Origin of the sequence: Blastomonas sp., from assembly GCF_046294995.1 — a bacterium.
Classification (GTDB): Bacteria; Pseudomonadota; Alphaproteobacteria; order Sphingomonadales; family Sphingomonadaceae; genus Blastomonas.
In genome coordinates this window covers 739,854-797,524 of record NZ_JBKBOG010000001.1, presented here as the reverse complement: position 1 = coordinate 797,524, position 57,671 = coordinate 739,854, and the positions used below count along the sequence as shown (strand labels likewise).

Sequence of the window (57,671 nt, the reverse complement as noted above, 5' to 3'; positions counted from 1 at the left end):
CTGACCCCGGGGATCTGCTGCGCGAGCTCCTCGATCCGGTCCATCGCCGCGCCCGAGCTCTGGCCGGGAACCGCCTGCCCTTCGAACTGAAAGCTGGGATAACCCTGAAAGCGCGACAGCGTGGTCGGCGTGGTCGACCAGCGTGTCTGGGAAAAGGCCGAAAATGGCGCCATCTGGCCGTCCGAGCCGCGCACGAACCAGTTGTTCAGATCATCCGGCGTCGCGCGATAGGGCGCATCGCCCTGCACGAACACCCGCTTGACCCGGCCACGATCGATGAAATCGTTGACATACTGCCCGCCCCACGCCGCCGACAGCGTGGTGTTGACGTCAAGCTGGTTGAGCCCCAGCGCCGCCAGCTTGGGCTGATCGATGTCCAACTGCAGCGTGGCGACATCGGGCAGTTCGCCCAGCCGGACGGCCGTCAACAGCGAGTCCTGCTCGGCGAGTTGCAGCAGCTTGTCGCGCGCTTCAATAAACTCCTCGCGCGACATGCCGCTCGTGTTCTGCAATTGCAGGCTGAACCCGTTGGTCTGGCCCAGGCCGCGGATGGCAGCCGGCACCAGAGCGTTCACCTGCGCATCGCGGAACTGCGAGAACGCCTTGCCGGCGCGCTCGACGATGCCGTCCGCAGAATTTTCCGACCCCTTGCGCTCGGACCAGTCGACGAAGTTGACGAAGCCCTGGCCGGTGTTCTGGCCTGCCGCGCCCTGCCCGCCGCCTGCGACCGAGAACATCACCGCGATATTGTCCCGCTCGTTCTCGAGCATGTATTTTTCGATCGCAAGCTGAACCTCGCGGGTGCGGCCCTGGGTCGCCCCGGCCGGCAGCCGGAACTGAACCCGCGCCGCTCCCTGGTCTTCGGTCGGCAGAAAGCTGGTCGGCAAACGCACGAACATCGCCACCAGCAGCACCAGCACGATTGCGTAGATCGCCAGGAACAGCCACTTGCGGTCGACGACCTTTTCGATCGCGCCGATATAACGGTCGGTGCCGCGCGCAAAGCCGTTGTTGAACCACCGCTGGGCCCGGTCGAGACGGTTGGTCACCGCGGGGAAGGTTCGATCAAGCCAGCCTTTGGGCCGGTCGTCGGCGTGATGCTTCTGGCGCAGCAGCGACGCCGTCAAGGCAGGGCTGAGGATCAGCGCCACCAAGGTCGACAAGATCATGGCCGAGATCATCGTCACCGAAAACTGCCGGTAGATCACCCCGGTCGAGCCACCGAAAAAGGCCATCGGCAAAAACACCGCCGACAGCACGATGGCAATCGCGACCAAGGCGACCTGGATTTCACCCATCGACTGGACGGTCGCTTCCTTGGGCGTCATCTCCGGATTTTCTTCCATCAGCCGCTCGACATTCTCGACCACCACGATGGCGTCGTCGACCAGGATGCCGATCGCCAGCACCAAGCCGAACAGGGTCAGCGTGTTGATCGAGAAATCGAAAATGTAGAAGATGATGAAGGTGCCAAGCAAGGTCACCGGGACCGCGATGGTCGGGATCAGCGTGGCGCGCCAGCTGTGCAGGAACACGAACATGACGATCACCACCAGGATGATCGCCTCGATCAGCGTGCCGATGACCTCGTCGATGGAGAGACGGATGAACGCCGTCGTGTCGTTGGCATAGGCGACCTTGTATCCGGGCGGAAAGCTGGGTTCGGCAAGTCTTACGGCCTCTTTCACCAGGTCGGCGGTGGTCAGCGCGTCGGCTCCCGGTGCCGATGACACCGCCAGGCCTGCGCCAGGGTGCCCGTTGATGCGGCTGGATGCCGAATAGTTTTCCGCGCCCAGCTCCACCCGCGCCACATCCGCGAGGCGCACCAGTGCACCGCTCTGTTCCGACTTCAGGATGATCGCTTCGAATTCCTCGACGGTGCGCATCCGCGATTGCGAGGTCACCGTTGCGTTGAGCTGGTTGGATTCGGGCTGCGGGAGGCCACCGACCTCGCCGGCTGCGACCTCGGTGTTCTGGTTGCGGATCGCGGTGACGACGTCGCCCGGCATCAATCCGACCGAAGCCAGACGATCAGGATCGAGCCATATCCGCATGGCATATTGCGACCCGAACACGTTGGTTTCGCCGACGCCCTCGATGCGTGCCAGCGTATCCTGCAGGTTGGTCACCAAGAAATCGGACACGTCGATATTGGTGCTGCGGTCGGTCTCGTCATAGACCCCGACGATCATCAGGAAGTCGGGGTTCGATTTGGTGACGCGAAGCCCCTGCTGCTGTACCTGTTGCGGCAACCGCACCAGCGCCTGCTGCACCTGGTTCTGCACCTGCACCTGCGCGATATCGGGGTCAGTGCCTTTCTCGAACGTCGCGCTGATCGTAACCTGTCCGCGCGAGCTCGAGCTGGAATTGAAATACAGCAACCCGTCGATCCCGGTCAGTTGCTGCTCGATGATCTGGGTGACGCTGTTCTCCAGCGTTTCCGCCGATGCCCCCGGGAAGGTCGCCCGGATGTTGACCTGTGGCGGAGCGACATCGGGATACTGCTCGATCGGCAGCAGATAGATCGCGCCGATCCCGCCGAGCATCGTGATGATCGCCAGCACCCATGCGAAGATCGGGCGTTCAATGAATATGCGCGACATCGCCGGCCTCAGCCGCGCTTTTGCGCGGGCGGTGGTCCGATGACCTGGGGCTTGCTGGCAGGCACGGCGCGAACGGGGGCGTTCGGCGCGATCTTTGCCAGCCCCTGCACAATCACCCTGTCACCCGCACTCAATCCCTTGGTGACCACCCAGTCGGTGCCCAGCGCACGGTCGGCGGTCACCTTGTGCTCGATCGCTTTATCGTCCGCGCCCACCACGAAGACGCTCGCCTCGCCGCGGGCATTGCGGCTGAGCGCGGCCTGGGGAACGAGGATGGCGTTGGTGTTGATCGCCTGATCGAACCGTGCGCGGACGAACATTCCGGGCAGCAGCAATCCCTGGGGGTTGGCGAACCGTGCGCGAAGCGTCACCGTACCGGTGGCCGCGTTGACCATCACTTCGGAAAACTGGACGACCCCGCGCAGGTCATATTCGCTGCCGTCTTCGAGCACCAGCGCGACCTCGGCGCTGGCCGGGGCGGCTCCCCCCTGCGCCAGCGAACGGCGCAGCGAAAGCAGTTCGGCACTGGATTGCTGGATATCGACGAAAACCGGATCGACGCCCTGGATCACCGCCAGAGGATCTGCTTGATTGCCGGTGACCAGCGCACCGACGGTGAACAGCGACCGACCGATGCGGCCGGTGATCGGCGCAGGCACGCGGGTGAATTGCAGGTTGACGTCCGCGGTCTGCACCTGCGCGCGGCTCTGCTGCACGGCGGCTGCAGCCTGACGCGCTGCGGCGAGCGCATCGGTATATTCCTGCAGTGACACAGCCTGCGCTTCGGCCAGCGGCTTGAGCCGTTCGGCGCGGATCCGGGTGGCCTCGGCATTGGCGATCGCGCTGTTCAGGTTGGCGCTCGCCTCGGCGGTCGCGGCGCGATACAGTCGCGGATCGATCTCGTACAACGTCTGCCCGGCACGGACCAGCGCGCCTTCTTCAAACAGCCGCCGACGCACGATACCGGTGACCTGCGGACGAACTTCGGACATCTCGAAGGCCGCGACCCGTCCGGCAAGCTCGACAGAAACCGGAACCGAGCTTGTCCTGGCCACGACGAACCCGACCTCGGGCATCGGCCGCTGGCGGCCCTCGCCATCGTCCCCGCCAGAGCAGCTGACGAGCAGGATCGCCGCAATCCCTGTCAGGGCATAGCGTGGCACGATCGTTCGTGACTGTCGAACGGGAGAAGGAATGGCAGACTCGCAGCTATGGGGGTACCGTATACGGTAGCGGACTACCCTATGCACTTACCCCCGCACAGGGCAAGCCGGTTATGCGCATCGCAGCTGGTTTACGCGACGAATGGATACCGCAACGGCCGACCTGCACCAAAAGCGATCAGGCGTGGTTGACTTCCTTGATCGGAATCAACGGGTTCGCGAGTTCTTCCAGATCGAGCGGAATGCCCTCGGTCACGGCCTTGCGGCCCTGAACATAGTCCTTGGTGGCGTTGACGCAATCGAGCGCGATCACCTTGCCGCCGCGCAGATAGATCACCGAAAAGCTGCGGCTGGCAGGGTCACCGCGCACCAGCTCCTGATCGTAATCGAGCGACAGGCCGACAGTCTGCAGCCTGAGGTCATACTGGTTCGACCAGAACCACGGCACGGCGTGATAGGCCTCGGCGTTCCCCATGATGTGGGCGGCCGCGACCTTGGCCTGGTCGTTCGCATTCTGCACCGATTCGAGCCGAACGACGCGGTCGTTGGCGAAAGGATTGGCGTGCGCGGCGCAATCGCCGATGGCATAAATATCGGGCAGGCTGGTGCGGCAGAACTCGTCCACATCGACGCCGTTGCCGCCGGCAGCTCCGGCAGCGATCAACGGGCCGGTCTGGGCGATGATGCCGATGCCGACGATGACCATATCGGCCACGATCCGGTCCCCGTTGCCGCACTGCACCGCGACGGCATGGCCGGCCTCGTCGGTTTCGATGTGATCGACGGTATAGCCGGTGCGCAGATCGACGCCGTGGGCGCGATGTTCCTCTTCGAAGAATGCCGACAGCGATGGTCCCGCAACGCGCGACAGCACCCGGTCGAGCGCCTCGATGAGCGTCACCTGCTTGCCCAGCTTGCGCATCACCGCTGCAGCTTCAAGGCCGATATAGCCGCCGCCGATGATCGCGACGCTTTGCGCCGTGTCCAGCCGCGCCATGATCTTGTCGACATCGGCGCGGGTGCGCACGGCGAACACGTTGGCCGCGTTACTGCCCTTGCAGTCCATCATCCGCGGAGTGCCGCCGGTCGCCCAGATCAACTGACCGTATTGCGTATGTTCGCCGCCGCTGATGGTAAGCGACTTGGTGGCAGGATCGACCGCCGTCACCCGCTTGCCGAGCAGCAGATCGACCTGCCGTTCGCCCCAGAATGCCTCGGGGCGCAGCAGGATGCGTTCAAACGGCTTTTCGCCAGCGAGATATTCCTTGGACAGAGGCGGACGCTCGTAGGGCGGGAAGCGCTCGTCGCCGATCAGCGCGATCGAGCCTGCAAACCCCATCTGGCGTAGGCAGATTGCCGCTTGAGCCCCGGCATGACCTGCACCGACGATGACGACGTCGTAATTGTCCTGCACTGTGTCCGTCTCCCCATATTGGTGATTGCTGCGCGGGTATATGCGCGCCATGTGCCGGTTGACGCTGCTGAAAACAACCCCGGACGTGGCAGATCGCGGTGCCTGCCATGACACGAAGCCCTCCGCATGGGCCGACCGGTTTATTTTGGTGCATTTTGGTTTGACCAGCGCCGATGTGCAAACTATAGCGCGCGGCCTGCACCGGCACTATTGTGCCCTGCACGCCGGGATGGCGGAGTAGCTCAGCTGGTTAGAGCGGCGGAATCATAATCCGTAGGTCGGGGGTTCAAGTCCCTCCTCCGCTACCATCCCTCAGGGCGGAAAACCGGAATTTGCCGCCGGGAAGTTTTTCTTCGTTCGGCCACAGATTTATGCGGCGCCGAACCCGTTGATTTTTCAATATGATCTATGGACTCGCGTCCCGCGTTGCCGATAGGGTTGCCAGGCGACCCAGTCGTTCCACTTCCGACGAACTGTGTCGCACAGCTGTGATCGAACCTGTGGAAACCGCCATTGAGTCAGCCGCAACCCCCTGAGCGCAGACTGGATGGCTGGAAGGCGATCGCGGGATATTTCCGCCGCGACCGCACGACCGTGATGCGCTGGGCGCGCGAACGCGATCTGCCGGTGCATCGCCTTCCTGGCGGCAAACAGGGTTCGGTCTTCGCCTATGAGCGCGAGCTGGCTGCATGGGCCGTGCGGATCGAGCAGAGCGATATCCCGGCAGACGCCTCGACGGGAGGGGACGACAGTCCATCAATCGCGCCTGCCGCTATGCCCTATCCGGACGATCCGTCGCGCCCGCGGGCCGAGGAAACGCCTTACTCCCCGCCCCGCGCAACGCCGAAACCCGCGCGCAAACGCTGGTGGTGGATCGCTCTGGGCGCAGTTGGGATAGCAGCGGTCGCCATGCTGGCGGCGCCCGGAATCAGGCAGATGCTGATCCGGGAAAAACCCCTTGCGGAGCAGATTGCGCAACTGCCGCAGGATCCCGCCGTGGCGCGCGACTATGTCACGGCGCGCGATCTGTGGGCACGGCGGACACCGGACGATCTGACCCGCGCCATCGCGCTGTACGAGAAGGTCATTGCTGCCGAGCCCGGTTTTGCTCCGGCCTATGCGGGGCTTGCCGAAGCCTGGCTGATCATCCGCGAATATGGAGCCGCTTCGGAAAGTCGCGCCTACAGCGCCGCAAAGTCAGCCATCGAACAGGCGCTGACGCTCGACCAGTCGCTGCCCTCAGCGCACCGGGCCAATGGCTTTCTGCAATATTGGTGGAGCTATGATGCGCAGCGTTCGGTGAATTCGTTTCAGCGCGCCCTGGCGCTCGATCCGCGCGATGGCCTGACCCATTTCTGGTACGCCAACGTGCTGTCCGACCTGGGGCAGGACAAGGCCGCCCAGCGCGAATATGATACCGCACAATTGCTGCTTCCAGGCACCCCGGCGATCGCGGTGGAGCGCGCCTGTGCGCACTGGCAGGCGGGGCGCGACCAGAGGGCCGTCCTGGAACTGACGCAGCTGAAATCGCAATATCCGGACGATGCGACAATCCGCAACTGCCTGGCCTGGGCCCACATATCGCGCGGCGATATCCAGGCCTATGCCCTCGAATATCGCGGGCTCGCGGCCTTGCGCAAGGTGCCCGAGATGCTCGCGCTTTCGGCCGCACTCGACGAGGCCGTCGCGCGCGACCCGGATACCGCGCACCTTGTGCTGGTGGCCGACGCACAGCGTGAGTTTGCGCAGGGCGAACGCAAGACGCGGATGACCCCTGCTTTTCACGCATCGGCCATGGGCGACCGCGAGACGCTGGTGGCCCTGCTGCAACAGGCCGCGAACCTGGGCGAGCGCTGGTATTCGGCAACGCTGAACAGGCGCATTGCGCGCAAATGGCAGGGCGATGCTGAAGTCCAGCAGTTGCTCAACAGGGTGGTGATCGCCACGCCCCGGGTCGACCTGTCCTGATCGCGCAGCGCAGCCGACCGTCAAACGTCCGCTTACCCGCCATTTTCCTCGGTTTACGACAATTTGCTACAGGGATTTCCGGGTGCGCTGCGCATAGTCTTGTGCTCGTCTGATCGCACGCGCCTGGGTGTTTTCGTTGACCCAACCGGCTGCTGGCCATGCTTCGTTGCCCGGCTCGGGCGATCAGGCACCTCTGCTTCATGACTGGAGCACGATGCCATGATGCGATTTTCGACAGGGCTGGCGCTGGGCGCTGCCATGCTGCTGATAGCGCTGCCCCCGCCGGGGCGGGCCGATGCGCACATGCTGGCGTTCCGCTCAGCCGATGGGACAGCGGGCAGCACCATCAAAACAAAGCGCATCCGGGCCGATCTGGCGCGTGAGATCGAAAGCTGGAGCGGAACGCATGCCTGCGAATCGCATGCCCGTGCCCGATCGGCGCTCAAGCCTGCGTTTACCCGCTGGCTGGGCGCGCAGACGGTCGCGCACCCCGGCAGAAAGCTCAGCGCATGGGGTTATCACTCGGGCGATATCTGGACCGAGAGCCGCATCGTCGATGGCAAACGCACCTGCAGGGCAGGTTTTCGCAAGCTCATTGCCTATGCGGAATTCGGATGACTCGCGGTCACGCGTTTGCCAGCAAGGCCTCGCTCATCGCCCACAGCCGCTCCGCGCTATCGCTATCCACCGCATGCGGCTCGACGTCGCGATACCGCACCGGGTCAGCGCCGGAGACAGCTGCGATGTTGCAGTCCTCGCAATACACGCCGCCCTTGCCCTCCAGCAGCGGGCTGGTCGCAGCCCACAGGGTCGTAGTGCAGCCCTGGGTCGGCGATTTGAACATGGCGCGCGCGCTTTCCGAGATCTGTCCTTGCGCATCGAGCCAACCCAGCGCGGTCATCTCCTCGGTCGGCAGATGCCGCTGCAGCGGGGTAAAGATGCCGCCAGGGTGGACGGCGAACGCCATGCCGCCGGTGTCTGCCAGCCGCGCGTTCAGCGCAACCGCAAACAGCGCGTTCGCAGTCTTGGACTGGCCATAGGCCTTCCATTTGTCGTAACTGCCGTCGGTCCAGTTGGGATCGTCCCAGCGGATGCTCGACAGCTTGTGCCCTGTCGATGACAGCGCCACCACGCGGCAGTTGCCGCTGCGCTGAAGCAACGGCAACAAGGCGTCAACCAGCGCGAAATGGCCCATATGGTTGGTGCCGAACTGCATCTCCCAGCCCGGGCCCACGCGCGTTTCCGGGCAGGCCATGACACCGGCGTTGTTGATCAGCAAGCCTAGCTGCGCAACGTCCGAGGCATAGTCCTGCGCAAAGCGGCGAACCGAGGCGATATCGGCCAGGTCCATCGGTACGATGCGAATATCGCCCTGCATCCCCGCCAGCGCCTCGTGTGCCTTGGCAGTGTCGCGCGCAGGCACGGTGACCGATGCGCCTGCTGCCGCCAGCGCGCGCACCGTTTCCAGCCCGATGCCCGAATAGCCGCCGGTGACGACCGCGTTCCTGCCGGTCAGATCGATCCCCGCCAACACCTCGTGCGGCTCGCTGCGGCGCCCGAATGGGGACTGGACCGGCTTTTGGTGTTCGGCGATCATACGGCTCTCCTGTTGCGCGTGTGGCGCCTCAGGCGAGCGCCTCTTCCATCGGACAATAGTCATAGCCAAGGTCGTCCGCCACCGCCTTGTAGGTGACCTTGCCGTTCCACACGTTGAGGCCAGCGGCCAGATGCGCGTCGGCGCGCAGCGCATCCTTCCAGCCCTTGTCGGCCATGCGCAGCATATGCGGCAGCGTGACGTTGTTGAGCGCATAGGTGCTGGTGCGCGCGACCGCGCCGGGCATGTTGGCGACGCAATAATGGACGATGCCATCGACGATATAGGTCGGATCGGCATGGGTGGTCGCGTGGCTGGTCTCGAAGCAGCCGCCCTGATCGATCGCGACATCAACCAGCACCGCGCCCGGGCGCATCGTGGCCAGCATCTCGCGGGTCACCAATTTGGGCGCAGCAGCGCCGGGGATCAGCACCGCGCCGATGACGAGGTCAGCCGTGGCGACGCACTCTGCGACATTGGCGGCGTTGGCAAAGCGGGTCTTAGCGCGCGATTCAAAGTAATAGCCCAGCCGCTCGAGCACCTCGGGGCTGCGATCGAGAATGGTGACATCTGCCCCCAGCCCCGCCGCCATCTGCGCCGCGTTGAACCCGACGACGCCGCCGCCGATGACGCAGACCTTGCCCGGTGCCACGCCCGGGACGCCGCCCAGCAAGATGCCGCGCCCGCCATGCGCCTTTTCGAGCGCGGTGGCTCCAGCCTGGATCGACATGCGGCCTGCGACCTGGCTCATCGGCTTGAGCAGTGGCAGGCCACCGCTTGCGTCGGTCACGGTCTCATACGCGATGCACACCGCCTTCGAGGCGACGAGATCCCTGGTCTGCTCGGGGTCGGGCGCGAGGTGCAGATAGGTGAACAGGATCTGGCCTTCGCGCAGCATCGCGCGTTCGACCGCCTGCGGCTCCTTGACCTTCACCACCATCTCGCAGTCGGCGAAGATCTGTTCGGCGGTGTCGATCAGCTTTGCGCCGGCGCGCAGATAGTCGTTGTCGCTTTCGCCGATGCCGAGGCCCGCGCCCTTCTGCACCCAGACCTCGTGGCCGTGCTGCACCAGTTCGCGCGCGCTCTCGGGCGTCAGGCCGACGCGGTATTCGTGGTTCTTGATTTCCGTGACGGTTCCGACGCGCATGACAGACTTCTCCTGCTGGATATTTTGATCAAGCCCTAGTGCGCGCTCCTGCCCTGTGCGACATCATTTTGTTACTTTATTACATTATTGCGAAATTTTCCTGACAGGCACTGGAATGTTGCAAATATCCGCGCCACCCGCCGGGATGTTGAAGAACGCGTCCTTCCGGTTGGCCCGCGCCAGGGCGTAGCGGACAAACGATTCGCTGTCGCTTTCGAGATACTCCAGACGTGGACGCTCGGTTTCGGGCAGCCGCGATGCCAGCTCGACCGACCGGATCACGGTGCGCTCTTCGGGCTTTTCGTAAAAGCCGAGTTCGCCCGTGCCACGCGGCAGGCTGGAGAGATGCTCGATCCCTTCGACCACCCGTCCGACCACGGCGATATTGCGATCCAGATGGCGCGGGGCATGGCCGATGACGGTGTAAAGCTCTGCCCCACTGCCGGTATCGGGCGACAGGTTGCGGCCGACCCCGACCATGCCATAGCAATGCACGGGCCAGACGCTCTCGTCATTGCTTGCCAGGGGCCAGCCCGCAAAAAAGTCGTGCCGTGGGGCATAGGCATCGGGCGCAGCCCATGGGGCCGGAATGTCGCCCCGTGCGGCCGCCTCCGCGGCGTCCAGAGCCGCGGCCATCGCCCGGTCGGCATCGTCATCTGAAGGCGACTGCGCGATCATGGCCTCGTCAAAGGCCTCAAGCGTTACCACGTAATCGCGCTCCGGCACCTGCGCGATGCCGCCTGGCAGCGGCCTGGCCTTGGCATCGTCTTCGGCATCGGGATCGCCCCATTGCACGACGTAATTGTCCTGCACCCGCACGATGGCGGTATTGTCCCACCAGCGCGCTGCTACCAGCTTGCGGATATTCTCGGTCCAGCCGGTGCTGAACGGCGCGGGCATAAGCTGGATCACCACGCGGCGCGGATTGCCTGCCGCATCGGGGGCCAGGTCCATCACCAGCAGGTCGGATGCCGCAATCGCCGTCCAGTGCGCTGCGGGCGCCTCCTCGACGATCTGGCCCGGGCTGGGGCTGGCAGGCGGCGGTGCGGCGGCGGCAAGCAGCGCCAGCGGGGCAAGAGCGGCGGCGGCGCGCAGCGCGGCCGAGCGGAATCGGGTTTGTTTCATGGAGCCCACGCTAACATGCCGCTCACACTTGGGAAACCGCGCTCGCAAGCGTGCTGCAGCGGCACCCGAATCCTTCCCTTGCGCAAGCGTGCACATGTCATTAGGGGGACGGCTCCCAGGACAAGCGGAGCGGTGGCCGAGTGGTCGAAGGCGCACGCCTGGAAAGTGTGTATAGGTCAAAAGCCTATCGTGGGTTCGAATCCCACCCGCTCCGCCACATTCGAATCCCACACGATCCCTGATCAACTCCGAAAGTCCAGCTCCCCTGCGGGGTGCGCTGGTGATTCGGATCCCTGTGTGTCCCACGTCGTCCAAGCCGACATTTTTGCAAATGTGGGACAGATGATCATGATCACCTCTATGAAAACGACTACCAATTCCGATCCGGAGACCAAGGCCCAGAGCACCCGCCGGGTGAGTTTTGGCGACGGCCTCTTTCGCTACGAAAGGCCGGGAGGGAGTAGCAGCTGGGTTTGCCGGGTTCAGAAACAGGGCCACCGCCGCGATTTCGGCTTGGGCAGCTGTAGCAAGGTAAGCCTTGCTGAGGCTCGCGAGCGGGCACGTGAGGTCCGCAGCCAGATGGAAATGGGCCTCGACCCTCAGTTCGAGCGGCGCAAGCTCGAAGCGGTGCCGACCTTCAAGGACGCGGCCCAGAAGGTCTTCGACATTCACTCGAAGACCTGGCGCAATGGCAAGCACCACGCGCAGTGGATGCGCACGCTCGAAATGTATGTCTTTCCATCCATCGGGAAGCACAAGGTCGACAAGATCACCGGCCCAATGATCCGCGACGTTCTCGCTGAAATCTGGCTGGCAAAGCCCGAAACGGCGCGGCGGGTCCGCCAGCGCATCGGAGCGGTCCTCGACTGGGCCTATGCGTCTGGCTACCGCGAGACCGAGGCTCCCATGCGAGCAATTTCGAAAGGCCTGCCGCGCCAGCCACGCAAGGACGGGCATTTTCCGGCCATGCCATACGAGAAAGTGTCGAAGTTCATATTGAAGTTGCGCGCGCGGGAATCCTTCAGCCGCCTTGCACTGGAATTTGCGATCTACACCGCCGCAAGATCGGGCGAGGTGCGCGGCATGACCTGGGATGAGGTTGATATGGAGGAAGCCCTCTGGACGCTTCCTAAGGAGCGTATGAAGGCATTCCGCGAGCATGTTGTACCCCTGACCCCACGTCCGCTGCGTATCCTGCGCCGCTGCGCTCAATTGCGATTGCGCGACTGCCAGTATGTGTTTCCCGGAATTCGCAGCAACAAGCCGCTATCAGACATGACATTGTCGATGCTGATGAAGGAAATGGGTCAGCCATTCACACCTCACGGTTTCCGATCGTCGTTCCGGGATTGGGTCAGCGAGGAGACCAATCATCCCAGCGATGTTGCAGAGGCAGCCCTGGCCCATACGGTCGCCAACAAAACCGAAGCGGCCTACCGGCGTGGCAATCTGTTGGAAAAGCGCCGGGTCATGATGGCCGAATGGGCCGCATATTGCGACAAGGAGAGTTGAGGTGCCTTGCCTGTCGCGCACAGAGCGCAGGCGCTTGTGCAAGTTCGAGAGAGCGGTCGAGCGGATGGAGCCGCTCGACCGGGAAATCTTCCTTGCCATCCGCGTCGATGAGATGAGCTACCGCCAGCTTGCAAACAAACACGGCATAACCCCCCAACAGGTCGAGCAGCATTTTGCCAATGCCCTGTTCGTGCTGATGCAGATGCCGACAGAGAAGCCGCCAGACTGGTGGCAGTTCTGGCGCTGGTGATGCGGCTTGGACCTTGCCAATCGTAACCCATGCCTACAGGGTGCCCCTGCCCATGCGAACCGATCTTGACCATCTTCCTGCCAACAAGCAGCGCGAGCTTGATCGCGTGAAGCAGATCATCTTCGAGGAGTTCGAGGATGCCCTGGCGCTCGCCACCCACCAGTGGAAGAAGAAGGGCCGGATCGAGAAGTTGATCCTCTATGGCAGCTATGCCCGTGGCGGCTGGGTCGATGAGCCGCACACGGCAAAAGGCTATCGCTCCGATTTCGATCTACTGATCATCGTCAACGACAAGCGCCTCACCGAGCGCGTCGATTACTGGCTTAAGCTCGAAGACCGGCTTATCCGTGAGCTGGCTATCGACCGGACGCTGCACACGCCGGTAAACTTCATCGTTCACACGTTACAGGAGGTGAATGACGGCCTCGCCCATGGGCGATACTTTTTTATGGACGTGGCCAAGGACGGCATCGCACTGCACGAAGCGGATGAGAGGGTACTTCATACGCCTAAGCCCAAAACGCCGGAGCAGGCGCTGGCAATGGCGCGTGAGTATTTTGACGAGTGGATGCCGAGCGCTTCAGATTTTTTCGACGGCTTCAATGACGCAAAGAACCGAGGCAAGCTGAAGAAGGCTGTCTTCGACCTCCATCAGTCTGCAGAACGCATGTACCATTGCGTGCTTCTGGTCTGCACCTTCTATTCGCCCCACGTGCACAATCTCGGCTTCCTGCGCACCCAGGCCGAGCGGATCGACATGCGCTTGGTCGATGCCTGGCCTCGTGACAGTCGGATTGATCGGGCCCGCTTTGAAAAGCTGAAAGAGGCCTATGTGAAGGCTCGGTACTCGAAGCACTATCGGATTACCGAAGAGGAGCTGCTGTGGCTTGGCGGGTGCGTAGAGGAGCTTGGACGGGCTGTTCACGCTATCTGTTCGGAGCGGATCGCCGACCTTGAAGTGAAGGCTCTCGCGGCGGGTTGAGTGCGCAGATTCGGGAGCCGAACGCGGGCGACGGCCACTGGCTGCATCTTTGCTGCCATCAATCCCCAAACCTGACCCCTTGATGGCCGTTCGAACTGTCCTTTCGCCAGCCCCACCGGCACCCATTTTCTGCCATCTCACCGGCATCAAATCCGGCGGGGTAACAGGGGCCGCGATGCTTCGCATCGGACCCGTAATTTGGATACACACCTCACGCACGCGTGAATAACGGTTTTCTGCCACTTTTCGAGAGTGCTATCCGGCAGCGCGCGCTGCCTCGCATTTCCAAAGTGGCGGTTTTCTGCCACTTTTCGAGGCTGCGCATAGCACTCGCGTCGGACATGAAAATGGCGGACGGAAACGGGGACCGGAAGCGTTGAATTTGAGGCTTCTCAGTGCCCATGTTACCCCTTTCGGCGAGCAAAATGCCTCCGACCGATTGGCCAAAGCAAAGTCGTGAAGTAGGGTCAGCGCTGCCCAAAATTGAGTTCGCGAGGCCTGCGAAGGCTTGACTGGATGCCGGGCCGTGATCGCACACACGAGTAAGATGGGGTAGAAATGTCATGTGGTATGTCGTGCACCGAAAGTGGATAATTTCCGCAGTCAGATGGCCGCTGCTTACAGTCCATGCTGTATCCCGGTTCTTGAACGATTGGTGCCGATATGCCTGGAATGCCCCTCCCACCTTCGTCGCCGTTGTCTATTGAGCCGATCAGTATGCGGGTTCCCGATGCGTGCCGGTATACCGGCATCAGTCGTAGCACCCTGTACTTGCTGATCGCGCGGGGCGAGGTCGAGGTCGTCAAAATCGGGGCTGCGACGCTGGTGTTAACCGACAGTCTTCGAAACTTGATCGAAAGGAAGCGAGTCCACAATCAGCAATACCACTGACCAAATCGTGTGCGATAAGACGCAGCCTAGACCGTGGACGACTTGAAACTGGTGACTAAAACCAAGCGCCTAGGATTGCTGAATGTCTCGTATTCAGGAAACCTATACTAACCGAACCTAGCCTATTTCGGCTTCAATGAATTTTGAAGGTCGTTCCATTCTCGCTTACTTAGCCCTGAGTCTTCCTGCGAAACAGCTTCGCCTGCCAGCCATCGCTGAACCACATTGGTTGCAGCAGCTGACAACTCTGTCCGCCCAGATCGAAAATCGATGAACGCTTCGTAAGTTAGTGGAGCCCAAACCTTAACAATGTCGAGAATTTTAAGGGCATACTGCCGAATTTCCCACTGAGCATGCGGATCAGTGCGCAACTCGAGAAATCTTAGAAGGTTATGCAGGTCAGTTTTCCAGTACCATTGAGTATAGAACCCCACCGGCAAAACTGAGCGCGCAAGTTCCCGAGCCAAACCGAGACGATCAGGATTTAATTGCTCGCCTTGGTCATTCTCGTTCAGTAAGGCAACATATGCGTCATATGATGCATTGGAAATAGCTGTAATTGTCTCGTTTACATCATTCTGTTCGCGTAGTTCTAAAGGTTTACCGCGACCTTGCCGATTAGAATCGCTTTGAGCCGCAATTGCTTCGGCGCTAGGTGAGTAGAACTCTTTGTCTAGGATTGAATAGCGAGCTGAATACTCATTCACTGACGCGGTTCGATGCCGAATCCACTGCCTAGCCACAAAAATTGGCATTTTAACGTGTAGTTTAATCTCAGCCATCTCAAATGGAGTCGTATGACTGTGGCTCAAAAGGTACCTGATCAACGCCCTATCGTCTCTGACCGTTTTCGTGCCTGCACCGTACGAAACACGAGCTGCCTGGACGACAGCGTCATCTCCACCCATGTAGTCCACAACCCGGATAAATCCGTGGTTCAAAATAGGGAATTCTTGCCCTAGGATGGCATCCAGAGCCGGGCAATTGGGGCGAGAAAACATCACAAGACATTCTACCTTGGTTCAGGAAAAAATCGAGCCCACTAGATTCGAAACAAGACAAGCGATTGACGCCAGCCTGGCTCGATCTGATGCAGCACGCCTGCCGCTCGCGGAGCGACCGGACAACGACGCAATAGGGCAAGCTCCCGCTTACGCCAAGCTTGAGTTGCCTACAGGACAGGCTTGTGGCTGGCATGCCACGAGTCTTTTTTCAGGATGCGGCGGTCTCGACCTAGGATTTCTGCAGCAAGGGATATTTCCTGTCTCAGCGTACGACATTGATCGAAAGTCGCTCGCCACGTACGTGCAAAACCTGCCGGGCCGGGCATTTCGGACCGATCTTAGTCGCTTAAAGCCCCATAACAGTATGCCGACAATCCTTCTCGCTGGTGCGCCATGCCAAGGCTTTTCCACCTCGGGAAAACGTAACGTTGCCGATCCACGAAACGCATTACTGATGCGAGTGGCAGATATAGCGGTGGCGTCGAGACCTCGTGTGGTCATTGTTGAGAACGTCCCAGCTGCGCTCTCGGGCGCTCACCTGCGCCTATGGGAAGGCCTGGAGGACCGCCTCCGTTCAGCTGGCTACAATGTGCGCCGGCTGCTGCTCGACGGGCAGGCCTGTGGGTTAGGACAGCGTCGAAAAAGGCTTTTTCTCCTTAGCTGGCTCGGTAGCGATTCTATTCGCATCGAAATCCCCCGGCAGCAATCGTTGTCAGTCCGCGAAGCGCTCACTGACCTTACCCAAGACGAAGATATAGAATGGCCTCGGGAAGGGACGCGCGACTGGCTTATTGCCCAGCAAATTGGCGCTGGCCAGCGCGTCAGCAATGTAAGGATCAGCGAGCGCACGATCGCAACATGGGACATTCCCGAGGTTTACGGCGCAACAACCGAACTTCAAAAGCTCATCCTAGTTTCAATAACAAGGCTCCGTCGCAGGGAGCGCGTGCGGCGACATGGAGATGGGGATCCTGTCCACATCAATCGGCTAGTTTCCGAATTTGGCAACGCCATAATTCAAGAGTTGCCCCTCCTCGAAAGTGCGGGGTACATCCGGATCTCAGGTGACTTTCTGGAGCTACGACAAACATATAACGGTCGTTATCGCCGACTAGAGTGGGATGCGCCCTCACCTACAGTGGATACACGATTTGGCCGACCAGACCTTTTTCTCCACCCATCTGACAATCGGGGCATGACACCAAGGGAAGCTGCGCGGATACAGGGATTCCCGGATTCATTTCGCTTTGCCGGATCGAAATCCGATACATTCACGCAAATTGGGAATGCCGTCCCTCCTCCAATGGCTGCCATTCTTGCAAACTTTGTGCGAGAAGCGATTTTGAAAGCCTAATATGAGCGCCTTGTTCAATATTGTGAATCCATGGTTGTTTGACGCAGATAGCGACGATTTAATCGCCCTGCGCGACCATTTGCTTTGGCTTCAAAGTGAACTCTTTAATGAGTATGAGCCCAATCGCTACGAAGCATTCGATGACCGTTTAGTTGAATGGCTAAACAATATAGATAGCACTGAAGATCAAAAGACACTCTTTCGACTTTTACGACACCTATTTTTCATCGGAAAGCAGCAATTCGATTCGTTATGTCGAGCTGCCTTCGGCGGTCAAGCAACTCGATGGGTTATTGATCACGCAAAAATCGACATCCAAGCGCCGAATCTCTCAAGTCTAGTAAATCAAGCTATGTACCGTACGTGGTTTTGTCCAATTACAGACAGCATGCGTATCAATTCATTTCTTAAACTTAACCAACTTTCTGGGCATGACAATAGACCAGATTGGCGATCTCTATCTCTCTTTGGTGATCCACTCGCCATCAGGTCATATCTCATAAATCAGAAAATAGAACGACTTGTCTTGCTGGAGGATTTTGTTGGAACTGGCAATCAAATGGCTAAAGCAGTGCACTGGGCAGCAACATGCCTTCCAAATACCCCGATCTTGGTACTCCCTTTAGTATGCTGTCCGGAAGGACTAAATACCGGCAAAGCCCTGGCCTCAGATTGCCCAAATGTTACATTTTCACCTGCCTTGATATTGCACGGAGAACTATTCTTAGGGGCAACCCCACAGGCAAACGAACCAAATATTTTTCCTAAAGTGAGAGAGCTAATTTCAAGATTGGGGACACGAATGGGAATCTGGGCACAGCATCCCTACGGATATGAGGCGACGGGTGCACTAGTTGCCCTATATTCGAATTGTCCGGACAACACCTTACCGATCATTCACCACCATGGCCCCCAATGGTCTCCACTGTTTTCGCGCATTCGGAGAAGCTGAGCATGACGCGCAATCCATTCCAGCAGCTTTACGTCGGGGAGAAAGTAGATCCTGATGAGTTTGTAGAAATTTTTAGCCACAAACTGGTTCCCCACGCGATGCCATTGTTTCAACCTGGCCATGTGATTCTTTCGGGAGTGCAGGGTAGCGGTAAGAGTATGTTGTTCAAATTACTCCAGCCCGAAGTTCGAGTTGCATACAGCGATATTGGCGAACCTTTCCCTATCCCAGAAGAAAGCTCTAGGTTTATTGGGGCTGGGATAAATATTAATACAGCTCGCTGTAATGAGTTTGGAAATCGCAGAGCCGAACAGGGAGACAGTGCACAAGAATTGATGTTCGGTGACTTCTTTAACTACGTCGTAGCCTTAGACATTTTGAAGTCAGTCAAAATATTGAGCGATAACTCTTCACTGACTGCCCAACTAGGTCTTAAATTTGACCGAGACCCACTGCGCCGTTTTGTAAATAGCACCGCCAATAGCGATGTTTGGGAAGGGTACCTGCAGGGCGCAGAAGATATCGATGACCTTGAAAGCCGATTACGCAAGCGACTTGCATTGTATCGACGCTTCATGAATGGAAATGACACTACGCTAGACCCTGCCGTATCCGTGAGCAAAACATCTGCTGGCGAACCGATGAAGGTGATAGTTACCGAATTAAAAAGAAGCGGCGTCGTTCCAAAAGACATTGAATTTTATGTTTTGATCGATCAGTACGAAGAGCTAGCCAACATCAGAAGTAATGGGGCCGAAGCTGATTATAGAAGTGTTATAAACAAGATTATCAGTCGTGATCCGACGCTCTCTTATAGAATCGGAACACGGGGATATGCCTGGCGAAATCATCTCAAAGTGTTTGGTTCAAATGGCCACCTCGAACAAGACCGCGATTATAAATTAGTGGAGCTAGACTCGCGCTTACGAACGCAGGAGATGCGAGGAACCAGCGTGTTCCCTGAATTTGCCAACGACGTGTTTCTCAGGCGTCTGCGCCATTCCGCAAGCCCAGGCAGCGCACGTGCCAAAGCAGTTAGGATTGCAGATGCTCTGGGACGATCTCCTGCCCCGAAGGACGAAGCCATTCAGCTCGCAGGAGACACACCTTCAGAAGCAATTCGCATTGATCCAGATTGGCCCGCAGAGATCACGCAGCAATTGCGCGAACTGGCGGCGACCGACCCCCTCTCGGCGAAGCTGGGTGAAGTTTGGTACCGCCAGAAGGGCTGGGAAGCAGAATCTACTGACCTGCCATGGCAAAAAAAATCAAAGCAATATTGGCGCAAAGAGCGCGTAGAACTTTGCCTGCTTCAAATTGGTGGTACAAAAAAGCAACGAGCAATTTACAGCGGTGAAGAAAATTTACTAGGATTGAGCGGCGGCAACATCTTACTTTTTCTTAGTCTCTGTCAGTATATTTGGGAATATGCAACCCAGGCGTCGTCGCGAAGCGATCGCCAGCCTGAATTGCCAATCAATGCGGGCATTCAGACCATTGGGGTGTTTCAGGCTGCTCGTACTTGGCTCGAGCGTATACCCTCGGATTACGGGAGGAGTGATGACAGGTACAAGCTTATCCAAACGCTAGGCGAGAAGTTTAGCACGGCTTTGTACGGCGACCTAAAAATGAGTAATCCTGGCCATAATGGTATATCGCTGAGCATTGAAGAACTCAGATCAAACCCTGAGATTTTTAATTTTTTGATTGAAGCGGTGGACTATGGCAACCTTGTCATGGTGGAGCATGCAACACGGAACAAAGACCGGAAACGGCGTTATAAGTTCTATTTACATCCTTTATATTGCCCGATGTACCGGATTCCGTATCAGCGGACAAAAGAACCAATGTATCTTTCCGTTGATAAGTTAAAAGATTGGCTCGCAGAAGCCGGAATAATTGAACGCCTTGAACCACCTAAAGCTCGTCGAAGCGGAAAGGTTTTATCTGATATGCCATTGCTAGACATGATGGCAAATCCTGATGCCTAATACATATCGACCTTGGGGGCCGCTTCAGTGGGTTATTTCCCAACTTCCAGGTGATCCTTGGAGTCTACTGGGTGTTTTGGGCACTGAGGATCGCTGTGTTGCAGCACTAAACGCCCTCAATACGGGCTTAAACGCCAAGAAGTTTTTTAAGATTCTTGATCCGCATATGTCTCCTGCTTCTGCATTCGATGAACGATTCGTTGAGATTCAGGGGCGGCTTGAAAAGGAAGGGCTCCTATCTTCAGATATTTGTACGGTCGATCTTCTCCAGGATATTGATACGATAAAAGAGGAGCTTGATAGCTTCCTGCAGCAGGCTGGGCACCGGGTCATAATTGATATCACATCGATGCCTAAGCGGTGGTTTTTCCCTATCACCCGTTTTATGTTGCAGTATGAAGACGTTTCTACAATTATATTTACCTACACGTCAGCCGAGGCCTATGAAGAGCAGCTTTCATCAGATCCAGCCGCGCTTGGTCCTTTGCCGACATTCGATAGCCCGCGAGGCGCTGATAGCTACGATGAGCTGGTTGTCGGGGTCGGGTTTGCTCCCTTGGGATTAAGGGACATCTTTGAAGCCGATATCGGGAAAGTCCGGTACCTGTTTCCGTTCCCCCCCCGGGCCCCCAAACTTTTTTCGAAATTGGGATTTCCTTCGCAGCCTTGAAGCTGAGATGGAAAGCCGTAATCCGAGCACCGAAAATCGCTGGCAAGTCGACATGTATGATGTTTCAAATGCTTTTGACGCTCTCTGTAACATCACAAAGAACGCTGAGCGGACCTGCGCGCTTGCTCCATTCGGTCCGAAAACTTTATCTCTTGCAATGTGTCTTTTCGCTCTGGCAGCAGAACAAGCTGCTAAGGAGCCCGTTCACGCTTTTTATACCCAGCCACGTCGCTATGCATTAAATTATACAAGTGGAATTAAGTTGGTTGCGGGCGAGCCCGATATTAAAGCTTACTGTGTTAAAATTGATGGTCGGAATCTATACAAGATTTAGGGATGCCTTAAACGCCCCAGACGAATTCGTTTCTTGGATGCCGGGTCACCAGCGAGGCGCTCGTAACCTATTCCCGATATAACACTGCGATTGCCAACGGCCCTACCAAAATACCCGACCGTAATTGGGCGGGACGTCCTTTCGTGCGAGCTGCCCTGACCCGATAGATCTGGGCGTCAATCTCACGCAGACCATTCAGGCCGTGCTGGAAAATAATAGACAATCATATCGCAGTTTGTCATAGTCTAGGAACGGTTTAGATGGCGTGTATTCCACTTGGGGTACGTACTGTGGGACTAATTTTTGCGGGCCTGTATTAAAAAAATGTTTTCAAATACATACACTTAACTTGAGAAAAACACCCGCAATAGAAAACTTACTGGGAATTAATTTATCTCGCAGCGGCAAGATTTACACATGAATTCATGCGCGGACGAAATTTTTCGGCGGCCTCCTCGCATCGCCACATACCGCTACTTAAAACCTCAGCGCTGGATTGGCTACAGATAGACCCCGCATCTTGATTGAATCACTATCTGCGTTGGGCAGGTTGCCACGCCCTCCCCGGTCAGTTACGTATACTTTATGCAAAAATCCTCCTCGCGCTTAGCTGTTTTGACGCTTTTAACGGCTTGCGCTGCTCCGGCAGTTAGCCAGACGCCAGAACCGGCCGCGCGTGCGGTTTCGGTCGAGGAACAATCGATCTCTGACCTAGGCCGAATGATGGATTCGGGCAGCGTCGGCAGTGTTGATCTCGTGCGCGAATATATGGATCGGATTCGCAAGATCGATCGCCAAGGGCCAAGTCTTAATAGCGTCATCGCCGTCATGCCCGATGCGATGAGCGAAGCGCGTCTGAGGGACGCAGAGCGCAAGGCGGGCAAACTTCGCGGTCCTCTCCACGGTATTCCCGTGCTGATCAAGGATAACATCGAGGCAGCAGGGCCTGTGCCAACCACCGCTGGTTCTAATGCGCTATCGGCCAACATCACCGACCGCGACGCACCTTTGGTCGCGCGGCTCAAGGCTGCAGGTGCCATCATTCTGGGCAAGACCAACCTCTCCCAATGGGCCAACATTAGGTCAACCAGCTCGACCAGCGGATGGTCGAGCGTCGGGGGCCTGGTGAAGAACCCTTACGCCTTGGATCGCAACGCGTGCGGATCCTCATCGGGAAGTGGTGCGGCGGCTGCTGCAAGCTTGGCTGCGATCACCATCGGTACCGAGACCGATGGATCGATCACCTGCCCCGCATCGATGAACGGCCTAGTAGGATTCAAGCCCACCGTCGGCTTGGTTTCGCGCACGCATATCATCCCCATCAGCCACAGTCAGGATACCGCAGGACCGATGGCGCGCAGCGTTATGGATGCGGCGATCACGCTAACAGTGCTGGCCGGCAGCGACCCTGCGGATCCGGCAACTCAGCAGGCCGATTCCCGGCGCACCGATTATGCCAAGAATCTGTCGCGCGATTATCTGCGTGGCGTAAGGATCGGGGTGCTGGCCGATCGCACGGGTGGCAACGCAGGCGTCAAGGCCGCGTTTGCAAACGCGTTAGGCCATTTGTCGGCTCTCGGAGCAGTGCTGGTCGAGATCGCAGACAGCCGAACCGGCTTGGAGGAATTGCGCGAGGCCGAGCGCAAGGTGCTGATGACCGAGCTCAAGGCGGACATGAACGGTTATCTGGCGACAACCCCTGCAGGGGTGTCCAGCCGAACACTGGCCGACCTGATTGCCTTCAACAAGTCCCAGGCCGCCACCGAGCTGGCATGGTTCGACCAGGATCAGTTCGAGATCGCCGAAAGCCAAAAGGGTCTTGATGATCCTGAGTATATCGAGGCGCTTGCCAAGTCGCGAAAACTGGCCGGGGAAAAGGGCATCGATCGCTTGATGAAGCAGCACGATGTGAGGTTTCTGATCGGTCCCAGCAACGGCCCGGCCTGGTTGTCCGATCTTGTCAACGGCGACAATTTTGGCCCGCCCAGTCAGAGCCAAATGGCTGCCGTAGCGGGATATCCGCATATTACCGTGCCGATGGGCGCCGTGTCAGGGCTTCCGGTGGGGCTGTCATTCATCGGCAAACAATGGGCGGATCATGACGTGATCAAGGCGGGCTATGCATTTGAACAGGCGGCTGGCGCTCGGGTCGCGCCTGCCTACCGGCCGCATGCTAATGCATTAGCCGATCCCGCGCAGCCACTGGCAATTGTCGAATGAATTTGCCGGACAGCAGGTGATCGGCAAGCCACTTGTCGTCTAGGACAGCATGCACCAGCCACACTTGGGCCGCAAACGCGGCCCAAGTGACATTCACTTCTTTCGCAGCTGTTGCCACAGGTATGTAAACTCGGCGGCCCGCGCGACCGACCTGCGCCTCCAGTCCCCGGGTGCCGGGCCGCCGGCAAGCTCCCAATAGTGTCCACCTTGGTCGTCCTCGAAATATAACGAGGCATGACCCTTCTGACGAAGCATGTCCGCATAGCGCCGAGCGTGGCCGGGAAGGACACGATCGTCGTCGGTAGCGGTGATGATCAGCGGAACGGGATAGCGCGTCTGCGATCCAGCGATCGTCTGCATCGGTGAATATGCGCCCAGGAATGCGCGATCTTCGGCTATGTCGGGGTCGCCATATTCGGCAAGCCACGAGCCGCCAGGCGGCAGTTGGTGGAAATTGAGCATGTCGATCAGCGGCCCGCCGACGACAACCGCGTTCATCAAATCGGGCTGGCGTTGCATGACGGCTGCGACCAGCAGTCCGCCGTTCGAGCGGCCAATGATACCGGTGTGCTCGGGCGAGCTGATCTTGCGGCGCTGAACGTCGCGCAGCACCGCTTCCATGTCATCAAAGGCCAGCGGGTGGCCCTCGCGCATCGTGGCGCGGTGCCATGCTGGTCCATGTTCGCCCCCTCCGCGCAGGTTGGCGTGGATGTAGACGCCGCCTTTTTCGAGCCACAGCTTTCCGAAAATCGGCTCGTAGCGCGGGGTTACCGCAACATCATAGCCGCCATAGCCATAGACAAGCGTCGGATGGCTGCCGTCGAACGTCAGATCGCTTTTGTGCATCACGGTGTAGCTAATGCGCGTGCCGTCAGCGCTGACAGCATGATGACGGGTGGTGACGAGATTGCGCGAATCGAATGCATCTGCGCGCTGATAGATCTGCTGCTGCGCACCCGTATCGGGATCGACCAGACTGATCGTGCCGGGCGTCAGCGGCGACTGTTCCTGGACGAGTATCTTGCCGTTTGCAGTACCAAGGACCGTGATGAACCTGTCATCCGGGAGGGGCAGCAAACGCGGGCGCAAACCGGTATCGCCTGTACTCGCCAGTTCCTCGATGCGGCTATATCCATCGTGCAGCAGTTCGACGAACAGCCTGTCTCCAACGGTAACCACGCCGCGCACGGCGTCATCGCCCGATGGCGTATAAAGTAGCGTCGGCACCGCGATTTCAGCACGCTCCATCAACGCGGCAAGGTCGATACCGACTAGGCTTCCGGCAGCAAACGTCTGACCACCCCGCAGTGGCGTCCAGTCCGCCTCGGGGCGCAGCAACAGCCTGCCATCATGGACGCCATAGCTGTCGGCAAGCTCAGGAAGCGGCAATCTGGTGGATGCGCCGGCAAGGTCCATCAGCCTGAATTCCTGGCGTTCGAAATCGATGCCGCGCACCGCGACGAACTTAGCCGATCCGGCGGCGCCAATCAGGGTCGCGGAAAGAGATGCGTCATGATCGCTGATACTGAATATCGGCGTGGTCTGCGCGATCGGCTGGCCGCGCTTCCAGACCCGCAAGGTTTTGGGAAACAGCGAAGCATTGAGGCTCGACCGATCGAGGACAGGCGCAACCAACACAGTGTCGTCGTCATACCACCACAAGCGATGCTTGCCTACGGGGAGCTTGAAGCCATTCTCCACAAATCTGGTGGTGGTAAGATCGAACTCGCGGATTTCGGCGGCATCTTTGCCATTGTCAGAGAGCTGGACGAGGCAGCGACCGTTGGTGCGGCAGCTTGCGCCGCCAAAAATCCACCGGCGGCCTTCCTTTTGTCCCAGTGCGTCGAAATCGATTAGCGTTTGCCATTCGGGCGTACCTGCAAGCCAGGCTGCCTGCGGACTGCGCCGCCAAACGCCCATTGGGGATTCCCGGCCCTGCCAGTATTGTGTCATGAAGCCGGGTGTCATCCGCAAGCCTTCCTGACGGTCAGGAGCGGTCAGCACTTCAGCAGCTTCCTGTCGAAAGCCGTCGAATGCCGGATCGGCCTGAAGGGTTTTCAGCGTGGCGCCATGCTCTCGTTTTACCCAATCGAGAGCCTTTTTGCCGTAACTGTCGTCGAGATACGCGGGTCCGTGGACCTCGCCAACAGCGGCCGACTGTGCGGCAGCAGGTATGATCAGGGCACCATATGCGGCAAGGCCAGCGATCGCGACCGTGTGCATCAGCAAGTTCATGTTCATGGCAATCAGCCTCAATGCATCGATACAGGCAGACAGATGCCGGCCTGCACCGCAGACCGGCATTGCGCGGCGTCTTCAGAAGCGAAGCTTGACCCCGGTGTAGAAGAACTGACCCGTCACGGGGTAGATTTCCACCCCGGTGAAGCTGCCAGCACCGCCTGCGCGGGTTTCGGGCAGATACGGCGGTTGGCGGTCAAACAGGTTGTCGATGCCGACAAAGAACCGCATTCCCTCCCTGAGTTCGTATCCGGCCTGCATGTTGAAGAGGAAGAAATCGGGTGCTTTGGTTGTCGCCCGGTTGTCTTCCGGCTGGACGGGCTGAACATCGCGCTGCATCGACGAGAAATAGGTGAGCGTACCTGTCAGGTCGAACGGCTGAAAGTTCCAGGTCGCGCTTGCACGCCCCTTCCACTCAGGGAAGCCATATTCGCCGTTGAAGTCAATGACGTTGCTGCCGGTAATTGTGCCCGGTGCAATTACCGTGGTCACCTTCATCATATGGGTCCCGACGAAGTTGAAGCTAACCGAACCCATATCACCCAGCGATTGGCGGTAGCGCAATTCAAGATCGATCCCCTCGCGGTCGAGCCGCGATACGTTGATGTTCTGCCGGCGGATCTGGTTGATCGATCCATCTGCCGCACGGGTTACCGAGGAGCAGAAGGCGTTGCCGATCGATGTCAGGTCGACGCAGTTGTTGAGGATGTCCTGCGCACCGAACACGTTGATCGCATTGCTGATCTTGATCTTGAAATAGTCGACAGTGGCGCTGAAGCCCGGAAGGAAGGACGGCGCAATGACCGCACCGACCGTCAGGGTGTCGGCGGTTTCGACATCCAGCTGCGCATTGCCGCTTGTCGCTGTCCGGATGTTGATCGTGCGGGCGTTGGAGAGGAAGTTCGCAGGAACGCCCAGAGCGGCGCAATTCGCTCGGCGCGACGATGAGCCGCCACTGATGAAATCAACGTCGCATGGATCATCGACCGTGATGAAGCCTTCACTGCCCGGCGAAAACAGTTCGCCGACATTGGGTGCACGAACGGCGCGGGCGAGGACCGAGCGAAACCTGATATCGGATACCGGCGCCCAAGTTCCGCCCACTTTCCAGCTGGTGACGCGGCCCGAGGTCGAATAATCGGACGTGCGAACAGCGCCTTCCAGTTCCAGTCGTTCGAAGAACGGACGATCGGTCAGCAGCGGGACGACGACTTCGCCATAAAACTCGAGCACGTCAAACTGCCCTGCGGTCGACTGTCGGCGGGTAAAGAAGAATCCTTGCCCCGCCTGGTCAACGGGTGAGGTCAGATAGGTGCTCTCTTCCTTGCGATATTCGATGCCGCCCGCGAAGGAAATATTGCCCGCGCCCCAGAAGTCACCGATCGATCCGGTGATGTTCGCTGTCGCGACCAACTGGTTCAACCTCGCGGTTTCGGTGGCGAACGGGATACGAATGTAATTTACCCCGGCAGGGCTGATCGCCGCCCCGGTCTGCAGGAAGTTGATCGGTACGCAGCCTTGCGAGCGAGCAACATCCGACCGGCAGACGATCGCGCCACTCGCATCGCGGACCGCATCCAGCGCATTCAGGAACTTGGCCTGGTCGACATCGTTCACGCGTGTGTTGGTGAAATTGACTGAACCGTATTGCACCGACGCGTCGTAACGCAGGTCACCAAAACCGATCATGCCGCGTGTTCCGGCAACGAGCTGATATAGGTCACGGTTGGTATCCTGGCCGCGAAGACCCAGTTCCTGATCCGAACGCAGCACGCCGATGCTGGTGACGTTTGCCTGAACCATCAGGGCACGAAGAGAAGGCGTGACGAAAGGATTGTCGATGCTGATCCGGTTGGTCGTCGGCGGAATTTCGAACACCGAGCCAAAGCGCGATGACGATTTGGTGTTTGCAAAGCGGCCTTCAAAATACAGCTCTGCTGATTCATTGACCTCGTAATGACCCGCCAGCGAGATCAGCACGCGTTCCACAGGGATCTTGAGGGCGCATTTGGCTTGCGGGCACTGTGCGTCGTAGCCCAGTTCTGCCTCGCCACCGTCGGTAATCTGGCCTCCGCCAATCAGACCCGACGGTCCAAGTCCGAAGCTGCGAACCGAGCCATCGGCGTTGAACGCAAATGCTTCGGTGCCAGCGCCGCGATTGAGTAGGAACATCGATTCCTGCTGACCACCCAGCTGCCGAACATTTGCTAGGGTGACGAAATCATCGATCCCGTCTGCGGGCCCGGTGTTTGCGGGATTGGGCACCCAGTTAAGGCCGGATATAGCCCGCTTGCGCTGATCAAAGCCAATCCCACCTTCCGAAGTATAAGCCACGTGCCCGGTGATATTGCCGCGACCATCAGCAAAGTTGGCCCCCGCCGTGGCATTGATCGAATACCTGTCCGCGTCCCCGCGCGAAGACGTGCCAAGCTGGCCGCCCAACTCAATACCGTCAAAATCTCGCTTGAGGATGAAATTTACCACGCCGGAGACCGCGTCGGCGCCGTAGACAGCTGATGCGCCACCTGTGATGACCTCTACGCGCTCAATCATGGGGGTTGGGATGGTGTTGATATCAACCGCGGTGGTATTAGGATTGGAACCCACCTGGCGCCGCCCATTGACCAGTACGAGAGTCCGGTTGGTGCCCAGCGAGCGTAGGTCCAACAGGTCCAGACCAGCGCCATTGAACGTCACGCCAGAGCTTTCTGACGAGAGACCTGGTGACAAGGCTGGAAGCTGGCGAAGCAAATCGCCGGCGCTCACTATCCCTGCCGCTTCGACCGAAGCTGAATCAAGCATGACAGTTGGGGTCGAGGTATCTGCGCCCGTGCGAACAATCCGCGACCCAGTAACGATTATTTCTTCAGCAGCCTCAGGTCCAGATGAACTTGGCAGCACGCTTTGTGCTTGCGCAGATTGCAGGCAGATCGGGGAGAGCAGTGCCACAGAGCCAAGAAGTACGTTCCTAACATTATACATGATGTGACCCCTTATATCAGTTTATCGCGACGGATATCCGTCACGGTGAGCATCATTCCATTCCCTGCTTGCTGAATCGTATTTTGTATACGTTATGGTCATCGTATACGATTCTTGAGGTGGCGCAACACGCTTTGAAAAAAAAATGCAAACCTTCTTCGCAGCCTGGCGAGAAGCATTCTTGGTGACATATTAGGGGCTTAGCGAGATACCAGCGCGCGATAGATCGGCCAAATTCACTATCGCCAACGGCTTGCTTGGAGTGCTGATGACGAGCACTCACAGCTTAAATTCAGCCATTCTGCCGGTCGCGAGATGCGTGAATTCTGAGGACCCTGCTCAATTCAGAGCTGGCCCAAGCACCGCTTTTTCAATCTCGCATACCTATCAAGCGCCATGGGCTGACGCGGGGCAGAAATACCCGGCCACGTGGCGGCTGCAAGGCTCTGGAGGAATACCGCAGTGCGCCGTAATGGCCACTCGTCTTCGGTTCAAACGCATGCCGCGCCTTGGCGTGAGCCACACATTCATATTGTATAGGACCGAAAGACCCTACTGGATTGGAGTGCTATGTCGAGAGGGAGACATGAATATATAATGCCAGAAATCTATAGACAGTAATATCGTACAATGGCATAGTTTCGATTGTCGGAAATAGACGCGAAAGACACAAGGGAACCCATGTGGGAATTGAAATTGGCACAGGTTAATTTTGAATATTATATCAAATACATATAGTTAACTTGGGAAAACCACCCGCTCCGCCAGTCACTTCGTAAATCGTCGGCGACAACCTCGCTCCCGCTCACGACTGAGTGGCTTTCCCGATGCGCGCCCCGCCTGTGCGATGATTTCCCGAACCGTTTGGCGTTGCACCAATAAACCCATCATCTCGTCGAACACGCTTGGAGAACATCAAGCGGGAACAACGCGGACGTGCAGTCATAGCGCGCCGCAGCCTAGGGAGAGGATCGATGAACGGGACATCCGTGCCTGCGGGGCAGAACTGCCGACGCCATACACGCACGGCGCTGATGGCGACAGGGGCGGTGCTGATGCTCACCATGCATCCGGTCGCTGCCCACGCCGCCGAACAGCCCGATAATGCACCAAGGATAGACAACGCGATCGACGAAATCGTCGTCACCGCCCGTCGTCGCGACGAGAACGTGCAGTCGGTCCCCATTTCGGTGTCGGTGCTCAGCAACGAAGTTCTCGAGAGCTTCCGCTTCGAGGATCTCGACAATCTTCAGGCGCTGGAGCCATCCTTCTCATCGAGTTCGTCCTCGGGTCGCCCCAATGCGCCGGTCTATTCGATCCGCGGTATCCGTCCGACCGAAGCGATATACGGGCAGGATCCGACGGTCGCGATCTATCTGGCCGATGTCGTCCAGTCTCCCGCGCAGGGCAGCAATCTGGGCTTTTACGACCTCGAGAATATCCAGGTCCTCAAGGGACCGCAGGGCACGCTGTTCGGGCGCAATACCATCGGCGGGGCCGTCTTGCTGACGCCGCGCGCGCCCGGCACCAGCCTTGCCGGAGATTTCATGGTCGGCGCCGGCAATTTTGGTCTGGTCGAAACCCAGATCGGCCTCGACCTGCCGCTCGCCGACACCTTCCAGGTGCGCATCGCCGGACGCACCATCGATGGCGGCGATTATCAGACCGATGTCACGCCGGGTCCGAGATTCGGAAACAGGTTGGGCGGGCAGAAGACGCGGTCGATCCGGGTGACGGCGGTGGGCCAGCTCACCCCCGATATCACCAACACCATCATGGTCACCTATGACTCGAAGCAAACCGAGGGTCGCGGCACGGTCTTGCAGGCGATCAACCCGACACATCCGAACGCGGGGCTGAACCCTGCCTTCGCCCCCGCCTTCGCCGCCGCGCTGGCCCGAGCGCAGAACCGGCCGGTGACCGATATCGAAAGCGATCTGGATCAACGGGACGATGTCGAGGCGTGGAGCATCAGCAACACCACGACGGCGCGCTTGAGCGATACGCTGAACATGAAAGTGATCGCGGCGTATCGTCAGGTCGACACAGACATCGTGATGGATCTGGATGGCACCATCGTGCCTGGCATCCTGACGTCTGAACAACGCGCATCGCTGGATCACATGAGCCTTGAAGGCCAGCTGCTGGGCACCGCGTTCGGCGACCGGCTAGACTGGGTGGTAGGCGGCTATTATTATCGCGAAGAGGGCTCCGAAATGACCCCCGCAGCCTTTTTCGGCTCGCGGATCTCGCAAAACGGCACGGTGGACAACAAGAGCTATTCCGTGTTTGCGCAAGGATCCTTCAAGCTGACCCCCGAACTGACGTTGACCGCTGGCGGGCGTTTGAACCGAGACGACAGGACGCTCATCCTGAACCAAACGGTCAATGGGGCATTGTGCCTGCTTCAGGTGGCGAACGCTGCAGGGACAGGCCTGACGCGGCTGCCGCTGGGTGGCTGCGAGATCACGCTGAAGGACAGCTTCAGCCAGCCGACCGGCACCGTCGCGCTCGACTACAAGATCACGCCCGACATTCTGGTCTACGCCACCAGCCGCTATGGATACCGCTCAGGCGGCTTCAATCTGCGCGCATCACTGCCGATCCAATACGAACCTTTCGAGCTGGAAACTGTCAACGATTTCGAGGTCGGGACGAAAGCCGACTGGTCGCTGGGTAATGTCCAGATGCGAACCAACCTTGCGGTGTTCTTCCAGAAATACAACGATATCCAGCGCACGGTAGCGGTCACCAATCCGATCACCGGCATCGCTGCATCGAGCGTGACCAACGCCGCATCGGCGCAGGTTTTCGGCATCGAGCTGCAGCAAACGATCAAGCCGACCAACAATCTGACCTTCCAGTTCAACCTGGTTTACAATGATCCGAAATACAATGACTGGATCGATCCGGCCACCAACACCGATTTGTCGTCGACGCCGTTCTTCTTCACGCCGGAATTCGCAGGAAACGCCTTGGTTTCCTATGAGGTGCCGCTGCCATCGAACCTGGGCTCGCTCAATATCTCGGCGAACGCAGCCTATACCGACGATATCTGGATCAACGCGCTGCAAACCAATGTCGTGATCGCGCAGCATCCGGCCGCCATTTTGCCGCTGCTGCGGCAGGAGGGTTATTGGCTGGTCGACGCCAGTGTCGGCTGGAAACAGATCGGCGGCTCCAATTTCGACCTGAACCTGTATGTCAGAAACCTCACCGACACTGTCTACAAGGTCGGAGGGATTCAGCTGTATACCGGGGCATCAGGGTTCATCTCGGCAGCCTTCGGTGAACCCAGAACCTTTGGCGCACAACTGCGCTATCGCTTCTGACAGGCGCCGCGCGTCCAAGGACCGGCTCATGGCTTCGGCTTGAGGCCTGGCTGGATCACGCCGCTCTTGGAGGGGCTTGCCGACTGGCATCCAGCATGAATTCTGTCCCGACGGCAGGAACGTCAACCGATCCGTTGCGTTCGCAGTGCTAATGCTCGCTTTGTTGACATACTGGTGCTGAACGTCGGCGCGGAACCCGTCGCTCTGGCTGGTTCCAACGCCCTGTGGCAAACCTGGCGCCAATATCGAGCAGCAGGCGGAGCACGAGGATTTACATGCTGAGTTTCCTTGCAGACGGCGGTCAGATGGGCGCGGCAATGCGGGCGTTCGATTGGACCGGCACGTCTCTGGGGGCGCCCGCAGCCTGGCCCACGCCGCTCAAGACATTGGTCGCGGTGCTGCTGGGCTCAAACCAGCCGATGTTCGTCGTCTGGGGAGACGAACATATCCTCACCTACAACGATGCTTATGCGACGATTTTGGCCAACAAGCATCCCGCGGCACTCGGACGCCCCTTCCTTGAGGTGTGGTCCGAGATAGAGGCGGATCTCGCCCCGATCGTCGAGCAGGCCTATCGCGGAATGCCCGTCCATATGGACGACATTACCTTGATGATGATGCGGCGCGGGTATCTTGAGGAAACGCATTTTCAGTTCTCGTACACACCCGTCACCGGCAAGGGTGGTATTGTCCAGGGGCTGTTCTGCGCCTGCACCGAGATCACCGAACAGGTGCTGGCCGAGCGGCGCCGCGCTGCCGAGACCGAGCGCCAGCGCCGGATGTTCGAACAGGCGCCAGGGTTCATCACCATTCTCCACGGGCCCGAACACATCTACGAATTTGCCAATGCGACCTATCGCCGGTTGTTCGGAAATCGTGAGCTGATCGGCAAGACCGTGCGCGAAGCCTTCCCCGATCTGGCAGGACAGGGCTTTTACGAGTTGCTCGACCGCGTCTACCAGAGCGGCGAGCGGTTCGTCGCCGATCAGGTGAAAGTGGTGCTGGATCAAGCAGACGGCGCCCCAACCGAACATTTTCTCAATTTCATTTATGCCCCGGTCACCGATGACTCGGGTCAAGTGACGGGCATTTTCGTCGAAGGTCATGACGCAACCGAGGCGCGGCGAGCCCAGGCCGAACTGCGCGAGAGTGAGGAGCGCAATCGCCGGATCGTCGAGAGCGTCAAGGACCACGCCATCTTCACGGTCGATGTCGACAATCATGTCATCGACTGGACACCCGGCGCGGAGGCCGTCTTCGGCTGGAAGGCCAGCGAGATCACCGGGAAACGCGCCGACATCCTGTATACCGAGGAAGACCGCGAGCGCGGCGTTCCTTATGCCGAACTGGCCACGGCGCGTGCGCAGGGCTATGCTGGCGGCGAGCGCTGGCACCTGCGGCGGGACGGACTGCGCATCTTCGCCAACGGGTCGGTTCGTCCGCTGCATGATGCGCAAGGCGAGATCACCGGCTTCATCAAGATCGCGCGGGACGAAACCGAGCGGCGCGCGGCCGAGGCGGCGCTGCGCGAAACCGAGCAGCGTTACAGGCTGGCAGCCAAGGCGACCAACGATGCCATCTGGGACTGGAACCTGCTGTCCAACCGCATCGACTGGAACGAGGCGGTGACCGTGCTGTTCGGCTACACCTGCGAAGATATTGAGCCGACCGCCGACTGGTGGATCGACAACATCCACCCCGATGACCGGTTGCGTGTACAAAAAGACATTCATGCCGTGATCGCGGGCCAAGGCGAGCAATGGGCCAGCGAATATCGCTTCCGCCGCGCCGATGGCACCTATTCGGACATCTTCGATCGCGGCCATGTGTTCAGGGACGACACGGGCCAGGCGGTCCGCATGATCGGCGCCATGCTCGACCTGACTGTACGCAAACGTGCCGAGAGCGAGTTGCGGGAACTCAACGAGACGCTCGAGGCACGTGTCCGGGAGCGGACCGAGGAACTGATGACGGCGCAAGATGCGCTGCGCCAATCACAGAAAATGGAGGCTGTCGGGCAACTCACCGGGGGGCTTGCGCACGATTTCAACAATCTGCTCACGGGCATATCAGGCAGCCTTGAAATGATGCAGGCGCGGATCGCCAGAGGGCGGGTGGACGATGTCGAACGCTATATCGCCGCGGCGCGCGGTGCCGCCGATCGCGCGGCCGCCCTCACCCACCGGTTGCTGGCATTTGCCCGGCGGCAGACGCTCGCGCCGAAGCCGACCAACATAACGCTGCTGGTCGCGGGGATGGAAGATCTGATCTGCCGTACGGTGGGCCCTGCCATCCGGCTCGAAATCGGCACCGGCGAGGAATTGTGGCCAAGCCTGATCGATTCCAGCCAGCTTGAAAATGCAGTGCTGAACCTGTGCATCAATGCCCGCGACGCCATGCCCGGCGGCGGCGTGATTGCGATCGAGACACGCAACTGCACGATGGATGAGCAAAGCGCCGGGCAGCATGGTCTGGCCCAGGGAGATTACATCTCGCTGTGCGTCGCCGACACCGGAACCGGGATGTCGCCGGACATCATCGCCAAGGCGTTCGACCCGTTCTTCACCACCAAGCCGATGGGCGAAGGCACGGGGCTCGGGCTGTCGATGATCTACGGCTTTGCCAAACAGTCGGGCGGATCTGTGTCGATGTCCTCCGAGGTGGGCGCAGGCACAAAAGTCTGCATCTATCTGCCACGCCATTTTGGCGATGTAGAACCTGCCGCCGCCGCCATTGGGTTCGACGCGTCGCCGCATGCTGCGGCGGGAGAAACGGTTCTGGTTATCGATGATGAGCCGACCGTGCGGATGCTGGTCGCAGAAGTGCTGACCGATCTGGGCTATACAGCGATCGAGGCGGTCGATGGCGTGGCGGGCCTCAAGGTTCTCGAATCCGATTTGCGGATCGATCTGCTGGTGACCGACGTCGGCCTGCCCGGCGGGCTCAATGGAAGGCAGGTCGCCGAGGCGGCACGCGCCGTACGCCACGATCTCAAGGTCCTTTTCATCACCGGATATGCCGAGGCCTCGGTTTTCGGCTGCGGGCAGGTCGACCAGGAAATGCATGTGCTGACCAAGCCGTTTTCGGTGGAGGTGCTTGCAGCCCGCATCCGCGAGCTGATCGAAAGCTGATCCGCGAGGCGGAGCGCTTGCTAGGCCCGGTGGCCCGACGTTTACGCTAAACCGCGCCGAACCCGGACGATATCCGGCTGACAGCCGGATCAGGCCTGCGCGAAGCCCGGAACCGCAAGGTCGAACAGCTTTTGCGCCACCAGAACAGCGCCAGGCGCGTTGGGCGCGGTGGCATCTGCGCCGACCTCCAGGGCAAGCGCGGGGTTGGCCGTGAACAACGGACCGCCGACCATGATACCGATGGTCGGATTGCGCGATTCCTGTCGTACCAGATCGATCGTCGCCTTGAGGCTGTCGATCATCTGTTCGGACCCCATCGTGAAGCCCGCGACGGCGAACCAGTTGCACCTCGCGACTTCGGCGAGGTCGTCGGCGGTGCCAGAGAGCTCGGCCTGGACCTTCCATCCTGCAGCCAGCAGGAAGCGCTCGACCATGGTGACGCCGAAATAATGCTGATCGCCCGGAGTCATCGCCATCAGCACGTGCCGGCGGACATCGAGCGCGGGCACGGTGTGCGAGTTGTTGAAGATGGCCAGAAGCTTCTGCAGCCGCGAGACGCCGATCGTCACATCGACGAAATCGCATCTGTCGGCGTCCCACATCTCGCCCAGCAGCCGCGCGGTCGGCTCCAGCACGCTGATAAACAGCGTCTCGGTGGAAAGGCCGCGCTCGCGAAGAACCATCACATAGGCCACCGCAGCTTCAAGATCGTTGCCCAGGATGATGTCGGCAAGGCTGGCGATGTCTGCATTGCTGGGCGCCAAAGCCTCGACCAGTGCCTCGGCAGGCGGCGCATCGGGGAGGACCTCCGAATGGATGCGCAGCAACTGGGGGATCACGTTTTCCGATATCAGGCGCGCCAGCTTGACCTGGCGCGCAGACAGATCATCGCGCCGATAGATTTCCGGCGACACGAAGTGCGCTTCCAGCCGATCAAGGCTGGCGCGGTCGACCCGCGGCAATGCTAATCTGGTCGCCCGTCCCATCGCGCTCCCCCCGTCCCCGTTAGGGATTCTTTCTGGCCCGACGTTTCAGTCAGGAACAACAGAACAGCATAACCACGCGTCCGTGTCGAGGCTTGATCGTTTCCGTTGGTCCGATGCGCCGGCGGTGGTGGAGGCTTGTCGCAAGGGTAATGGCCCCGTCGAACCCTCCCGCATTCGACCATGTCGATCGAACGGGTGGTGGTGCCGCTTACGTGACTCGAACACGTGACCCCATCATTACGAATGATGTGCTCTACCAACTGAGCTAAAGCGGCGCAGGGTCGGCTTTTGGGGGGCCGGGTTTGCGTGCGGAGCCGTTAACAGCAGGCGGGGCAGGATGCAAGCCGCGTTCGGAGGCTTGGCGGCGTTTGCGCGCGGCAGGTGCCTCGCGTTGTTTCGCGGAGGGGCGGTTAACCCTGCCTTTACCCACTTGCGAGACAATGCCGGTCTGAAAAACACAGGTTGGGACCGATCAATGGATACTCTGCGCGGATATCGCGATGGCGTGTACGGCCATGACGACGCAGACGACGCACCGCTGGCGTCGCCAGCACCGGAAGCCGATGACGAAGCGCTGATGGATCCGCCACAGTCGTTTGGCAGCGACGAGCGGCGGATGCATGTGCGGGCCTATAATTACTGGGCGAAACTGCTTGGAAACCGCGTTTTTCCGTCGATCGAGGACCTTGATCCGGAAAATATCGAGGACTTCGGCCCCAACAGCGTGTTGCTCGATTTCACCTCGGGAATTGAAAACCCCGCGATCCCGTTCATCGGCAAGGCACTGCGCGACGAGTGCAATCTCGACGATGCCGTGTCCTATCTCGACGAGGTCCCCGGCAAGTCGCTGCTGTCGCGAATCACCGATCATTACATGCAGATCCTGGCCAACCAGGCGCCGATCGGATTCGAAGCCGAATACGTCAACGATCGCGGATCGACGATCATGTACCGCGGCATCCTGCTGCCGTTTTCCACCGACGATGACAGCATCGACTTTGTCTATGGCGTCATCAACTGGAAGGAGCTCGCCGACAAATCGCTGACCGAGACGCTGATCCTGCAGATCGATGAAGCGGTCAAGCAGGCGCCGCGCAAGCCCGCGTTGCCGATCTGGGAGGACGACCCCGCGCAGAACCTGGCGCCAGGCGAGCTTGATCTGGCAGCGTACGAAGAGCCCGCACCGCTGGACGGCTATATGGCGTTCTCCGATGTCGCTGACGGACTGGCCGAGGTCGGCTTTGGCGGCGGTGCGCAAGACGCGCCCGCGCCCGCCGCGTTTCCCGCTGTCGAGATGCCGACGAACGATGCCGCGCTGGCCGATCTGCTCGATTTCGCCCGCGCGCATGTCGATGCGGCGCTGGCCAACGAAGAACGCTCGCGCTCTTCGCTTTATGCTGCAATCGGACGCGCCTATGATTTCGCGATCGCAGCGCGCGGCCGTCCCGATGATTATACCGCCTTGCTGGCGCAGAGCGGCATCGCTGCACAGGCGCGGGCGCCGATGACGCCCTTGGTCAAATTGGTCTTCGGGGTCGGGTACGACAAGACGCGGCTGGCCGAATATGCCTGCGTGCTCGCCCACGCGATGCGGCGCGATGTGCCGCGCGGCGGCCTTGCCGAAATGCTCGAGCAGCAGCCCGGCGGTCTCAAGGCGATCGTGCAGCAGGAACGCCGCGCTCGCCGCGCCAAGGAAGACGGCTCGGACAAGAGCGGACGCAAGCTGGAAACCCGCCAGAAACTGCGCAAAAGCGACCCGCAGCCGATTGCGAGCATCGATATCGGCGATGCCGAGTTCGTGGTGCTGGTGGCGCGGCGCGACGATGCAGGCGGACTTGGCATCATCGGCATGGTCAGCGAAGATGACCCGCTGGCAGACCGCATCATGCGCCGCGTTGCGGGATAACCCGGGCGCCGCTGTTACGCGTAAGCAACAAATTATCGACAAGCCGAAAGAAAATTACGCGCGAATGCCCTCCCCCCTCTGGTGTGCGCTTGAGAAGCTGCGGTGAATGGAGCATAAGCCGCAGCCAGCAAACCCCGGAACAGATGCGGCAATACAGCACGCACGCGGGCACGAGGAACACATGGCCGAAACCCCGAATGCAGCGTCCGGTGCGGACGCGGGCTCCAGCGTATCTTCCGGTGCAACCCCCTTCTCAGACCCGCAACTCCACGCTCGGTTGCGCGACGTGCTGGCCGATGCCTTTCTGAAAGGCGCATTGCCGGGCGAGAATGAGGGCTTTGACGATGCTGCGTGCAGCGAGGCTGCGGATTTTGCGCTGAGGGCGATGGCCCGGCGGCCGTCACCCGACACGGTGCTGGCGATCGAGTCGATCCCCGGGCAGGCCGGTCACCGCCACATGCGGCTGGCGATCATCAACGACGACATGCCGTTCCTGGTCGATTCGATTGCGGCGGCGATTTCGCGCTTCGGGCTGGCGATCGATCGGGTGATCCACCCTGTCGTTGCGCTGCGCCGTGATTCGGACGGTCTGCTCAGCGAAATCTATACCGATGAAGCGCCGGGCGAGCGGCGCGAGTCGGTGGTGTATCTCGAGGTCGAGCGCGCCGATGCACGCCAGCGCAAGGCGCTCGAGGCAGCATTGCTGGGTGCGATGGCTGACGTGCGCGCGGCGGTCGCCGATTGGGCGATGCTGCAGGCAGCAATGGCAGCCGATGCCGCTGCGATGGCCGATGGCGAAGGGGCGGCACTGCTGCGCTGGTTCCTCGACCGCAACATGACCCAGCTTGCGCATCTGCGTGTCCACCGTGACGGCACCAGCGAGGCGCCACTGGGACTGGCCCGGATCAACGAACAGCCGCTGCTCGCCGCGCATTCGTTCGAACATGCATTTGCCTGGTTCGAAAGCGGCAAGGCATCGCCTTTAATCATCAAGTCGAACTTCATTTCGACCGTCCACCGCCGCGCGCCGCTGGATCTGATCATCCTGCCGATCTGGAACGAGGGCCGGGTGTCGGCACTTTCGGTCCATGGCGGCATCTGGACCAGCGCCGCGCTTGCCGCCGCGCCCGAGCGCGTGCCGGTGCTGCGCGCGCACCTCAAGATCCTGATGGACAAGTTCGGCTTCTCGCCCAGCGGCCATGCCGGCAAGGCACTGTCGCACGCGCTGACAGCGCTGCCGCACGATCTGTTGATCGCGTTCAGCCTGGAAAATCTCGAGCGCGTCGCGCTGACCGCGATGTCGCTCGCCGATCGTCCCCGCTCCAAGCTGGTGACCGTGCAGTCGTCGCTCAAGCGCCACCTGTTCGTCTTTGCCTGGCTGCCGCGCGACGAGGTGTCGACGGGCAGGCGCGTATCGATCGAGCGGATGCTGATCGAGGCTTCGGGCGGCAAGACCTTGAGCTGGTCGATCTCGCTGGAAGATGGCGAGATCGCGCTGATCCGCTTTGTGCTCGATCTGCGCGACGGCGGCATCCCGGTCGATGACGCAGCCCTGGACGCGGCATTGCGCGCCATGATCCGCGGCTGGGAACCCTCGGTCGAAGAAGCGCTGATCGCTTTGGGCGAGGACAGCCGCGCCGCGGCGCTTGCCGGTCGCTATGCACCGCAGTTCCCGATGGCCTATCGCAGCGACTACGGCGCGCAGGAGGCAGCGCTGGACATTTTGCGCCTGCGCAATCTGGAAAGCGCGGAGCAGACGGGCGCGCGTCTCTATCGCAAGAGCCTCGATGCCTCGCAGAATCTGAGGCTGAAGCTCTACAGCCAGGCCGGCGCCATTCCGCTTTCCGAAACCGTGCCGGCGCTCGAGAATTTCGGGTTCGACGTGCTCGAGGAAATGCCCACCCAGTTGGGCAGCACTGATCCCGGCCACATCCATGATTTCCTGCTTCAGCTGCGCGGTCAGGGCGATGTTGAATCGCTGTTGCTGCGGGCTCCGGCGATCGAGGCAGCCATTTCCGGCACGCTCGAGGGCAAGGCGGAGAACGACCCGTTCAACCGGCTGATCGCTGCCACCGGGCTTGAGCAGCGCGCGGTGATCTGGTTGCGCGCCTGGTACCGGTATCTGCGACAGGCAGGTCTGCCATATGGCATCGGCACCGTGGTCGATGCGCTGCATGATGCGCCGGAGATTGCCCATGCACTGGTGGCCTTGTTCGTCGCGCGACACGACCCGGCGTTCACCGGCGACCGCGAGGCGGCGACGCAGGCCAACCTGACGGCGATCACCAACGGGCTGACCCAGGTATCCGCGATCGACGACGACCGGCTGCTGCGCATGGTCCGCGCGCTGGTGATGGCGGTGCTGCGCACCAACGCCTTTGCGCCTGCTGCAGAGCTGGCGATGGTCATGAAGATCGACAGCAGCAAAGTCCCCGGCCTGCCCGCGCCCCTGCCCTGGCGCGAGATGTTCGTCTATTCGCCGCAGGTCGAAGGCATTCACCTGCGCGCAGGTCCGGTCGCGCGCGGCGGGCTGCGCTGGTCCGATCGGCGCGACGATTTCCGCACCGAGGTGCTCGGCCTGATGAAGGCGCAGCGCGTCAAGAACGCGGTGATCGTGCCGACCGGCGCCAAGGGCGGGTTCTTCCCCAAGCAGCTGCCCGATCCTGCCACCGACCGCGAAGGCTGGCTGACCGGCGGCAAGGACGCCTACAAGACCTTTATCCGCACGCTGCTGTCGGTCACCGACAACATCGTTGACGGCAAGGTTGTGCACCCGCAAAACGTCGTGATCCATGATGGCGAGGACCCGTATTTCGTGGTCGCCGCCGACAAGGGCACCGCGACTTTCTCCGACACCGCAAACGGCATCGCTGCCGAGTTCGACTTCTGGCTGGGCGATGCGTTCGCCTCGGGCGGGTCGCAGGGCTATGACCACAAGGCGATGGGCATCACCGCCAAGGGCGGCTGGGTCTCGGTCCAGCGCCACTTTGCCGAGATGGGCGTCGATGTGCAGACCGATCCGGTCCGCGTCGCCGGCTGCGGCGACATGTCGGGCGATGTCTTCGGCAACGGCATGCTGCTGTCGCGCGCGATCAAGCTGGTCGCCGCGTTCGATCATCGCCATATCTTCCTCGATCCCGATCCCGACCCGGCCAAGAGCTGGGCCGAACGCCAGCGGATGTTCGACCTGCCGCGTTCGAGCTGGGACGATTACGACAAGGCACTGATCTCGAAGGGCGGCGGCGTCTTCCCCCGCTCGATGAAATCGATCCCGCTGACCCCCGAGGTCAGGGAGATGCTCGGCGTCGAGGGCGACGAGATCGAACCGGCCGCGCTGATCTCGGCAATCCTGCGGGCAGACGTCGACCTGCTCTGGTTCGGCGGCATCGGCACCTACATCAAGGCGGCGTCAGAGAACAACATCGACGTCGGCGATCCCTCGAACGACCCCTTGCGCATCAACGCCGAACAGTTGCGCTGCAAGGTTGTCGGCGAAGGTGCCAATCTCGGCGTGACCCAGGCCGCGCGCATCGCCTTCTCGATGCTCGGCGGGCGGATCAACACCGATTTCATCGACAACTCGGCCGGCGTCGATTGTTCGGACAACGAGGTCAACATCAAGATCGGGCTTGCGGCCGTGACGCGCGCCGGCCTGCTCGACGAGCCCTCGCGCAACGCGCTGCTCGCATCGATGACCGATGACGTCTCGGCGCTGGTGCTCGAGGACAACCGCCTGCAGGCACTTGGGCTCTCGATCGCCGAGCGCGGCGGGGTTGCCGCCCTGCCCTCCTATATCCGGCTGATCGAGCATTTCGAGGAACAGGGCAGGCTCGACCGCAAGGTCGAGGGCCTGGCCGACAATGTCACGCTCAGACGGCGCGCGCAGGAGGGCCACGGCCTCACCCGGCCCGAGCTCGCGGTGGTTCTTTCCACCGCCAAGCTGACGCTGCAGGACGCGATCGAGCGCATTCCGCTCGCCGATGATCCGACGATGCGGCCCGAGCTGCTCGCCGCCTTCCCGCCGCAGATGCGCGAGGCCTATGGCGATATCCTGATGCAGCACCAGCTGCGCGGCGAGATCATCGCGACCAAGCTCGCCAACCGGATGATCAACCGGCTGGGGCTGATCCATCCCTTCGAGCTGGCCGAGGAGGAAGGCTGCACGCTGGGCGATGTCGCCGCAGCGTTCATCGCATCCGAACGGCTGTTCGCTTTGCCTGCGATCTGGGCCGATTTCGATACGGCCGACATGGACGAACAGGTCCGTCTGATGCTGTTCGAAGCCACCGCCAACATCGTGCGGGTGCACATTGCCGACGTGCTGCGCGCCAGCGCCGATGGCCTGATGCCCGGTGAAATCGTCGCCGCCTTGAAGCCCGGTGTCGATGCGCTGGTCGCAGGCATGGACGGCCTGCTCAATGCCGAGGCGCGGCTGCAGGCAGCACGCCAGGCGCAGGATCTGACCGCACAGGGTGCATCGCAGGTCCATGCCGCGCACATCGTCCGGCTGACCGGTCTGGACGGCGCGGCGGGGCTTGCCAATCTGGCCAGCACCAGCGGTACCGGTCCCCTGCCGCTGACCCACGCCTTTGCCGATCTCGGCGCGACATTGGGCCTCGACTGGACCCAGATGACCGCAGCACGGATGTCGCCCAGCGATCCATGGGAGCGGCTGCTGGTCTCAGGCCTCGCCCGCGACTTCCAGCAGATGCGCCTCGATTTTCTCAATCGCGCCAAGGGCGGCGATCCGCAGGATTTCGTGCAGAGCTGGACCGAAGCCAACCTGCCCAGGATCAAGCAATTCCGCGCGCTGGTGACCCGCGCCCAGATGGACGCCGCACCCAGCGTCGCCATGCTGGCGCAGATTGCCAGCCAGGCGCGGATATTGCTAGCGCGGTAACAGCCGCCGAACGAGGTTTGTGCCGGCCGAGGTCTGTCCAGAGCGGCACAGACCTCGGCGGGGATTCATGCGGGATTGTGTTTTGCGAGGAATGTCTCGAGCCGCTTGAGCCAATCGGTCAGGTTGGCCGGATCGTCGAAGCCATGACCTTCCTTTTCATAGGTGATGTATTCGAAATCCTTGCCGGCGGTCTTGAGCGCCTCGACGTAAAGTTTGGCCTGCTGCGGCGGGACGATCGCATCTTCCATCCCCTGTGCCACCAGCACCGGTCTCGTCAGTTGCTTCGCCTGAACGAGCGGCGATACCGAATCCAGGTTGAAGTCCTCTCCCCCCTGGATGGTGCTGCGCCACTTGCGAATGCCGGCCCGGCTGAAGAACTTTGCATCGTATTTCAGGATTCGCCGCCAATCGGTAACGCCGGCAAAGCTCGCCGCGCACCGGTAGCGATCCGGATTGCGGGTCACGGCCCATAATGCGGCGTACCCGCCATAGGAGGCTCCAACCACGCACACCCGCGCCGGATCAACGATGCCTTCCTTGACCAGCCAGTCCATGCCATCATCCAGATCGTCTTGCATCTGGCGGCCGATCGCACCTTCCCCGGCCCTGGAATGGGCTTCGCCATAGCCGGCTGACCCGCGAAAATTGGGCTGCAACACTGCATAGCCGCGGTTTGCCAGAAACTGGACCTCGACATCATAATTGAGCATGTCGCGGACCCCGTATGGCCCACCATGCGGCAGGATGATCAGCGGAAGGCCCTTGGCTTCGCGACCCTTTGGCAGGGTCAGATTGCCATGGATGGTCAGCCCATCCCGCGCCTTGTAGCTGACGTACTTGCCTGGGCTGAGCCGGGCGGGGTGAAGACTTTCGTTGGTGCGCGCCAAAAGGAACATGGTCCCGACAGACTCGTCGAACACATAATAGCCCCCCGGGTCGTTCGACCCGCCGACATGCAGGATCTTCACCTTGCCGTCGCGGCTGCGCGAGACCAGCGCGCCATGCTTGGCGCCGAGCGCCTTGTCGATTGCATCCTGCACATTTTGCTGCGCGGGATCGAACCAGTGCACCTTCGGTCTTTCGTCGGCATAATAGACAGCCGAAAGACTGCCATCATCGGCGAGATCGAAGTCGGTGACGTCATGCTCGGGATCGCCATATACCAGCTCCCCCACCGTCTGGGTGACATAGTTGTAGCGGTGCAGAGCATAGCGGCCATTGTCGGCGATCGAAAGCACGAAGCCTTCATCCGAACCGCTGATGACCCGAATGGCTTCGAGAAGCCCGCTGCGGTTTTCGTCATCATTCCGGATGGTGGCGAGCTTCTTCAGATCGCCGTCGGCCGTGGGGCGATAGTACAGGGTCCTGCTGTTCGCTCCAAAGGTGATGCCCATCCGCACCACCCCCTTGTTGTCGGCAAACCATTCCCAGATATTGTTGGCCGGTGCCTGAATCTGCGACACCTTGCCGGTATCCAGCCAGGCCTTGAACACGGACGGATAGTCGTAGGGCGTGCGCTGGATGGACAGCAAGGCCCAGTCACCCGACGGATCGACGTACAGCAGGTCGTCCCCTTCAAGCCCCTGATCGTTGCGACCAACGAAGATCGTCTTGAGAGTGGCGGTGTCGACCGACAGCAAATACGATCGGCGTGCCTCGGAATCGAACCATTTGACGGTTTGCGAAACGCTGATCAGGATGCGGTTGTCGCTGGCCCAGCGGTACCAGTTGAGATCGAGCCGGTCCGGCAGCACGATCGGGTGCAACTTGCTATCTGCGACGCCCCGAAATGCGACAACGGTCTTGCCGCCGCTCTGGGTGGAAAACAAGATGCGCTCGCCATTGGGCGATATTCTGGGGCCGTTGATCAACGGCAGCTTGGCGAAAACCGCTGCGTCATAAGCGGACGTATCGGTCAACACCGCAGCCGAAGCCGACGGTGCCGAGGCCGCTGGCGGAGCCTGCGCACCGGCAGCCGAAGCTGCCAGCGCCGCGACTGCCGCCATCCCGATCAATGTTCTTGCAACGTCCACCCCATTTGCTCCCCAGCAACCATAATCGGGGAGACGTTAGACGTCATTACTGGGGGCTGGCAAGACAACGACCCCAGATTGGAGGAGGTTGCAGCGCTTATGCCGCTTCCTTCTTCCGGCCCTGCTTCTTGCGCTCGTTCGGATCGAGGTAGCGCTTGCGCAGCCGGATGTTCTTGGGGGTCACTTCGACCATTTCGTCGTCGTCGATGTACGCGATCGCCTGCTCCAGGCTCATCAGGCGCGGCGGGGTCAGACGGATGGCGTCGTCCTTGCCGGTCGAACGGAAGTTCGTCAGCTGCTTCGACTTCATCGGGTTGACCTCAAGGTCATCGGGCTTGGCGTTTTCGCCGATGATCATGCCTTCATAGACCGGAACGCCCGAGCCGAGGAACAGCACGCCGCGCTCTTCGAGAGCGTTGAGCGCATAGCCGACGGTATCGCCGGTGCCGTTCGAGATCAGCACGCCGAGCTGGCGCCCGGTGATCTGGCCCTTGTAGGGGCCGTACTTTTCGAACAACCGGTTCATGATGCCGGTGCCGCGCGTGTCGGACAGGAACTCGCCATGATAGCCGATCAGCCCGCGCGAAGGCGCGCTGAAGGTGATGCGGGTCTTGCCGCCGCCCGAGGGACGCATGTCGGTCATCTCGGCCTTGCGCTGCGCCATCTTCTCGACGACCGTGCCCGAATGCTCTTCGTCCACGTCGATGACGACGGTTTCGTAGGGCTCTTCGCGCTGGCCGGATTCGGTTTCACTGGCTTCGCGGAACAGCACGCGCGGACGTGAGATGCCCAGCTCGAAGCCTTCGCGGCGCATCGTCTCGATCAGCACGCCGAGCTGCAATTCGCCGCGCCCTGCAACTTCGAAGCTGTCCTTGTCGGCCGATTCGGTGATCTTGATGGCGACGTTCGATTCGGCTTCGCGCATCAGGCGGTCGCGGATCATGCGGCTGGTCACCTTGGTGCCCTCGCGGCCCGCAAACGGGCTGTCGTTCACCGCAAAGCGCATCGACAGCGTCGGCGGATCGATCGGCTGCGCGTGCAGCGGCTCGGTCACGGTCGGCTCGCAAATGGTGTTGGCGACGGTCGCGGTGGTCATCCCTGCGATCGAAATGATGTCACCGGCATTGGCAACGTCAACCGGAACGCGCTCGAGGCCACGGAACGCCATGATCTTCGAAGCACGGCCGGTTTCAACGATATTGCCATCGGGATCGAGCGCGTGGATCGCCTGGTTGGTCTTGACCGAGCCCGAAAACACCAGACCGGTGAGAATGCGGCCAAGGAAGTTGTCGCGGTCGAGCAAGGTGACCAGGAACTTGAACGGACCATCGGGGTCGGCCGACGGCGCCGGCACATGCTCGACGATCTTCTTGAACAGCGGCTCGAGCGTGCCTTCGCGCACTTCAGGGGTGTTGCCGCAATAGCCGTTACGGCCCGAAGCGAAGAGAACGGGGAAATCGAGCTGCTCGTCATTGGCTTCCAACGACACGAACAGATCGAACACCTCGTCGAGCACTTCCTGCGGGCGGCCATCGGGACGGTCGATCTTGTTGACCACGACGATCGGCTTGAGGCCCAAAGCCAGCGCCTTGCCGGTGACGAACTTGGTCTGCGGCATCGCGCCTTCGGCAGCATCGACGAGCAGGATCACGCCATCGACCATCGAGAGGATGCGTTCCACTTCGCCGCCGAAGTCGGCGTGGCCCGGGGTATCGACGATGTTGACGCGGGTCAGGTTGCCCTGCTGGTCGTCCCATTCGATCGAGGTGCACTTGGCCAGAATAGTGATGCCGCGTTCTTTCTCGAGATCGTTCGAATCCATCGCGCGCTCTTCGACGCGCTGGTTGTCGCGGAAGGTGCCGGACTGGCGGAAAAGCTGGTCAACAAGGGTGGTCTTGCCATGATCGACGTGCGCGATGATGGCGATATTGCGAAGGGACATGAATTGGAGCCTGTGTCAGGGGATTGCCGGGGCATGCCGGTACCCGGCACGCCACTCTCGCCGCGCCCATAGCCCAAGCCTTGCTGCGGCGCAACAACTTGCGCGTTGGGGGTTGGCGGCGAGAGGCAGCGCAACCTCTCTCCCCTCCCGCAAGCGGGAGGGGGGGCCGAAGGCCGGGGTGGGCCTGAACGGTTGGCTGTCTCTACAGGCCCACCCCGGCCCGGCAAGCCGGACCTGCCCCTCCCGCATGCGGGAGGGGAGAGAAGAGCACGCTGCCACCCTCCTTCGTCATCCTGAACTCGTTTCAGGTCCCAGCGTGCCAGATTGACCGAAGCCGCGTGGGGAGAAATGGGCCCTGAAACGAGTTCAGGGTGACGGGTTTCAGCATCCCTATTGGCTTGACGGAGGGCGGCAGCTTTGCAACGAAATCCGCGAAAAACTGCCGTTCAGCAAACGACCCCATTGCGGACATTGGCGGCCAGTGTCAGGCTAATGCCAATGAAACAGGACGAACCCTTCGTAGAGCGGACGTATCTGCTCAACGGAACCGAGCTAACGTGCCGGTTCTATCGCCCCGTTTCTGATGGGCAGGATTTCAGTTGCCGATATGAAATAGCGTATCCCGACGGCCTAAGTTCGCGGAACGTCTGGGGAGTGGACAGCATCCAATCTCTGCTGCTGGCAATGCAGAGCGTGCATGCCGATCTCCTGCTCCGGCGTGAACGGAGCGGGCTCGACGTTCGATGGCTGGACGGGAAAGAGTTGGGTCTGCCACTGATGGGCGAGAACACAGCCGGAAGCAGAGATTAGCTGCTCTGACCGAATGACCGCTTCCCACCCATCGTCGGTCATCCAATGAGCTCGGTCGCCCGCCCGATAGCAGACACCCCGACACACTTCCCGTAGCACTCGCTGAACGACGGTCCCTCCAAACGGCCGCAAAGCCCCGCGCTTACTTCCCCGTCCAGTTCGGCGCCCTCTTCTGCGCAAACGCGGACGCGCCCTCGCGGGCATCCTGCGACACCATCACCTGGCCCACGAGTTCCTGCTGCTTGGCCCACATTTCCTCATTGCTCCAGCCGCGCGATTCGACGATCACCTGCTTGGAGACGCGGACCGCGAGCGGGCCGTTGGCGCTGATCTTGTGTGCGAGTTCGAGCGCGCCTTCGATCGCCGGGCCTTCGACCACGCGGTTGACGAAGCCGATCTCGTAGGCGCGCTTTGCCGAGATGAAGTCGCCGGTCAGCGCCAGTTCCATCGCGATGCGCGGCGGCACCTGGCGCGGCAGGCGCATCAGGCCGCCGGCAGCCGCCGCGAGGCCGCGCTTGGTTTCGGGGATGCCGAACTGCGCCTTGGCGTTGGCGACGATCAGGTCGCAGGTCAGCGCGACCTCCATCCCGCCCGCCAGCGCATAGCCATCCACCGCGGCGATCAGCGGCTTCCTGGGCGGTGCTTCGACGAAACCGCAAAAGCCCTTGCCCTTGACCACCGGAAGCTCGCCGGTGAGGAACGCCTTCAGATCCATGCCCGAGCAAAACGTGCCGCCCGCCCCCTTGATGATGCCGACGCGCAGGGCATCGTTGGCGTCCAGTTCCTCGAGCGCCGCCGCCATGCCCTCGGCCACCGCGCGGTTGACCGCGTTCTTGGCTTCGGGCCGGTTGATCGTGATGATGAGGACGCCATCGTCGGCCAGGGTTTGCACTTCAGACATAAGAATTCTCCAGATCAAAACCGGCGCAGCCGGAACATGTCATCTCTTCTTCGCGGCTTCGCGCCTTCGCGTGAACCCAGTCTTTTGTTTCACGCGAAGACGCGAAGACGCGAAGTTATGGGTCTTCCGGCGCGCGCTAGAACAGCAGATCCGCGAGCTTCGCGCGATGCCAGGCGGCATCGCCGTACTGGCTGGCGTGCCAGATCGCGCTGCGGCGGTAGAGCCCGGCGTCGCAATCGTGCGTGAAACCGAAGCCGCCGTGGAACTGCACCGCGCGGTCGGCGGCGAAGCTGTAGGCCTTGTCGGCGGACGCCTTGGCCATGCGCACCGCGATCTCGCCGACGCCCTGCTGGCCGAAATTGTGCGCGGCGCTGAGCATGTGCGAGCGTGCCTTTTCATACGCCACATAGGCGTTGGTGATCGGGTGCTTGAGCGCCTGATATTCGCCGATCAATTTGCCGAACTGCTTGCGGGTTTTCATATACTCGATCGTGTAGTCGATCGCGCTCTGCGTCCCGCCGCACATTTCGGCGGCCTGCAACAAAGCACTCGCAAGCTCGATCTGCGTCAGCGCATTGGCGGTGCGTCCGGCGTCGAGCACCGCATCGGGGCCGATTTCGATGCCGTCGAGAGTCAGTTCATAGCTGCGCTTGGTTTCATCGATGATGATCTCGCGCCGCATCGCCGTGTCGGCAATCTGCGCGCGCTCGATCAGAGCGAGCCTGGCTGCGCCGCCAATCTGCACCGTGGCGATGATCAACGCGGCATCACGCGCATAAGCGACAAACTGCTTGGTGCCTGAAAGCACATATCCGCTGCCGCTGGCCTTGGCGGTTGCCTCGACATGGGCAAGGTTCCAGTCGCCATGCGGCTCGCTCAGCGCCAACGTCGCCACTTCGCCCGCGACAATCCGCGGCAGCCATTCACCGCACTGCGCCTCGTCACCCGCCGCGAGCAGCGCCTGCGCGGCGATGGTGCAGGTTGCAAACGGCGTGGCGAGCAGCCGCCGACCCATCTGCTCGGCGATCGGCGCGACCTCGGCCATCGACAAGCCGACGCCACCCTGCGCTTCGGGGACGGCGATGCCCAGCCAGCCGAGATCGACGATCTCCTGCCAGATCGCAGGATCATAGCCATGTTCGTCGTCGATCAGCTTGCGCACCTTGTCGATCGGCGACTTGTCGCGACAGAAATTGGTCGCGACATCCATCAGCTCGATCTGCTCTTCGCTGTAGCTCAGCCCGCCGAGATGGTCGGCGAGATTTCCTTCGCTGAAGGCCATAAGTTAGCGCCCTTTCGGCAGGCCGAGCACATGCTCGGCGATAATGTTGCGCTGGATCTCGGAGGTGCCGCCGCCGATCGTGGCGGAGAAGCTGTTGAGATAGCTGCGGTGCCAATAGCCATTGTCCACCGCGCACGGATCATCGACATAATATCCGCCGCGCGTACCCTGGAAGCTCAGCGAGAACTCGGTGAGCTCGCGGATCATCTCGGTGCGCGCAAGCTTGTTCATCAGCGCCAGGCCCATCGGGCGGTCCTGCACCAAAGGCCCCATGCGGCGGCGCTGGTTGTTGAGGTTGAGCGCCTGGATATCCATCATGAAATCGACCATCCGGTCCTTCATCACCGGATCGTCAAGCAAGGGCTTGCCGCCGCGCTGCGACTGCCGCGCGAGCTCGACCACGCCCATCGCGTCGAGCTCCTTGAGGAAGTACCCACCCGCAAGGTTCACCTTGGCACCGCGCTCATATTCCAGCGTCTTCATCGCGATCTGCCAGCCATCGCCTTCGTTGCCCATCAGGCATTCGGCGGGGATGCGGGCATCGGTGAAGAAGCACTGGACGAAGCCGTACTCTCCGGTGAGCTTCTTGATCCGCCGCGTCTCGATCCCCGGCGCGTGCATCGGCGAGAGGAAGAAGCTGAGGCCGGCGTATTTGTTCGGCCCCTCGTTCGAGGTGCGCGCGAGCAGGATCATGTACTTGGCGCGGTCACCCAGCGAGGTCCAGATCTTGGAGCCATTGAGCACATATTCGTCGCCATCACGGACGGCCTTCAGTTGCGCATTGCCGAGGTCTGAGCCGTTTTCGGGCTCGGAGAAACCCTGACACCAGATATCCTCTGCGTTGAGCATCCCCTTGATGTACTTCTTTTTCTCTTCCTCGCTGCCGATATCCATGATCAGCGGTCCGGCCCAGCCGATGCCGATCGCGTTGAGCATGATCGGGCCATCGTACTTCTTCATCACCTTGGTGGCGATCCGCTGGAAATCGGGGTGCAGGCCGCCGCCGCCATATTCGACAGGCCAGCTCGCGCCGAGATAGCCCGCCTCATAGACCTTGCGCTGCCAGGCGCACAGGAACTCGAACTGCTGGTCGGTGCTCACCTCCATGAAGGTCAGCGGCAGCATGAAGCCGGGATCCTTGGGCGTGTTCTCACGGAACCAGGCGTCGGCCTGGGCTTCGTATTCGGCCAGCTCGGCGGGTGTGGGGCGGGACGGCATCATCTCTCTCCTGCATTGCCGGGCGATGCGGCGCGGCTGGATTCGCGCTCGTTTAATCGTCCGGTTAAACAGCTATGCAGGGGAGAGGCGCGGTTGTCTAGGCGGGCCGATGATTTTCCTTTCATCGTCACCCCCCCGCACGCGGGGGTCCCGCTTTTGCGCAACCGTTTCGCCAAAGCGGGATTCCCGCGTGCGCGGGAATGACGGGGTTTAGCCCTGTGCGATTGGCCGACAGTAGGACTGCTTGCGGTACCGCGTCACCGCGCCGAACTCCGCACGATCGTTGAGCAGCACGCGCAGCAGGGCAACGCCCTTTTCGCTGGGCATCGTGACCTTGCGAACGCCGCCCCGCACCGTCTGATCCGCAGTGCCCAGCACGATCTCCACCGGCGCGCCCTTGCTGTCGCGGTCGCTCTCGACAAAGGCGACATCGGTCTCGCTGTCGAACACGGTCAGCGACCAGTAATGGCCGGGCACCGGATGGGCATGAACCTTGACCGGGCCGTGCGTCAGATCGAACGCGCAGACCGAATACGCGAGATCAGGGCTGGGCCGCACGATCGTCTGGCTCTCTGCGGTCATCAGCGGCGCGTGCGACATCTGGTTGAAGCCCGATTGCGCCGCCAGCCTCTCCCATGCCTGATCCATGATCACCATCGGGGTCGCCGCCAGGGTGCCATACCAAGCGGCAAACGCAGCGAGCACGCCTGCGATCGAGGGACCGATCCACCGGTTCATGGCCTGCACTCCATCCGCTCGATGCGCGGCAGCGCCACCGTGCCGCGCGCGGCCAGCAGTTCTGGTGAGGGGTGATAGGCGCGCAGCGTCAGCTCGAACGGCCGGTCGTCGGGCATCGCGATCCAGTGCGGCCCCTCGGGATCTCGTGCGATGTCCACCTGCCAGCGATCTGCCTCGGCAGGGTTAAGCGCCGCGCTGCCCAGCGAATAGCTTCTCGTCGAATTGGGGACCAGATAGCCCGCTTCATCGTACAATGTCAGGCTCCACCACCGCGCATCGAGCTTGCCGCCCGTGACCCGATAGCGGCATTCTCCGGTGAGCTTGCGGTCCTGGCTGTCAGTGGAAGCGTTGAAATAGATCGCCTCGGTTTCGGGCAGCGCCAGCAACCCGCGCAGCGCAATAGAGGCGCGGGTACCGACGCTGGCATCGTCGGTGCCGACCTCGCTGCCTGTCGTCCACGGACCGTTGCGGATGCCGTCTGCGGCAAAGCTCTGGCGCAGCTGCGCCACCGCCGCACCCGCGCCAAGCGCCAGCCCGGCGACCAGCATCAACCCGTAACGAAAGCCCTGGTGCATACCCTATCCCTTTTCGACAGTGCCTATGGCGGAAGTTTGAGGGTGCAGGCAAGCGGGGATGCGTGGGGGGCAGTGGAGTGCGCAAACAAACGCCTCCCCCTCGATGGGGGAGGCAGCGAGACTTGGCAGCTTGCTGCCTTAGTCGCAGCGGTGAGGGTGATGGCGCGTCCGGGTGATGCCACACAATCCGGAGAGATCACCCCCACCCAACCCTCCCCCATCAAGGGGGAGGGCTTTAGAAAATCGTATTCCTCAACCCTTCTTCAGCGCCGCCTGCGCTGCTGCCAGCCGCGCGATCGGCACGCGGTACGGAGACGCGCTGACGTAATCGAGGCCGACCTTCTCGCAAAACGCGATGCTCGCAGGATCGCCGCCATGTTCGCCGCAGATGCCCAGCTTGATGTCGGGGCGGGTCTTGCGGCCTTTGGTCACCGCGATCTCTATCAGCTGGCCGACGCCCTCGATATCGAGGCTGACGAACGGATCGCGCGCGAAGATGCCCTTGTCGACATATTGCGTGAGGAAGCGGCCCGCATCGTCGCGGCTAACGCCAAGCGTTGTCTGCGTCAGATCATTGGTGCCGAAGCTGAAGAACTCGCCGACCTCGGCGATTTCGTCGGCCATCAGCGCGGCGCGCGGCAATTCGATCATCGTGCCGACCAGATACTCGATCCGCATGCCCTTTTCGGCGAACACCGCTTCGGCGGCGGTATCGACCACCTTCTTCATCAGCTCGAGCTCGCGCCGCGTGGCGACCAACGGGATCATCACCTCGGGGATCGGCGCGGCACCGCTCGCCGTTGCGACATCGCACGCCGCCTCGAAGATCGCACGCGCCTGGATCTCGTAGATCTCAGGGTACGTCACGCCAAGACGACAGCCGCGGTGGCCCAGCATGGGGTTGAACTCGTGCAGCTCGTTGGCGCGACGCTTGAGCACCTCGACCCCGACGCCAGCGGCAGCTGCGACTTCGGCAAACTCGCTCTCGCTATGCGGCAGGAACTCGTGCAGCGGCGGATCGAGCAGGCGGATGGTGACGGGAAGCCCCGCCATCACCTCGAAAATGCTGTGGAAGTCGGCGCGCTGCTCGGGCAGCAGCTTTTCGAGCGCAGCCCGCCTGCCCGCTTCGTCCTCGGCGAGGATCATCTGGCGCACATTTGTAATGCGGCTTGCCTCGAAGAACATGTGCTCGGTGCGGCACAGCCCGATACCCTCGGCGCCAAAGTCGCGCGCGACGCGGCAATCCTCGGGGGTTTCGGCATTGGTGCGCACCTTGAGGCGGCGGACCTTGTCGGCCCAGCCCATCAGCACGCCGAAATCACCGACCAGCTCGGGCTGCACGGTGGGGACCAGGCCCAGCATCACCTCACCGGTGGTGCCGTCGAGCGTGATCGTGTCGCCCTCGCGCAATTCGCGTGCGCCGATGCGCAGCACGCGCTCCTTGGTGTCGATCGACAGGCTGCCCGCGCCCGAGACGCAGGGGCGGCCCATGCCGCGAGCGACCACGGCGGCGTGGCTGGTCATGCCACCGCGCGCGGTGAGAATGCCGCGCGCCGCGTGCATGCCGTGGATGTCCTCGGGGCTGGTCTCGATCCGCACCAGGATCACCGCATCGCCCATCTCGTTGCGACGCTCGGCGGTGTCGGCGTCGAACACGATCACGCCACTCGCTGCGCCCGGTGAGGCCGGCAGGCCCTTGGTCAACACATCGCGCACCGCATCGGGATCGAGCGAGGGGTGGAGCAACTGGTCGAGCGCCATCGGATCGACGCGCGCGATCGCCTCTTCCTCGGTGATCAGGCCCTCATTGGCCATGTCGACCGCGATCCGCAGCGCCGCCTTGGCGGTGCGCTTGCCCGAGCGGGTCTGCAGCATCCACAATTTGCCGCGTTCCACCGTGAACTCGATGTCCTGCATGTCGCGGTAATGCTTTTCGAGGATGTCGAACACCCGCGCCAGCTCGGCATAGGTGTCGGGCATCGCCTCTTCCATGCTCAGCGGCTTGGCTCCGGCCTCTTCGCGCGCCTGTTTGGTGAGGTACTGCGGCGTGCGGATGCCTGCGACGACGTCCTCGCCCTGCGCGTTGATCAGGAACTCGCCGTAATACAGGTTCTCGCCGGTCGAGGGGTTGCGGGTGAACGCGACGCCCGTCGCCGAGGTGTCGCCCATGTTGCCGAACACCATCGCCTGCACGTTGACCGCGGTGCCCCATTCGCCCGGAATGTCGTTGAGCCGGCGATAGACCTTGGCGCGGTCCGACTGCCACGATCCGAACACCGCGGCGACCGCGCCCCACAACTGGTCATGCACATCCTGCGGGAACGGCTTGCCCCACTGGTCGAGCACCAGATCCTTGTATTCGCCGACGAGCGCCTTCCAGTGCTTGGCTTCCATCTCGGTATCGCTGTAGAAGCCGTTGTCTTCCTTGATGATTTCGAGCGCTTCCTCGAACGCGCCATGATCGAGGCCCAGCACCACGTCCGAATACATCTGGACGAAGCGGCGATAGCTGTCCCATGCGAAGCGCTCGTCGCCCGACACTGCGGCGAGGCCCTGAACCGTCTCGTCGTTGAGGCCGAGGTTGAGCACGGTGTCCATCATCCCGGGCATCGAAACGCGCGCGCCCGAGCGCACCGAGACGAGCAGCGGATCGGCCGCATCGCCGAAGTTCTTGCCGGTGACCTTTTCGATATGCTTGAGGCCGTCTGCGACCTCGGCCTTCAGGCTGTCGGGGAAGACCTCGCCATCGACATAATAGCGCGTGCACATCTCGGTGCTGATGGTGAAGCCCGGGGGGACCGGCAGGCCGATCGAGGCCATGCCATCAAGATTGGCGCCCTTGCCGCCAAGCAGATTCTTGTCGCCCGCACCACCATCATTGGCATCGCCACCGAACCGGTACACATATTTGGTCATCAGTCTCAGCCTGTCTTGAGGAATGAAATGATCGGTCGAGATTATCCCTCGATCTTCGAAAAATCGGCAACCCGGTGAACCGCGGCGCGGAACCGGGCAAGCAGCCCCAGCCGCGCCGCGCGCTTGGCCGGGTCGGCATCGTTGACGGTCACGTCGTCGAAGAACGCATCGATCGGCGCGCGGAGAACCGCGAGCGCAGCCATTGCGCCCTCGAAATCCTCGGCCTCGATCGCGGCGATCGCGCGCGGTTCGGCGTCATCGAGCGCGGATATAAGCGCGGCTTCAGCCGGCTCCAACTCATAAGCCCTCTCCCCTTCAGGGGAGAGGGTTGGGAGAGGGGAATGCGCGGAGGTGGGCGACTGCCCCTCTCCTTCCGCCGCTTCGCGGCTCCCTCCTCTCCCCTCAAGGGGAGAGGGCACTTCCTTCTTCAAGATATTCGCTGCGCGCTTGTACCCGGCGAGCAGGTTCCCCCCCTCGCCCGTCTCGACAAAGGCTTGAAGCGCATGAACGCGCGCGAGCAGCCGGACGAGGTCGTCCTCGCCGCCCAGCGCAAATACCGCGTCGATCAGGTCGTGACGCACACCGGCTTCGCGCTGCTGGACCTTGAGGCGGTCGGCGAAGAACCATGTTAGCCCCGCATCGCCGGACGCAATCTCATCCAGCAACAATGCATCGAGTGCGGAGCGACGTTCTTGCCCTTCGAGGTCAGTGGGACTCCTGCCAGATGCAATAACGTCCGTCATAGTCTCCAAGGTGCTATCCAGACTGAAGCGCAAGTCATTTTCGAGCACCAACCGAATTACGCTGAGAACAGCTCGGCGCAGGGCAAAAGGATCTTTGGAACCGGTAGGTTTCTCGCCAATAGCGAAAAAGCACATCAGACTATCCAGCTTATCCGCCAAACTCACCGCCACCGTCACGGGCGCAGTCGGCACGTCATCGCCCTGGCCGACCGGCTTGTAATGATCGCGGATGGCGGCGGCGACCTGGGGGTCGAGACCTTGCCTAGCTGCGTAATAACCGCCCATAAGCCCCTGAAGTTCAGGGAATTCGCCGACCATTTCGGTGACCAGATCGGCCTTGCACAGGCGCGCGGCCTGTTCGGCGAGGGTGGCGAGATTTCCAAAATCCTCCCCGAGCTTGTCTCGGGGAGGGGGACCGCCGGCGAAGCCGGGGGTGGAGGGGTTCTTCGTCCCTTCGACCTCGCCAAGAGCCCCTCCACCATGCTGCGCATGGTCCCCCTCCCCGAGCAAGCTCGGGGAGGATTTGACGATACCCTCTTCGCACAACCACCGCGCGAGCTTCGCAACCCGCTCGACCTTGTCGGCCACCGTGCCCAGCTTCTCGTGGAACACAATTGCCTGCAGCTTCTCGGCATGCTGCGCGAGCGTCTTCTTCTGGTCGAGTTCCCAGAAGAACCGCGCATCGCTCAACCGCGCCGCGAGCACCTTCTCGTTGCCCGCGACGATCGCCTTGCCGCCATCGTGCGCCGCAATGTTCGCAGTGCAGACGAACGCGGGGGCGAGTGTAGAGGCAAGAGCCCCTCCACCAGCCTGCGGCTGGTCCCCCTCCCCGAGACGAGCTCGGGGAGGATTTACACAGACGAAATATTTCTGGTTGATCCGGGTGGTGAGCTGGATGACCTCGGGCGGGACCTCGAGAAACGCGGGGTCATAGCGGCCCAGCAAAGGCACCGGCCATTCGGTGAGCCCGGCGTTTTCGACGACCAGCCCCTCGTCCTCGACCAGCACGTAGCCCGCGTCGGTCGCCGCCTTGGCCGCGCCGTCACGGATGATGCTCGCGCGCTCGTCATGGTCGACGATGACGTGCGCCGCACGCAGCGCGCTGGCGTAATCCTCGACGCCCGAGATCGTCACCGGGCCCTTGTGGTGGAAGCGGTGGCCCGCGGTGGTGTCGCCCGCGACCAGCCCATCGATCTCGCACGGCACGACATAGCCGCCGAGCAACGCGACGATGCCCTGCAACGGGCGGACCCAGCGTAGGCTCTCGGTCGATTGGCTGGCGGCGCCCCAGCGCATCGACTTGGGCCAGGGGAAGGCGCGGATGATCGCTGGGATCGCGTCGGCGAGCACATCGGCGGTGGCGCGGCCGGGCTTTTCGATCACCGCGAACAATGTCGCGCGGCCCTTGACCTCGCGGGTCTCCAGCGCGTCGCGGGTCAGCCCCGCTTTGCGCAGGAAGCCATCGACCGCGGCATCGGGCGCATCGGCAGGCGGGCCTTTGAGCTCTTCGGACACCGCCTCGGTGCTCTCGGGCAGCCCGCGCGCGATCAGCGCGAGGCGGCGTGGGGTGGAGTAGGTCTGCAACCCTTCCGCCTTGAGGCCGGCCGAGGCGAGCTGGTCGGTGAACAATTTCTCGAGATCGGCGCGCGCCTTGGCCTGCATCCGCGCGGGGATTTCTTCGGAGAGCAGTTCGAGCAGGAAGTCGGTCACAGCCCTCTCCCCTTCAGGGGAGAGGGAGGAGCCGCCTTCAGGCGGCGGGGGGAGAGGGGATTGCGCAGAGGTCGGCGACGGGGCCGGGCCCAACCCCCAACCCCGCGGGGGGGTGGGGGGAAAATTGGGGTTTACCACACGCCCCCCCCCCCCG

36 protein-coding genes and 3 tRNA genes (1 of these 39 only partly in view) are annotated in these 57,671 nt (G+C 61.1%); 19 read left to right on the top strand and 20 right to left on the bottom strand.

Annotated features, from left to right (window positions below; all coding sequences use genetic code 11):
* From ACK4R0_RS03665 to ACK4R0_RS03655, 3 genes are all read right to left on the bottom strand, one after another.
* Positions 1-2,603, bottom strand: partial view of a multidrug efflux RND transporter permease subunit gene (locus ACK4R0_RS03665; RefSeq protein ID WP_409670322.1) — the 5' portion only. 589 nt of this gene lie to the left of the window's left edge; only the first 2,603 of its 3,192 coding nucleotides appear in the window; it begins with the start codon at positions 2,601-2,603; the stop codon falls past the left edge of the window.
* A gap of 8 nt (positions 2,604-2,611) precedes the next feature.
* The gene (locus ACK4R0_RS03660; protein ID WP_409670899.1) at positions 2,612-3,733 is read right to left on the bottom strand and encodes an efflux RND transporter periplasmic adaptor subunit; all 1,122 of its coding nucleotides are present in this window, start codon (positions 3,731-3,733) and stop codon (positions 2,612-2,614) included.
* Positions 3,734-3,944: 211 nt separating this feature from the next.
* Positions 3,945-5,180 (bottom strand): NAD(P)/FAD-dependent oxidoreductase, encoded by a 1,236-nt coding sequence (locus tag ACK4R0_RS03655; protein ID WP_409670320.1) that lies wholly within the window; start codon positions 5,178-5,180, stop codon positions 3,945-3,947.
* A 231-nt stretch (positions 5,181-5,411) separates the two neighbouring features.
* Between ACK4R0_RS03655 and ACK4R0_RS03650 the strand changes: the two genes are divergently transcribed.
* The 3 genes from ACK4R0_RS03650 (at position 5,412) to ACK4R0_RS03640 (ending at position 7,766) form a co-directional block, all read left to right on the top strand.
* A tRNA-Met gene (locus ACK4R0_RS03650) sits at positions 5,412-5,488 on the top strand.
* 205 nt (positions 5,489-5,693) lie between these two features.
* Positions 5,694-7,148, top strand: coding sequence for a tetratricopeptide repeat protein (locus ACK4R0_RS03645; RefSeq protein WP_409670318.1), 1,455 nt, complete (start codon positions 5,694-5,696; stop codon positions 7,146-7,148).
* A 219-nt stretch (positions 7,149-7,367) separates the two neighbouring features.
* A complete protein-coding gene (locus ACK4R0_RS03640; RefSeq protein ID WP_409670315.1) occupies positions 7,368-7,766 on the top strand; it encodes a hypothetical protein in 399 nt (132 codons plus the stop codon).
* A 7-nt stretch (positions 7,767-7,773) separates the two neighbouring features.
* Here the strand turns inward: ACK4R0_RS03640 and ACK4R0_RS03635 are convergent, their stop codons facing one another.
* From ACK4R0_RS03635 to ACK4R0_RS03625, 3 genes are all read right to left on the bottom strand, one after another.
* Positions 7,774-8,745, bottom strand: a complete 972-nt coding sequence (locus ACK4R0_RS03635) for an oxidoreductase (protein WP_409670312.1) — start codon at positions 8,743-8,745, stop codon at positions 7,774-7,776.
* A 28-nt stretch (positions 8,746-8,773) separates the two neighbouring features.
* On the bottom strand, positions 8,774-9,889 hold the full coding sequence (gene ald, locus ACK4R0_RS03630) for an alanine dehydrogenase (RefSeq protein ID WP_409670310.1): 1,116 nt from the start codon (positions 9,887-9,889) through the stop codon (positions 8,774-8,776).
* 84 nt (positions 9,890-9,973) lie between these two features.
* Positions 9,974-11,014, bottom strand: a complete 1,041-nt coding sequence (locus ACK4R0_RS03625; protein ID WP_409670307.1) for a peptidylprolyl isomerase — start codon at positions 11,012-11,014, stop codon at positions 9,974-9,976.
* A gap of 126 nt (positions 11,015-11,140) precedes the next feature.
* Between ACK4R0_RS03625 and ACK4R0_RS03620 the strand changes: the two genes are divergently transcribed.
* From ACK4R0_RS03620 to ACK4R0_RS03600, 5 genes are all read left to right on the top strand, one after another.
* Positions 11,141-11,231, top strand: a tRNA-Ser gene (locus tag ACK4R0_RS03620).
* 125 nt (positions 11,232-11,356) lie between these two features.
* Positions 11,357-12,526: a tyrosine-type recombinase/integrase gene (locus ACK4R0_RS03615; protein WP_409670304.1), complete on the top strand. Its 1,170-nt coding sequence runs from the start codon at positions 11,357-11,359 to the stop codon at positions 12,524-12,526.
* Position 12,527: 1 nt separating this feature from the next.
* A complete protein-coding gene (locus ACK4R0_RS03610; protein WP_409670301.1) occupies positions 12,528-12,776 on the top strand; it encodes a sigma factor-like helix-turn-helix DNA-binding protein in 249 nt (82 codons plus the stop codon).
* A 52-nt stretch (positions 12,777-12,828) separates the two neighbouring features.
* Entirely contained in the window at positions 12,829-13,758 is a 930-nt protein-coding gene (locus tag ACK4R0_RS03605) for a HEPN domain-containing protein (RefSeq protein WP_409670298.1), read from the top strand.
* Between the two features lie 663 nt (positions 13,759-14,421).
* On the top strand, positions 14,422-14,649 hold the full coding sequence (locus tag ACK4R0_RS03600; protein WP_409670295.1) for a helix-turn-helix domain-containing protein: 228 nt from the start codon (positions 14,422-14,424) through the stop codon (positions 14,647-14,649).
* Between the two features lie 122 nt (positions 14,650-14,771).
* On the opposite strand, the gene thyX is transcribed toward ACK4R0_RS03600, so the two are convergent.
* Positions 14,772-15,650, bottom strand: a complete 879-nt coding sequence (gene thyX, locus ACK4R0_RS03595) for an FAD-dependent thymidylate synthase (RefSeq protein WP_409670292.1) — start codon at positions 15,648-15,650, stop codon at positions 14,772-14,774.
* Here thyX and ACK4R0_RS03590 point away from each other — a divergent pair.
* From ACK4R0_RS03590 to ACK4R0_RS03565, 6 genes are all read left to right on the top strand, one after another.
* Positions 15,613-17,007 carry a DNA cytosine methyltransferase gene (locus ACK4R0_RS03590; RefSeq protein WP_409670289.1) on the top strand — a complete coding sequence of 465 codons (1,395 nt, stop codon included), beginning with the start codon at positions 15,613-15,615 and terminating at the stop codon, positions 17,005-17,007. The two genes, thyX and ACK4R0_RS03590, sit on opposite strands and share 38 nt — an antisense overlap.
* 1 nt (position 17,008) lies before the next feature.
* Complete coding sequence (locus ACK4R0_RS03585) at positions 17,009-17,959, top strand: hypothetical protein (protein WP_409670287.1); 951 nt, start codon at positions 17,009-17,011, stop codon at positions 17,957-17,959.
* Between the two features lie 2 nt (positions 17,960-17,961).
* Positions 17,962-19,950: a hypothetical protein gene (locus tag ACK4R0_RS03580; RefSeq protein WP_409670284.1), complete on the top strand. Its 1,989-nt coding sequence runs from the start codon at positions 17,962-17,964 to the stop codon at positions 19,948-19,950.
* Positions 19,943-20,620 (top strand): hypothetical protein, encoded by a 678-nt coding sequence (locus tag ACK4R0_RS03575; protein WP_409670281.1) that lies wholly within the window; start codon positions 19,943-19,945, stop codon positions 20,618-20,620. The genes ACK4R0_RS03580 and ACK4R0_RS03575 overlap by 8 nt, the downstream gene beginning before the upstream one ends.
* Positions 20,621-20,627: 7 nt before the next feature.
* Complete coding sequence (locus ACK4R0_RS03570) at positions 20,628-20,954, top strand: hypothetical protein (protein WP_409670278.1); 327 nt, start codon at positions 20,628-20,630, stop codon at positions 20,952-20,954.
* A gap of 585 nt (positions 20,955-21,539) precedes the next feature.
* Positions 21,540-23,174: an amidase gene (locus ACK4R0_RS03565; RefSeq protein WP_409670276.1), complete on the top strand. Its 1,635-nt coding sequence runs from the start codon at positions 21,540-21,542 to the stop codon at positions 23,172-23,174.
* A gap of 93 nt (positions 23,175-23,267) precedes the next feature.
* Here ACK4R0_RS03565 and ACK4R0_RS03560 read toward each other — a convergent pair whose 3' ends face one another.
* Positions 23,268-25,415 carry a prolyl oligopeptidase family serine peptidase gene (locus ACK4R0_RS03560; RefSeq protein WP_409670273.1) on the bottom strand — a complete coding sequence of 716 codons (2,148 nt, stop codon included), beginning with the start codon at positions 25,413-25,415 and terminating at the stop codon, positions 23,268-23,270.
* A 75-nt stretch (positions 25,416-25,490) separates the two neighbouring features.
* Entirely contained in the window at positions 25,491-28,394 is a 2,904-nt protein-coding gene (locus ACK4R0_RS03555) for a TonB-dependent receptor domain-containing protein (RefSeq protein ID WP_409670270.1), read from the bottom strand.
* Positions 28,395-29,368: 974 nt separating this feature from the next.
* On the opposite strand from ACK4R0_RS03555, the gene ACK4R0_RS03550 reads away from it, so the two are divergent.
* Complete coding sequence (locus tag ACK4R0_RS03550) at positions 29,369-31,726, top strand: TonB-dependent receptor (RefSeq protein ID WP_409670267.1); 2,358 nt, start codon at positions 29,369-29,371, stop codon at positions 31,724-31,726.
* Positions 31,727-32,001: 275 nt separating this feature from the next.
* On the top strand, positions 32,002-34,857 hold the full coding sequence (locus ACK4R0_RS03545) for a PAS domain S-box protein (protein ID WP_409670265.1): 2,856 nt from the start codon (positions 32,002-32,004) through the stop codon (positions 34,855-34,857).
* Positions 34,858-34,946: 89 nt separating this feature from the next.
* Here the strand turns inward: ACK4R0_RS03545 and ACK4R0_RS03540 are convergent, their stop codons facing one another.
* Both ACK4R0_RS03540 and ACK4R0_RS03535 read right to left on the bottom strand, forming a co-directional pair.
* A complete protein-coding gene (locus tag ACK4R0_RS03540; RefSeq protein WP_409670262.1) occupies positions 34,947-35,843 on the bottom strand; it encodes a B12-binding domain-containing protein in 897 nt (298 codons plus the stop codon).
* Between the two features lie 199 nt (positions 35,844-36,042).
* Positions 36,043-36,118, bottom strand: a tRNA-Thr gene (locus ACK4R0_RS03535).
* Between the two features lie 200 nt (positions 36,119-36,318).
* Between ACK4R0_RS03535 and ACK4R0_RS03530 the strand changes: the two genes are divergently transcribed.
* The gene (locus ACK4R0_RS03530) at positions 36,319-37,749 is read left to right on the top strand and encodes a hypothetical protein (RefSeq protein WP_409670260.1); all 1,431 of its coding nucleotides are present in this window, start codon (positions 36,319-36,321) and stop codon (positions 37,747-37,749) included.
* Positions 37,750-37,930: 181 nt separating this feature from the next.
* The gene (locus tag ACK4R0_RS03525; RefSeq protein WP_409670257.1) at positions 37,931-42,649 is read left to right on the top strand and encodes an NAD-glutamate dehydrogenase; all 4,719 of its coding nucleotides are present in this window, start codon (positions 37,931-37,933) and stop codon (positions 42,647-42,649) included.
* Between the two features lie 65 nt (positions 42,650-42,714).
* Here the strand turns inward: ACK4R0_RS03525 and ACK4R0_RS03520 are convergent, their stop codons facing one another.
* Both ACK4R0_RS03520 and typA read right to left on the bottom strand, forming a co-directional pair.
* On the bottom strand, positions 42,715-44,682 hold the full coding sequence (locus ACK4R0_RS03520; protein ID WP_409670254.1) for an alpha/beta hydrolase family protein: 1,968 nt from the start codon (positions 44,680-44,682) through the stop codon (positions 42,715-42,717).
* Between the two features lie 97 nt (positions 44,683-44,779).
* Positions 44,780-46,624, bottom strand: a complete 1,845-nt coding sequence (gene typA, locus ACK4R0_RS03515; protein WP_409670251.1) for a translational GTPase TypA — start codon at positions 46,622-46,624, stop codon at positions 44,780-44,782.
* Positions 46,625-47,122: 498 nt separating this feature from the next.
* Here typA and ACK4R0_RS03510 point away from each other — a divergent pair, with 498 nt between their 5' ends.
* The gene (locus ACK4R0_RS03510; RefSeq protein WP_409670248.1) at positions 47,123-47,434 is read left to right on the top strand and encodes a DUF6968 family protein; all 312 of its coding nucleotides are present in this window, start codon (positions 47,123-47,125) and stop codon (positions 47,432-47,434) included.
* A 142-nt stretch (positions 47,435-47,576) separates the two neighbouring features.
* On the opposite strand, the gene ACK4R0_RS03505 is transcribed toward ACK4R0_RS03510, so the two are convergent.
* The 7 genes from ACK4R0_RS03505 to glyS form a co-directional block, all read right to left on the bottom strand.
* On the bottom strand, positions 47,577-48,335 hold the full coding sequence (locus tag ACK4R0_RS03505) for a crotonase/enoyl-CoA hydratase family protein (protein ID WP_409670244.1): 759 nt from the start codon (positions 48,333-48,335) through the stop codon (positions 47,577-47,579).
* A 136-nt stretch (positions 48,336-48,471) separates the two neighbouring features.
* Positions 48,472-49,617 (bottom strand): acyl-CoA dehydrogenase family protein, encoded by a 1,146-nt coding sequence (locus ACK4R0_RS03500; protein ID WP_409670241.1) that lies wholly within the window; start codon positions 49,615-49,617, stop codon positions 48,472-48,474.
* Between the two features lie 3 nt (positions 49,618-49,620).
* On the bottom strand, positions 49,621-50,838 hold the full coding sequence (locus tag ACK4R0_RS03495; protein WP_409670238.1) for an acyl-CoA dehydrogenase family protein: 1,218 nt from the start codon (positions 50,836-50,838) through the stop codon (positions 49,621-49,623).
* 207 nt (positions 50,839-51,045) lie between these two features.
* The gene (locus tag ACK4R0_RS03490; RefSeq protein ID WP_409670236.1) at positions 51,046-51,573 is read right to left on the bottom strand and encodes a DUF1254 domain-containing protein; all 528 of its coding nucleotides are present in this window, start codon (positions 51,571-51,573) and stop codon (positions 51,046-51,048) included.
* A complete protein-coding gene (locus tag ACK4R0_RS03485) occupies positions 51,570-52,148 on the bottom strand; it encodes a DUF1214 domain-containing protein (protein ID WP_409670233.1) in 579 nt (192 codons plus the stop codon). Before ACK4R0_RS03485 ends, ACK4R0_RS03490 begins: the two co-directional genes overlap by 4 nt.
* A gap of 252 nt (positions 52,149-52,400) precedes the next feature.
* The gene (gene ppdK, locus ACK4R0_RS03480; protein ID WP_409670230.1) at positions 52,401-55,064 is read right to left on the bottom strand and encodes a pyruvate, phosphate dikinase; all 2,664 of its coding nucleotides are present in this window, start codon (positions 55,062-55,064) and stop codon (positions 52,401-52,403) included.
* A gap of 41 nt (positions 55,065-55,105) precedes the next feature.
* Positions 55,106-57,517 (bottom strand): glycine--tRNA ligase subunit beta, encoded by a 2,412-nt coding sequence (glyS, locus tag ACK4R0_RS03475; protein ID WP_409670896.1) that lies wholly within the window; start codon positions 57,515-57,517, stop codon positions 55,106-55,108.
* Positions 57,518-57,671: the final 154 nt, after the last annotated feature.

Excerpts from the sequence above, each read along its gene's own strand:
- ACK4R0_RS03600 (WP_409670295.1), top strand. The coding sequence starts at position 14,422 with ATGCCTGGAATGCCCCTCCCACCTTCGTCGCCGTTGTCTATTGAGCCG.
- ACK4R0_RS03555 (WP_409670270.1), bottom strand. The coding sequence starts at position 28,394 with ATGTATAATGTTAGGAACGTACTTCTTGGCTCTGTGGCACTGCTCTCC.
- ACK4R0_RS03580 (WP_409670284.1), top strand. The coding sequence starts at position 17,962 with ATGACGCGCAATCCATTCCAGCAGCTTTACGTCGGGGAGAAAGTAGAT.
- thyX (WP_409670292.1), bottom strand. The coding sequence starts at position 15,650 with ATGTTTTCTCGCCCCAATTGCCCGGCTCTGGATGCCATCCTAGGGCAA.
- ACK4R0_RS03525 (WP_409670257.1), top strand. The coding sequence starts at position 37,931 with ATGGCCGAAACCCCGAATGCAGCGTCCGGTGCGGACGCGGGCTCCAGC.
- ACK4R0_RS03485 (WP_409670233.1), bottom strand. The coding sequence starts at position 52,148 with ATGCACCAGGGCTTTCGTTACGGGTTGATGCTGGTCGCCGGGCTGGCG.
- ACK4R0_RS03545 (WP_409670265.1), top strand. The coding sequence starts at position 32,002 with ATGCTGAGTTTCCTTGCAGACGGCGGTCAGATGGGCGCGGCAATGCGG.
- typA (WP_409670251.1), bottom strand. The coding sequence starts at position 46,624 with ATGTCCCTTCGCAATATCGCCATCATCGCGCACGTCGATCATGGCAAG.
- ACK4R0_RS03505 (WP_409670244.1), bottom strand. The coding sequence starts at position 48,335 with ATGTCTGAAGTGCAAACCCTGGCCGACGATGGCGTCCTCATCATCACG.
- ACK4R0_RS03530 (WP_409670260.1), top strand. The coding sequence starts at position 36,319 with ATGGATACTCTGCGCGGATATCGCGATGGCGTGTACGGCCATGACGAC.
- ACK4R0_RS03625 (WP_409670307.1), bottom strand. The coding sequence starts at position 11,014 with ATGAAACAAACCCGATTCCGCTCGGCCGCGCTGCGCGCCGCCGCCGCT.
- ACK4R0_RS03500 (WP_409670241.1), bottom strand. The coding sequence starts at position 49,617 with ATGGCCTTCAGCGAAGGAAATCTCGCCGACCATCTCGGCGGGCTGAGC.
- ppdK (WP_409670230.1), bottom strand. The coding sequence starts at position 55,064 with ATGACCAAATATGTGTACCGGTTCGGTGGCGATGCCAATGATGGTGGT.
- ACK4R0_RS03570 (WP_409670278.1), top strand. The coding sequence starts at position 20,628 with ATGGAAAGCCGTAATCCGAGCACCGAAAATCGCTGGCAAGTCGACATG.
- ACK4R0_RS03605 (WP_409670298.1), top strand. The coding sequence starts at position 12,829 with ATGCGAACCGATCTTGACCATCTTCCTGCCAACAAGCAGCGCGAGCTT.
- ACK4R0_RS03575 (WP_409670281.1), top strand. The coding sequence starts at position 19,943 with ATGCCTAATACATATCGACCTTGGGGGCCGCTTCAGTGGGTTATTTCC.
- ACK4R0_RS03585 (WP_409670287.1), top strand. The coding sequence starts at position 17,009 with ATGAGCGCCTTGTTCAATATTGTGAATCCATGGTTGTTTGACGCAGAT.
- ACK4R0_RS03560 (WP_409670273.1), bottom strand. The coding sequence starts at position 25,415 with ATGAACATGAACTTGCTGATGCACACGGTCGCGATCGCTGGCCTTGCC.
- ACK4R0_RS03615 (WP_409670304.1), top strand. The coding sequence starts at position 11,357 with ATGATCATGATCACCTCTATGAAAACGACTACCAATTCCGATCCGGAG.
- ACK4R0_RS03635 (WP_409670312.1), bottom strand. The coding sequence starts at position 8,745 with ATGATCGCCGAACACCAAAAGCCGGTCCAGTCCCCATTCGGGCGCCGC.
- ACK4R0_RS03490 (WP_409670236.1), bottom strand. The coding sequence starts at position 51,573 with ATGAACCGGTGGATCGGTCCCTCGATCGCAGGCGTGCTCGCTGCGTTT.
- ACK4R0_RS03540 (WP_409670262.1), bottom strand. The coding sequence starts at position 35,843 with ATGGGACGGGCGACCAGATTAGCATTGCCGCGGGTCGACCGCGCCAGC.
- ACK4R0_RS03640 (WP_409670315.1), top strand. The coding sequence starts at position 7,368 with ATGATGCGATTTTCGACAGGGCTGGCGCTGGGCGCTGCCATGCTGCTG.
- ACK4R0_RS03565 (WP_409670276.1), top strand. The coding sequence starts at position 21,540 with ATGCAAAAATCCTCCTCGCGCTTAGCTGTTTTGACGCTTTTAACGGCT.
- ACK4R0_RS03550 (WP_409670267.1), top strand. The coding sequence starts at position 29,369 with ATGAACGGGACATCCGTGCCTGCGGGGCAGAACTGCCGACGCCATACA.
- ACK4R0_RS03510 (WP_409670248.1), top strand. The coding sequence starts at position 47,123 with ATGAAACAGGACGAACCCTTCGTAGAGCGGACGTATCTGCTCAACGGA.
- ald (WP_409670310.1), bottom strand. The coding sequence starts at position 9,889 with ATGCGCGTCGGAACCGTCACGGAAATCAAGAACCACGAATACCGCGTC.
- ACK4R0_RS03495 (WP_409670238.1), bottom strand. The coding sequence starts at position 50,838 with ATGATGCCGTCCCGCCCCACACCCGCCGAGCTGGCCGAATACGAAGCC.
- ACK4R0_RS03590 (WP_409670289.1), top strand. The coding sequence starts at position 15,613 with ATGGCATCCAGAGCCGGGCAATTGGGGCGAGAAAACATCACAAGACAT.